Source organism: Arthrobacter humicola (genome assembly GCF_039531445.1).
GTDB lineage: Bacteria > Actinomycetota > Actinomycetes > Actinomycetales > Micrococcaceae > Arthrobacter > Arthrobacter humicola.
The window spans coordinates 4,711-60,599 of sequence record NZ_BAAAQB010000044.1 but is presented as its reverse complement, the minus strand read 5'-3'; the positions used below and the strand labels follow the sequence as shown (position 1 = coordinate 60,599).

Here is a 55,889-nt window from a genome sequence, read left to right as displayed (position 1 = left end):
ACTCTGCAATTGCTCCAGAGCCACGGCAGCGGCGCCAACCCGGGCTGCAATTACGGGCCATCCGGTGCTGCCGTCGAGGGCGGCTTCGGCTGGCTCCCCAACGATCCCGGCATTTGCGGGGGACTGATAGACCTTGCCGTAAGCGAAGGAGGGAGCGATCCCGGCAACAGCGCCCCTGGTGCCTGCGACGCCACGCTTCAGCGCTGGGCTGCCGATATCACCGCGGGCCGAGACGTCGTTGTCCTGCTACCGGTCTTCAATAAGGTGACCGGCACCGGAGCCGGCGCAGTGTATGGGCTGATCTCATTTGCGGCCTTCAAGGTCGCCGGCTGGAGTTTCAGCGGTAATAACAGCCTCCCCGACTCGTTCCGCAACAAGCCTCCCGACATTCCGTCGGCAGTGAAATGTGATGGCAACTGCCGAGGCATCATCGGGAGCTTCATCCAGTACGTGTCGCTTGCGAACGGCTTCACCCTTGGGCCCGTGGACGCGTATGGAGCCACCGTCGTGAAACTCACGCAATAGCACCAGCCGTTGCCGCCCCGTCCACCCACCAGTTCAGGAGCAGTTTTTGAAGTCACGCTTATTGGCAGGAATCGCGGCCCTGGTGCTGGCCGTCATCGGAGCCATCGTGGTGGTCAGCTATGCGCAGGGAGCCGACGCGCGGGCCGTACAGGGACTGGACCCTCAGGACGTCCTCGTGGTGGCGAAGGCCGTCCCCGCCGGCACTACCGTCGAGGCCTTGCAGCCGTTCCTCGCCACCGAAAAGCTGCCCGGCACCGCCGTCGCTAAATCCGCACTCAGCAACCTGGACGGCCTTGCCGGCAAAGTCACCGCCGTCGATCTGCTCCCGGGCGAGCAGCTTGTTGCCGAACGCCTGATCGCACCCGAAAACCTGAAGGCCAGCGGGGCAGTGGAGGTGCCGAAGGGTCTGCAGGAGGTGTCCTTCCAGCTCGAGCCCCAGCGCGTCGTCGGCGGCCGGATCGAGGCTGGCGACCACATCGGCATCTTCATCAATCTCGACAACGGAGGCCTCGAAGCCAAGCCGGACAAGCAAACCACTCAGCTCACAGTCCACAAAGTTCTCGTGACCTCGGTGCAGCGGGCACCCTCGGCAGCCCCCTCTCCTCAGCCCTCCCCTGGTTCTACTGCCCCAGCGCAGGACACGTCGCTTCCCACGGGGTCGCTGTTGCTGACGGTCGCCGTGAACGATGTGGACGCCGCCAAGATTGTCTACGCGGCGGAATTCGCCAAGATCTGGCTGAGCAAGGAACCACTTGATGCCACGGACAGCGGCCGGCCAGGAATCATGACGAAACCAGAGGTGTACAAATGAGCCGCTTTGTCCTGATCTCCCCCAATACGGATTTTGATGCCCGCGTCCGGCAGGCCCTGGCCGGCGGCCTTCCCGGCGGTCTGCAGACCTTCGCGTTCGTCAATCCGGCCAACCCGGCCGAGCTCTTCGCGAACCTCAACCAGGAACGGCCCGAGGTCCTGATCCTGGGGCCGGACGTGCCGGTGGAGGATGCCCTGCGCCTCGCGACGGTGTTCGACGTCCAGCTCCCCGAGCTCAGCGTCATCCTGGTGGGCGAGGCAGATCCGAACTTTGTGCTGCTGGCCATGCGGGCCGGCATCCGGGACATCCTCAGCCCGGCGGCGGACCCCGCGCAGATCCGGGTGCTGCTGGAGCGGGCCTGCCAGTCATTCACCACCCGCAGCCGGACCTCGGTGGCCAAGCAACCGGACAGCGCCAGAGGGCTGGTGATCGGTGTCTTCTCCCCCAAGGGTGGGGTCGGCAAGACCACGATTGCCACCAACATCGCGATCGGCCTGGGGAGGGTCGCGCCCATGGGCGTGGTGATCGTGGACCTGGACCTGCAGTTCGGGGACGTGGCCTCGGGCCTGTATCTGAACCCGGAGCACACCGTGACAGATGCCGTTTCGTCCTCGGCCAGCCAGGATTCCCTCGTCCTCAAAGCTTTCCTCACGGTCCACCCCGGGAACATCTACGCGCTCTGCGCTCCCCGGACGCCGGAGGAAGCTGATGACATCACACCGCAACAGGTCACCCGGCTGCTCGAACAGCTCGCGGAGCAGTTCCAGTACGTCGTGGTCGACACCGCGCCCGGGCTCCCGGAGGTAGGACTCGCCGCCCTCGAACAATGCACCGACGCCGTCTGGGTGACCGCCATGGACGTGCCGAGCATCCGCGGGCTGCGTTCCGGCCTGGAAATCCTCCGGCGCCTGGACCTGCTGCCCGAGACCCGCCACGTGGTCCTCAACATGGCCGACTCCAAGTCCGGGCTGAGCGTCCAGGACGTCGAGGCGACCATCGGCGCACCCGTGGACGTCAGTATCCCCCGGTCCAAGGCAGTCGCGTTCTCCACCAACCGCGGCGTGCCGGTGCTGCAGGACGGCCGCAAGGACCCTGCCGTCAAGGGCCTGAAACAGCTTGTGGACCGGTTCGATCCCGCCTGGCGCGCCACGGCCCAGAAGAAACTGCACCGGCGGGTGGTGGTCTGATGAAGCTCTCCGAACGGCTCCGCTCCGTCGAAGGCACCGCCGACGCCCCCGTTGTTCCCCTCCCATCCCACAGGCAGGAGACGACGGCGGACAGCGCCGTCGTCGTCGAGCTCCCCAGCCTCGCGCTTCCGGCCACACACACCGTCAACACCGCCGGCAACACCGGAGGGACTCACGCCGGCACTCCCGACCCGACCCGCAGCAAGGGCCAGCAGCCCGTCGATGCCTTCGCGGCGCTCAAGCAGCGGGCAGCGACGGCGTTGTTCGAGCGCATGGGAACCCGCTTCAACGATTCCGCCTCCAAAGAGGATGACCTCCGCACCTCGGCGCGGGAAGAGCTGACACGCATCATCGACGCCGAACAGGTCCCCCTATCCGCCGAGGAGCGCGCCCGGCTGGTCCGCGACGTGGCTGACGACGTCCTGGGCTACGGCCCGCTGCAACGCCTCCTGGACGATCCCGCCGTCACGGAAATCATGGTCAATCGGATGGACCAGATCTACGTGGAACGGCACGGCAAACTGACCCTGACCGAGTCGCGCTTCAGCTCCGAGGATCACCTGCGCAAGGTGATCGAGCGCATCGTCTCCAAGGTGGGCCGGCGGATCGACGAGTCCTCGCCGCTCGTGGACGCACGGCTCGAAGACGGTTCCCGCGTCAACGCCGTCATCCCGCCGCTCGCCGTCGGCGGTTCGTCGCTGACCATCCGAAAGTTCAGCAAGGTGCCGCTGACGGTCCGGAACCTCATCGAATTCGGCACGCTGACGCCGGAGATGGCGGAACTGCTCAATGCCTGTGTGAAGGCCAAGCTGAATATCATCGTCTCCGGCGGCACCGGCACGGGCAAGACGACGCTGCTCAACGTCCTGTCCTCGTTCCTCCCCCACGACGAGCGGATCGTGACCATCGAGGACGCCGTCGAGCTCCAGATCCAGCAAGAACATGTGGTGCGGCTGGAAAGCCGGCCGCCGAACACGGAGGGCAAGGGCGAGGTCACCATCCGTGAACTGCTGCGGAACTCCCTGCGTATGCGCCCGGACCGGATCGTGGTGGGCGAGGTCCGCGGCGGCGAATCGTTGGACATGCTCCAGGCCATGAACACCGGCCACGACGGCTCGCTCTCCACCGTCCACTCCAACTCCCCCCGGGATGCTGTGGCCCGCCTCGAGACGCTGGTCCTCATGGCCGGCATGGACCTGCCCCTGCGCGCGATCAGGGAGCAGATCGCCTCGGCCGTCAACCTCATCATCCAGATCTCCCGGCTGCGGGACGGGACCCGGCGCATCACCCATGTGACCGAGGTCCAGGGCATGGAAGGGGACATCGTCACGCTCCAAGACGCCTTTGTGTTCGACTACACCGCCGGCGTCGATGCCCACGGCCGGTTCCTCGGCAAGCCGGTCCCCACCGGCATCCGCCCGCGCTTCATCGACCGCTTCGAAGACCTGGGCATCCATGTCTCCGCCAACGTGTTCGCCGCGCCGCTGGCGCCGGCCGGAAGGTCGTGATCTGTCCATGACACTGCTGCCCTTTGGCGTCGGGCTGCTGTTCTGCGCCGTCCTGGTCCTGGGGATTGTGCTGCTGTCCCCGGGCGGGGCCAGCGTCCCGCTGGATCGGCGGCGGCCCGTCGAGGGCCAGCCCGATTCGCAGCTGACCCGGTTCGCCGGCTCGGCTGTCCACCTGGTTGACGGGTTCTTCTCCCGGCGTACGGTCCGGTTCTTCAACCGCGAGACCCTGGAACAGGCCGGACTCCGCCTGAGCCAGGCGGACTTCTACGTCCTGCTGCTGGCCGGGGCCGTGGCAGGGGCCATCGCCGGCCTCGTCGTCGCAGGGCCGCTGCTGGCGGTCATGCTTGTCATGCTGGCCCCGGTGGCGGGACACCTCGTGATCGGCTTCCTGACCGGCAAGCGCCGCACCAAGTTCGATCAGCAGCTCGGCGACACCCTGCAACTGCTCTCCGGGGGCCTCCGCGCCGGCCACAGCATCCTGCGCGCCATCGACGCAGCCGCGTCCGAGTCGCAGAGCCCGACGTCGGAGGAGATGCGCCGCGTGGTCACGGAGACAAGCCTGGGCCGGGACCTCCTGGCATCCCTCAGCGACACCGCGGACCGGATGCGGAACGAAGACTTCGTCTGGATCGCCCAGGCCATCCAGATCAACCGCGAGGTGGGCGGCAACCTCGCCGAAGTCCTGGACCAGGTCAACGAGACCATTCGCGAGCGCAGCGAGATCAAGGGCCACATCAAGTCCCTCGCGGCCGAAGGCAAGTTCTCCGCCTATATCCTCATGGCCATGCCGATCGGGATCGTGGTGATGCTGATGCTGGTCAACCCGGGCTACATGAACGTCATGTTCACGCATCCGCTGGGCTGGGGCATGATCGTCGCATCCGGGATCCTCATGACCATTGGCGGTCTGTGGATGCGCAAAATCATCGACCTGAAGTTCTGAGACAGCGATGGCGCCTTCTGTCCTCCTTGCCATGCTGCTGGTATCCGTGCCGTTGGGCTATCTGGTGTGGTCGTTGCTGTCCGTCGACCGGAAGTCGCAGCGCGCCACGCGGGAAATTCTCGCGCTGGGCACGGACCCTGCCGAACTCACCCAGCGGGCGCGCAGCGGCCTGCTGGAACGGGCCGGTTACCGGCTCACGCCCGCCGCCTACGTCCGCAAGCTGGACAGGCTGCTGTCCCTCGCCGGGCGCCCCGCCTCGCTGCCGCTAGGACGCGTTCTCGCGGCCAAGCCGCTGCTGGGCCTTCTGGGTGCCCTGCTGGGCTTCTGGATCGGCGCCAACGGCACGACGCCGATCCTCAAGCTCGTGGGGATCTTTGTGTTCCTGCTGGGCTACTTCATCCCCGACCTCCTGCTCTACAGCAAGGGGCAGGAACGGCAGAAGATCCTGCAGATGGAGCTGGCCAACACGCTGGACCAGATGCTCATCTCCGTCGAAGCGGGCCTGGGCTTCGAAGGCGCCATGGCCCGGGCGGGGGAGAACGGCAAGGGCCCGCTGGCGGACGAACTGATCCGGACCTTGCAGGACATGCAAGTGGGGCGGAGCCGCCGCGAGTCCTACGTGGCCCTGGCGGAGCGGACCAATGTGCCGGAGCTCCGCAGCTTCGTCCAGGCCGTCGTCCAGGCAGACACTTACGGCATCGCCATCAGCCGGGTGCTGCGCGTGCAGGCGAAGGTCATGCGGGTCAAACGCCGGCAGCGGGCCGAGGAAAAGGCCATGAAGCTGCCCGTCACGATCCTGTTCCCCCTGCTGTTCTTCATCTTCCCGGTGCTCTTCATCGCCATCCTGGGCCCGGCCGTCATCAACGCCATAGACACCTTCAGCGGCCAGTAGCGGCCCGCTGACACAAATCGAGGGCTCGGGCCAGCACCAACTGATGGTCAACTGAGTGAGTCAGGCAGCCGCGGCCGGATTCCTGATCGTCACTGTCGCATACAACGGAAAGAATTGCCGGCTCATGCTTGAGGCCGTCGGCTTTGGCCTGACAGCCCAGATATCGGACCCCACTGGACCAGAGCCCAGTGGTTCTTCTGTTTCCCGGAAGTGCAGCAGGAATATTGCATTTTCAGCGCCGATGCCGCCTACAGGCAACGTGCACTCTTATCAGACAGCAGGTTCCTGGATCTGACCGGGTTATATGGCAATATCGGGACCATGAACAGCGAAACACGTGAGGACACGCCCCCTTCACGCTCCGTGATGGGTCAGGGAAGCGTCTTCGCAAGGAAATTTCCACTGCTGACCCGATCGGTACCCATTCTCCTTTGGGCTTTGGGCCTTGAGGCTTTGTTCGTGTCGGTCCGGCACCTCGTCACCGGCAACGCAATGGGTCAAGACTCCCATGCCTATTGGCTGGCGGCGCAGGGCGAGCTTTCCTACGGCGCAAGTCCCGGACAGAGGGATGCGTATTTATATTCGCCCGCGTTTGCAGCGGTGATCCGGCCGTTGGCGTTGCTTCCCTGGCCCCTGTTCTGTGCGGCATGGTTTGCGATCGAGGCAGCAGCATTGGCTTGGCTGGTGAGACCGCTCCGGCCACGATGGGCCATTCCGGTGTACTTGCTGTGCCTCCCCGAACTTGTCGTCGGGAACATCTACATTTTGCTAGCTGCAGCCGCCGTAGTCGGCATGCGAAGGCCTGCCGCTTGGTCCTTCGCCGTCCTCACGAAGGTCACCACTGGCGTCGGTCTCCTCTGGTTCGCCGCTCGTGGCGAATGGAAGAGGCTGCTTCAAGGCGTCGGCGCAACCGCGCTCATCGTCGTCGTGTCTTGTGCAGTCGATCCGACAGCGTGGAGTGACTGGATACAGTTCCTGCTCGCGAATAGAAGTGGAACGCCTGACAGCGGGGTCAGCTTCGTAGTACGGTGCCTCGTCGCTGTGGCGCTGATCGTCATCGCTGCCCGGAAGCAATGGCCGTGTCTCGTTGCTCCGGCTATGGTGCTGGCGTCGCCGGTCCTCGTCTCGGTCGTTCCGTGGACGATCCTGATTGCGATACCGCGACTTCTCATGGATGGAAGTACCCACAGGGAACGGCAAGAGCTGCTGGCGTGATTGGCACCCCTGCGGAAAGCCTCAAGGTTTCCGCAGGATAGACCGGAGTCCCCGGCTTCAGCCGAATCAGCAAGTAGCGTGGGCACATGTCCCTTCCCAGCGCCTGCCCCGATGACGGAGATGCGAGCATGGTCCTCGCCCCCACAGCCTCCCCCGGACTGCCGGCGCCCGCCCTCACGGCCTCCAGTGCCCTGGTGGCGGCTCTCCCGGCGGCGGCCCCGCTCGTGGACCCTGCGGCGCTCCAGGACCTTGGTGTCCAGCTCGACAGTCCGGCCGTGGCGAAGGGATTCGCCAGGGATTACACCAAGATGTGGGACCAGCGCTACCGCTCGCTCGCCTCAGCCCTGGAGCGCGGCGACCTCGCAGGGTCCATGGACGCGGTGCTGAGCCTGAAGACGTCCTCCGCGATGGTGGGCGGCCTGCGCCTGGCCCAGCTCGCCGGCGAGCTGGAGGGCGCGCTCAGGGCCGGGGACATGGACCACGCCCTGTCCCTCCTGCACGACGTCGCCGAACGGGGCGACGAAACTGTTGACGAGCTTCAGTTCAGCTATGTCCTGTGGGAAAGCTAGGCCTGCCGGGAAAGCTGGCCCGTCGACTCAAGGCATGTGCGCAACCCCGGCGATGCGCCGGGGGCGGGCCGGGGACTCAGCGAGGGCGCGGCGCTGAGCGCGGCCCCCGCGCGAAGCTACCGCACCGGTGCCAGCCGGTAGCCCACACCGCGGACGGTCTGCAGCCAGCGAGGCTGCACCGGGTCCTCGCCGAGTTTCCGCCGGAGGTTGCCGATGTGCACCTCGACGGCGCGTTCATCGGATTCGCTGATGTAGGCGTCAGCCCGGTAGTAGTCCCCCCGCACTACCCGCACCAGTTCGGTCTTGGACCGCACCGCGCCGGCACCCTTGAGCAGGGCGTGCAGAAGATCAAACTCGCTGCGGGTCAGGCCGACGGGCTCGCCGTCGACGCTCACAGACCGGGTCTCCGGGCTCAGCTCCAGCTGATTGTGCCGCAGCACCGGAGCCTGGGACGCCGCCGGGACGGCTTGGGCACCGGAATCCGTCGCCGGGACGAGTGCGGCCTGGAGAACCTGCCGCGGCCGGCGCATCATCGCACCGACGCGGGCACGCAGCTCACGGGGACGGAAAGGCTTCGCCAGGAAGTCATCCGCACCGGTGTGGAATGCCGTCAAGGTATCGAGTTCGTCGGTACGGGCCGTCAACATGACCACGTAGGCGTCGCTGAACTCGCGAATCCGGCGCAGCACCTCGAAGCCGTCGATATCGGGAAGCCCGACATCCAAGGTGACCACGCTGGCCTCCTGCTGCCGGATGACGTCGACGCCTTCCCTGCCGCCGGCCGCCGAATGAACTTCGAAGCCGGCCTGGCTCAATACCGCTTCGACAAGGTTCCGAACATCTTCGTCGTCTTCAACTACGACGGCGACTCCCAGGTCGGTCATGGCCCCCCTCATGTGGCACGCTACGCTGCCGTCCGCGGATGCGGCGGCAACACTGGATCCGCCGGCCCCCACCGGCATTGCCAGAATACCCACGGTAGGGGGCAAAACCTCGGCGGCTCAGTAACAGAAATAGCAAAACTTCGATTTATGTCAAGTTTGCGTGACACCAGGTGTAAAACTGAAGCAACGAGAAAGGGGCGCGGCGTCTTTGGCTAGACAACGGCTGATCCGGGGTGCGGATCGATACGTCAAGGCATTGGGGCCCCGTGCGCGGGTCCTAATCTGCCAGTTGCCGTTGGCCGTCATGATGGCCGGAGTCCTCCTCGCTGCCCCCACCGCCTGGCCCGGTCTTCTGGAGAGCCCCTTGTGCCGGTTCGCGCTCGGCCTGCAGGGCGCACTCCTGGCGGCCTGCGTCCTGGTTCCCTGGCAGCGCTTCGGGCCGTTGGCGCCGCTGATCATCCCCGTCCTGGATCTGGTCGCCGTCGGACTTCTCCGGGATGGCGGCGCGGCGGGGCTGCCGGATCCCGGGGTGCTCTCGGTCCTGCCCGTGGTGTGGATTTCGGCGTCCAGCCTGTCCGCGCCCGCAAGCCTTTCGCTCAGTTTTACAGTGCCGCTGCTGGCAGCGTTGCCTTGGCTCCTCGCAGACCCGGCGGCACCGGTGGCCGCCCGCGCAGCTGAGGCCATGCTGGTCCCGCTCATGATGCTCGCCGTATCCCTGGCCATGCGGTTCGCGCGGGCGCGTCTGCGGCACGAGCAGTGGCGGATCAAATCCAAGGAAGCCGAACTGCAGGCCCTGCTCTCGGACAGCAGGGAACGCGAGCGGCTCCTGAACACCATTCTTGACACTGTCGACGTCGGGATCGTGGCAGTGGACGCCGACGGCCGCCGTCTGCTGACCAACAGTTGGCAGGCGCAGCTGGAGGAATCCGCAGAGTCGGCGGCGTCGGCGTCTCCGGCGGAAGAAGGCCAGCTGGTGCTGACAGGTCAGGACAGAAGCACGCCGCTGCCGCCGGAACGCCGTCCCCTCCGGCGGGCGCTGGGCGGCGAGTCCTTTGCCGATTACCTCGTCTGCTTCGGCGAGGCGGCCGACAGCCGGGTGGTCTCCACGGGGGCCCGGCCCCTGAAAAACGACGACGGCGACTTCCGCGGGGCCGTGGTGGTATTCAACGAGGTCACCGGCCTCGTGGACGCCCTCGCCGCGAAGGACGAGGTCGTTTCGACCGTCTCACATGAATTCCGCACGCCGCTGACGTCCATCATCGGCAACCTCGACCTCGTACTCGCCGACACGGAAGGCCTGGACAGCCCCGTTGTGCGCCGCATCGAAGTCGCGCAGCGCAACGCGGAGCGGCTGCTGGCCCTGGTATCGGACCTTCTGATGTCCGCCAGTTCCGCGGTCCATGTCCATCCCCGCCGCACGGACCTCGCCGGGCTCGTGGAAGCCAGCCTCGGCTCGGCCCAGGCACATGCTCAAGCGTCCCGCGTTGACCTCACGATGGACGTCCGGGGCCCGATCTGGGCCCATGTGGATCCGCTCCGGATCAGCCAAGCCCTGGACAACCTCGTTTCCAACGCGATCAAGTACTCCCCCGACGGCGGATCGGTGCGGGTCTCGGCCAGCACCGACGACGGTTTGGTGCGCCTCCACGTCGCTGACACCGGCATGGGCATGACGGCCGCCGATGCCCGGCGGGTCTTCACCCGTTTCTTCCGCAGCCCGGCCGTCCGCGAGGGGTCGATTCCGGGGGCCGGCCTCGGCCTGTCCATCACCAAGGCCATCGTGGAACGGCACGGCGGATCCATCTCCTGCCGCACGCTTCCAGGCCACGGGAGCACGTTCACCGTGGAGCTCCCCGCAGACGGTCCCCCGGCGGCGTTCTAGGACTAGCGGCCCAGCATCGTTCGGTGCTAGCCCGAGGTCGCCGGACAGCTGCCAGGTCGCCGGTACCTTCCGGCGATCCGGCAGCTATCCGGCGATTTCGACGGATTTACAGGAACCCGGAGTCCGGCGCCCCTACGCGCGCAGCGCCCTGGTCAGTTCGGCCCGGGCCAGCAACCCGCTGTCCGACGGGTAGGCCACTTCCTCCAGCACCAGCGGATGAGGGGCAGCCAGCACCGAGCGGGCGTCGCGCTGCCGGGCAAGCAGCCGCTCGTAAAGCCACCCCGGAGCCTCCACGCCTTCCCCCACGTACAGGGCCGAGCCCACCAGGGAGCGGACCATGTTATGGCAGAACGCGTCGGCCTGGACGGTGGCGACAATGACGCCGTCGGTGCCGCGCGCGAATTCAAAGCGCTGCAGCTCGCGGATGGTGGTGGCCCCCTCGCGGGGCTTGCAATAGGAGCGGAAATCCTGCAGCCCGAGCAACTGCACGGCACCCTCGTTCAGCAACTCGACGTCGAGGGGGCTCTTGTGCCAGAGGGTCGAATAACGCCCCAGCGGGTCCCACAGGGCCGGGCCGTCCGCGATCCGGTAGGAATAGCGGCGCCAGAGGGCGGAGAACCGGGCGTCGAAGCCTTCGGGCGCGACGGTGGCCCGGTGGACCTCGATCGCTCCGCTGAGGTCCCCCAGCCCGCGGCTCAGGGCGCCGCGGAGGCGTCGGACCAGGGCGACGGCGGGATCAAGTTCAACGCCGCGGTTCAGTCCCTGCCACTCGGCTTCACTGAGGTCCAGGTGGACCACCTGTCCCCGCGCGTGCACGCCGGCGTCGGTCCGGCCGGCCACCGTGACCCGCACGGGCCGGCGGACCAGCAACGCCAATGCCTCTTCCAGGATGCCCTGGACGGTGCGGAGCCCCGGCTGCACGGCCCATCCGCTGAAGGGGCCGCCGTCGTACGCCAAATCCAGCCGGATACGCAAAAACCCGCCGCCCCCCAAAACGGGGGCAGCGGGTTTGAGCTCGTTCATAGACTTAAGTCTATAAGAAGGTTTTGGCGAATTACTTCGCGTCCTTCTCGGAGTCAGCGGCAGCTTCCTCAGCGGCCGGAGCCTCTTCGGTAGCTTCAGCTTCGGGAGCCTCGGCAGCGGGGGCCTCTTCGGTCTCGGCAACTTCGGTCTCAGCAACCGGAGCAGCTTCAGCCTTCTCGGCGTCCTTCCTGTCGGCATCGCGCTTGGCGGCGGAAGTAGCCTCGGCTACGACGGCCTGCTTGGCGGAAACCGGCTCGAGCACCAGTTCGATGACAGCCATGGGAGCGTTGTCGCCCTTGCGGTTGCCGATCTTGGTGATGCGGGTGTAGCCGCCATCGCGGTTCTCCACTGCCTGTGCAATGTCGGTGAACAGCTCGTGGACGACGCCCTTGTTGCTGATCAGGCCGAGTACACGACGGCGGGAGGCGAGGTCGCCACGCTTGGCGAAAGTCACCAGGCGCTCAGCGTACGGCTTCAGGCGCTTGGCCTTGGTCACCGTGGTGGTGATCCGCTTGTGCTCGAACAGTGCGGCGGACAGGTTCGCGAGCATAAGACGCTCGTGAGCCGCTCCGCCTCCGAGGCGCGGACCCTTAGCGGGGGTAGGCATAATAGTTTCTCCTCATATGGAAGCCGTCGGGCTGCGCACGCCAGGGTGCATCCAGCCGGCCGGCCAAGATCTGTTGGTTAGAGCTCGTCGTCGCTGAACGCGGCGTCGTCCTCTTCGATGGCTGCGGCACGTGCTGCCAGATCGAAACCGGGAGGGGAGTCCTTGAGGGACAGACCCAGTTCGACCAGCTTGGCCTTGACCTCATCGATGGACTTCGCACCGAAGTTGCGGATGTCCATGAGGTCAGCCTCGGAGCGGGCAACGAGTTCACCCACGGTGTGGATGCCCTCACGCTTGAGGCAGTTGTAGGAACGGACCGTCAGGTCCAGATCCTCGATCGGCAGAGCCATGTCGGCTGCCAGGGCAGCGTCCGTCGGCGACGGGCCGATCTCGATACCTTCAGCTGCGGTGTTCAGCTCGCGGGCCAGACCGAACAGTTCCACCAGGGTGGTGCCGGCCGAAGCAACGGCGTCGCGCGGAGCGATTGCCTGCTTGGTCTCGACGTCGACAATGAGCTTGTCGAAGTCAGTGCGCTGCTCAACACGGGTAGCTTCCACGCGGAAAGTAACCTTCAGGACCGGCGAGTAGATCGAGTCGACCGGAATGCGGCCGATCTCGGAGTCGCCGGACTTGTTCTGAGCTGCCGAAACGTAGCCGCGGCCGCGCTCGATGGTCAGTTCGAGCTCGAACTTGCCCTTCGAGTTCAGCGTGGCAATGTGCAGATCCGGGTTGTGGAATTCGACGCCGGCCGGCGGAGCGATGTCCGCGGCGGTGACGACTCCCGGGCCCTGCTTGCGCAGGTAAGCAACAACCGGCTCGTCGTGCTCGGAGGAAACCGACAGGTTCTTGATGTTCAGGATGATCTCAGTGACATCTTCCTTGACACCCGGAACCGTGGTGAACTCGTGCAGCACGCCATCGATCCGAATGCTCGTGACAGAGGCACCAGGGATCGAGGAGAGCAGGGTACGACGGAGGGAGTTTCCGAGGGTGTAGCCAAAGCCCGGCTCAAGCGGTTCGATGATGAACCGGGAGCGGTTTTCGGAGACGACCTCTTCGGAGAGGGTGGGGCGCTGTGCAATGAGCACTTAGGTTTCCTTTCGGCGAGCATCCGCTATATGACGCAACACAGGTGGTGGAAAGAGTCGGTCTGAAGACTTAACGCGGCCGGGCTTGCCCGGACCGGTAAGGGTCCGGGCAAGCTCCTGGGCGTTGGAAAGCCTTAGACGCGGCGGCGCTTCGGCGGACGGCAGCCGTTGTGGGCGCTGGGGGTGACGTCCTGGATGGAGCCAACCTCGAGGCCAGCGGCCTGCAGCGAACGGATGGCGGTTTCGCGTCCGGAACCCGGTCCCTTGACGAACACGTCAACCTTGCGCATGCCGTGCTCCTGTGCACGCTTTGCGGCGGCTTCGGCGGCCATCTGGGCAGCGAACGGGGTGGACTTACGCGAGCCCTTGAAGCCAACCTCACCGGACGAGGCCCAGGAGATGACAGCACCGTTCGGGTCCGTGATGGACACGATGGTGTTGTTAAAGGTGCTCTTGATGTGCGCCTGGCCCAGCGCGATATTCTTCTTGTCCTTCTTACGCGGCTTGCGAACCGCGCCACGAGTCTTCGGGGGCATTTTTTCTCCTACAGAAAGTTATTGGGGGAAAGCTTCGCTGTTCCCTCATTTGCCGGGTTCTTTGAAACCGCGTCAGCGGTTACAAAGGGGCAAATGGGGTTTAGCGAGCCTTCTTCTTGCCGGCGACGGTACGCTTCGGGCCCTTGCGGGTACGGGCGTTGGTCTTCGTACGCTGTCCGCGTACGGGCAGGCCCTTGCGGTGACGCAGGCCTTCGTAGCTGCCGATCTCAACCTTGCGGCGGATGTCAGCGGCTACCTCGCGGCGAAGGTCACCCTCAACCTTGTAGTTGCCTTCAATGTAGTCACGCAGCTCGACCAGCTGTGCGTCGGTCAGGTCCTTGACCCGGACGTCAGCGCTGATGCCGGTGGCAGCCAGGGTTTCGTGTGCACGGGTCTTACCCACGCCGTAGATGTAAGTAAGCGCAATTTCCAACCGCTTTTCGCGGGGAATGTCTACGCCAGCGAGACGAGCCATAGTGGCAGTGCTCCTTGTATAAACCGGAGGTCGTAGGCAGTACACCCGCACGTTCAATGCGGCCCCAGCCTCCGACCGGGGGTTAGCTGTCCGGGCCCATTACGTCCCAGTTCAGCTTGTGCTGCCTTTTCTATTTACTTGCGTGGGTTAGCAACCCAGGGTTTTCCCGAAGAGGGAAATTAGCCCTGGCGCTGCTTGTGGCGCGGGTTCTCGCAGATCACCATGACCCGGCCATTACGGCGGATCACTTTGCACTTTTCGCAGATCTGCTTGACGCTCGGCTTGACCTTCATGGCGTTCCTTTGCGTGTTGCAGTTGGTCAGCTGGACCGGCCTTCGGCTGTTGCTCTGGCCGCCCAGTGTTTACTTGTAGCGGTAGACGATACGACCACGTGTCAGGTCGTAAGGGCTCAGCTCCACCACTACGCGGTCCTCGGGGAGGATCCTGATGTAGTGCTGGCGCATCTTTCCAGAGATGTGTGCCAGAACGATGTGCTTGTTGGTGAGCTCAACGCGAAACATCGCGTTAGGCAGCGCCTCGGTCACAACGCCCTCGATCTCAATGACCCCGTCCTTCTTGGCCATACCCTCCGCTAACTGTTGTTGCCGCAGCCTCCCGGTTTGCACCGGCCATGACCGCGGACGTTTTTGATTGATTGGTTGGTGCCACCCGACCACAAAAGGGCACAACGGGGCAGACAACCAACAGTCAACACTACGCCATTTCGGCGGGATTGTTAAATCCAGAGTTAAATCCAGCAATCCTAGCGCACTCAGCGTCCGTACGCACCTAGCGTGCCGGCCGGCGTCGTCACTGCCTCCGCCCGTTCGATCCCGTCGAGGATCGCCAGGCGCACGACGTCGGCTGCCGCGCTCTGCAGCGTAATGAGGCTGATCTGGCGGGCCGCCGCAGTGCTGCGGTCCAGTGCGACGGCGCCGGTCGCCAGCGCGAACACGGTGTCACCGTCGGCAAGGGTATGGCTTGGATTCAACGCCCGGGCCAATCCTGCATGGGCCGCCGAGGCTGTGCGCTTGCATTCGGACTTGTCCAGGACGGCATCAGTGGCGACGATGACGAGCGTCGTGTTGAGCGGCGGGGCTGTAGCGCCAGGACCGTAGCCTGCGGCTTCGGCCTCACCTTCCGCCCCAACAGCCGAAACCCTCTGCGCGCTCGCTCCTTCGTCCCCACCGGCCCCCTCGCCTCGCAAGCTCGGCGAGGGAACCCCGCCGTCGTGGCCCCAGCTTAGACGCACGCTGCCGGGTTCCGTCTGCTGGGGCGATGCGATGAATGGGAGTCCCAGCGCGTTGACCACCGCCAGCGCCGCTACAACAACGCCACTGTCTAGGGTGATGGAGGCTGTTCCAACTCCGCCTTTGTAGGTGCCACGGCCGATTGCTGCTCCTGTGCCGGCGCCGACGTTGCCCCGGTCGACGTCGTGGCCGTTGGCCCGGGCCCCGGCAGCTGCCGTGGCCGCGTAGCCCATGGCGTCGCCGGGGCGTGCGGTGAAATCACCGCCGCGGCCGAGGTCGAAGATCGCCGCGGCCGGAACAATGGGGACAAGCCCGCCGGGGACGGCGAAGCCGCGGCCGTTCTCCTCGCACCAGCGCTGGGCGCCGTGCGCCGCCGCGAGGCCAAAGGCGCTCCCCCCGGTCAGGACGACGGCGTCCACGGTGGAGGACAGCGTGGTGGGATCCAGGGCGTCCGTCTCATGCGTTCCGGGGCCGCCGCCGCGGACATCCACCGAGCCCACTGTGCCGGGCGGCGGGAGAACCACCGTCACCCCGCTCAGCCAGCCGTCGTCGGACTTCTGCACATGGCCTACCCGGATCCCGGCGACGTCGGTAATCGCTCCCGTTGCTTTCATGGCTCCATTGTGCGCCCCCACCCAACTGACTCGCAGCAGGGGCCGTTTTGGGGGCTCATAACGGCCGCAAGTGCGAGTCAGTTGGGTTGATCCGGCGTCCAAAACAAATGTTATGCAATCCTTCGGCGAACGCTGCGTGAACGGATTTGGAAGCCTCGAGCAACAATCTCCGGGCCAGCCCGGATTCGGGATTTCGCCCGTCAGGCATGTGGTGGAGTGAGTCAGGTCCCCCGCCCACCTGCCTGCCCTTCGGCCGGCCCGGATCCGTTAGAGACCCGAATGACCAGACTATTGACTGACCGGCCGCCCGCCGTTGCGGAGGCCGGGAAGGCCAGCCCGCGGCGACCCCGCTGGTCCGGCCGAACCCGCCGGGATTTCTTCGTCTTCCTGGCCCTGGCGCTCCCGAACCTCGCGCTGATCGCCGTATTCACCTACCTGCCCCTGATCAACAACATCTACTACTCCACGTTGGACTGGACCCTCGGTTCCGCGTCCGCCACCGTAGTGGGGCTCGGGAACTACATCACGTTCTTCACGAGCCCCGACGCCGCGAACGTCCTGGGCACCACCGCCGTCTTCACTTTGGTCACGGTCGGCGGGTCCATGGCGCTGGGGCTCCTCGTGGCCCTGGCGCTGAACTCCAAAGTCCGCGGGACCACCTTTGCCCGCTCCGCCGTGTTCGCGCCCTACGTGCTGAGCGGCGTCGGCGTCGGGCTCGTGTGGCTCTTCATCTTCGACCCCGGATACGGGGTCCTGGCCTGGCTGCTGCGCGGCATCGGCCAGCAGAGCCCGCAGTGGATCAACGATCCCCAGCTGTCGCTGGTCATGGTGATCCTGGTCTACGTCTGGAAGAACCTCGGCTACTGCGCGGTGGTGTTCCTGGCCGGCCTGCAGTCGCTGCCGCAGGACGTCATGGAAGCGGCCGCCCTGGACGGTGCCAACGGCTTCCGGCGGTTTGTGAACATGTCCCTGCCGCTGCTCTCGCCCACCACGTTCTTCCTGCTCATCACCACCATGCTGAGTTCGCTGCAGGCCTTTGACCTGATCCGGATCATGACGCCGCTGGGCAATGGCACCAGCACCCTGATCTATGAGGCCTATCTGCAGGCCTTCGGCGCCTTCAACCGGGCCGGCTATTCGGCCGCCATCTCGGTGGTCCTCTTCGCAATCCTGCTCATCATCACCGTCCTCCAGTTGCGGTTCGTCGAACGGAAGGTGCACTACTCGTGAGCACGCTCTCGCCTGTCAGCCCCGATCCCGCCACCACCGGCGACTCCCCCGCTCCCGGTGCAGGAGGAGCCACGGAACCCGGTGAAGCAGCGGCACCCGAGGGCGCCGTCGCCGAAGCACCGCCCCGGCGCCCGGCGCCTTTCTCCCGCGCCAACCTGGTCCAGACGATCGCCGGCGGCTACCTCCCGCTGATCCTGGCCACCCTGGTGGTGTTCCTGCCCCTGCTGTGGATGCTCCTGAGCTCCTTCAAGCAGCCGGGCGAGATCATCACCATGGATCTAAAGCTCCTGCCGGACAGCGTGGACCTGGAGAACTACAAGACGGCCATGACCACCGTTCCGTTCGGGCAGTTCTTCATGAACAGCCTGATCGTCACCGCCGTGGGCTCCACCGTCAAGGTGATCCTGGCGATCCTGACCGCCTACGCCCTCGTGTTCGTCCGCTTCCCGTTCAAGAACGCCATCTTCGTGCTGATCCTCGTGGCCCTCATGGTCCCGCCGCAGGTGTCCATCCTGCCCAATTACATCCTGATCGCCGGGATGGGCGGCAAGAACACCTTGTGGGGCATCATCCTGCCGGGACTCGGCACCGCCTTCGGCACGTTCCTGCTGCGCCAGCATTTCCGGACGCTGCCCGGGTCCATCCTCGAGGCGGCGGAAATCGACGGCGCCGGCCACTGGCGCCGGCTCTGGCAGGTCGTGGCGCCGGTCTCCGTTCCTTCGATCGCCACAGTTGCCCTGGTAACCGTGGTCAGCGAGTGGAACGACTACATCTGGCCGCTCATCATCACGGACCGGCCCGAAACCATGACCCTCCCCGTCGGCCTGACGCTGCTGCAGAACTCCGAGGGCAACGGCTCCGGCTGGGGCATCCTCATGGCCGGCGCCGTCCTGGTGATCGTGCCGATCCTGCTGGTCTTCGCCGCACTGCAACGCTATATCGTCGCCGGCCTCACGCAGGGCAGCGTCACGGGCTGACCCGGCCCGCGCCCGCCCGCCACCCTCACGCCCGCCCGAACCACGCCCACTATCTCCGTCATCAGAACCAACGAGTCCGTACCTTTGAGAGGATCCACCGTGGCAATCAACCTTCACCGCCGGCATTTCCTGGGGCTGGCCGGCGCCAGCGCAGGAGCAGCAGCACTGGCCGCCTGCGGCGGCCCGTCGACGGCCGGCACGCCTGCTGCCACCGGCGCAGCCGAGATCGACTTCAGCGGCGTCAAGCCGGCCGCATCGTTCGATTTCTGGACCAACCACCCGGGCAAGTCCCAGGACGTGGAACAGTCCGTGATCGACAAGTTCCACGCGAAGTTCCCGGACATCAAGGTCAACCTCGTGACCGCAGGCGCCAACTACGAGGAGATCGCGCAGAAGTTCCAGACCTCCCAGGCCGCCAAGTCAGCACTGCCCGGCCTCGTGGTCCTCTCGGACGTCTGGTGGTTCCGCTACTTCACCAACGGCAACATCATTCCCCTCGACGGCCTGGTCAAGCGGCTCGACATCAAGGTGGATGACTTCCAGAAATCACTGGTTGCCGACTACCAGTACGCCGGCAAGCAATGGGCCCTCCCCTACGGACGCTCCACCCCGCTGTTCTACTACAACAAGGACCACTTCAAGGCCGCCGGACTGCCGGACCGCGCGCCCAAGACCTGGCAGGAGTTCGGCGACTGGGCGCCCAAGCTCAAGGCCAGCTCCGGCGCGCAGTACGCCTACATCTACCCGGCGCTTGCCGGCTACGCGGGCTGGACCCTGCAGAACAACCTGTGGGGCTGGGGCGGCAGCTGGTCTGACGGCTGGACCGTCACCTGCGATTCCACCGAGTCCGTCGCCGCGCTGCAGTGGGCGCAGGACTCGATCTACAAGGACAAGTGGGCCGGGGTCTCTTCCAAGGAAGCCGCGGACGACTTTGCCGCGGGCATCACCTCGACCACCATCTCCTCCACCGGATCGCTCCTCGGCGTCCTGAAGTCCGCCAAGTTCAACGTGGGTGTCGGCTACCTCCCGGGCGGCCCGAAGGCCGAAAGCGGCGTCTGCCCCACGGGCGGGGCCGGGCTCGGCATTCCCAGCGGTGTCAGCAAGGAAGTCCAGCTCGCGGCGGCTACGTTCCTGAAGTTCATGACCGAACCGGAAAACACGGCGGCATTCTCCGCGGCCACCGGCTACATGCCCACCCGCCTGTCGGCCGACATGGGGGCCGTGCTGGCCAAGACCCCGCAGATCAAGACCGCCATGGACCAGCTCGCCGTGACCCGCGTCCAGGACAACGCCCGGGTGTTCCTGCCCGGCGCGGACCAGGAGATGGCCAAGGCCGCCGCCGCAATCCTCACCCAGCAGGGCGACGTCAAGGCCACCATGGCCGGGCTCAAGACGACCCTCGAGGGGATCTACACCAAGGACGTGAAGCCGAAGCTCACCAGCTAACGGCGCGCCCCTCCCAACTAGCTCGCAGTTGTGGCCGTTTTGAGCACTCATAACGGCCCCTGCTGCGAGCTAGTTGCGTTAAGCGGGTCAGGGAATCGGGACGGGTACGACGCCGAGCGGGGCCAGTTTCGCCGCTCCGCCGTCCGGGGCCGAGAGGACCCAGATGCCCTTGTCGTGGACGGCCACGGAGTGCTCCCACTGGCAGGAGCGCTTGCCGTCCGTGGTGACCACCGTCCAGTCGTCGTCGAGCACGGCGGTGTCGATGCTGCCGCGGACCAGCATGGGCTCGATTGCCAGGCACAGTCCGGGGCGGATCTTCGGCCCGCGGTGGCCGGTGCGGTAGTTCAGGACGTCCGGGGCCATGTGCATCTCGGAGCCGATGCCGTGGCCCACGTAGTCCTCGAGGATGCCCAGCGGCTTGCCCGGCACCGAGGAGACGTAGTCGTCGACGGCGTTGCCGATGTCGCCGACGAACTTGCCGGTCGCCAGCGCGGCGATGCCCCGCCACATGGCTTCCTCAGTGACCTCGGACAGGCGCACGTCTTCGGGATCGGGGGTGCCGACAATCACGGTCCGGGCGGAATCGGAGTGCCAGCCGTCCACGATCGCGCCGCCGTCGATCGAGATGATGTCGCCGTCGGCCAGGACCCTGCTGCCGGGGATGCCGTGGACCACTTCCTCATTTACCGAGGTGCAGATGGTGGCCGGGAAGCCGTGATAGCCGAGGAAGTTGGACTTGGCGCCGGCGTCCTGGAGGACGGCGGCGAACACCTCGTCCAGCCGGGCCGTGGTGACGCCCGGGGCGGCCGCGGCAACTGCGGCATCCAGTGCCCGGCTCAGGACAAGCCCGGCCTCATGCATGGTGCGCATCTGGGCGTTGGTCTTGTATTCAATGCGGGGCTGGCCGAATGCCATCTCTACCTCAGTGCTTCATCTCGCGGCCCGGGCGGGTTTCCTCCCGGGCCTCCACTACGGGTCATCAGTTCAAGTCTTCAAGCTCTATTCTCCCGCACGGCCGCGGCGGTCTGGAACGGAGGCGCCGCGGGCGGCATGGCGGCCACCGCCGCCGGCTCCCCCGCACGCGGACTCCCCTGCCGGCTTGCTGGCGCCAGCAAACGCCGAAGGGCGCGTCCTGTACACGTGGTACGGGACGCGCCCTTCGGGAGCAGCAGGAGTGGATCAGGCGGTCTGGGCCGACTTGATCGCTTCCATGACGCGCTCGGTGACTTCATCAATGCCGCCGATGCCGTCCACCTGGGTCAGGATGCCGCGCTCGGCATACTTCTGCACAACGGGTTCGGTCTGGCCGTGGTACAGGTCCAGCCGGTGACGGATAACGCCTTCGTTGTCGTCGCTGCGGCCGGTTTCCTTGGCACGGCCCAGGAGCCGCTTGACCAGTTCTTCGTCGTCCGCGGTCAGCTGCAGGACGACGTCGAGCTTCTGGTCGCCGTCGGCCAGGATCGCGTCGAGGTAGTCCACCTGCGCGGTGGTGCGCGGGTAGCCGTCCAGCAGGAAGCCGGGCTCGACGTCGTCCTCGCTGAGGCGGTCGCGCACCATCTTGTTGGTGACGCTGTCCGGAACGAAGTCGCCGGCGTCCATGTACTTCTTGGCTTCGACGCCCAGCGGCGTCTCACCCTTGACGTTGGCGCGGAAGATGTCTCCCGTGGAGATCGCAACGACGCCGAGGCGCTCCGAAATGCGTTCCGCCTGCGTTCCCTTGCCGGAGCCGGGAGGTCCGATAATCAACATTCTCGTCATCGCAAAAGCCCTTCGTAGTGACGTTGCTGTAGTTGCGCATCAATCTGCTTTACGGTCTCCAGACCGACGCCCACCATGATCAGGATCGAGGTGCCGCCGAACGGGAAGTTCTGGTTAGCGTTGATCAGAACCAGTGCAACCAGCGGGATCAGTGCCACGAAGCCAAGGTAGAAGGCTCCAGGCAGGGTGATCCGGGATAGGACGTACTGAAGATAATCCGCGGTCGGCTTGCCGGCGCGGATGCCCGGAATGAAGCCACCGTACTTCTTCATGTTGTCCGAGACCTCTTCGGGGTTGAATGTAATCGCAACATAGAAGTAGGTGAAAAACACAATCATGGCGAAATACAGCAACATATAGATCGGGTGGTCACCCTTGGTCAGGTTGTTGTTGATCCACTCAACCCAGGGCTGCATCTGCTCGCCGGCCTTGGGCTGGTTGAACTGTGCGATCAGCCCCGGCAGGTACAGCATGGACGAGGCGAAGATGACGGGCACGACGCCGGCCATGTTCACCTTGATGGGGATGTAGGTGCTGGTTCCCCCGACGGTGCGGCGTCCGATCATGCGCTTGGCGTACTGCACCGGGATCCGGCGCTGGGACTGCTCCACGAAGACCACCAGGGCCACGGTGAGCAGGCCGATGATCAGGACCAGGAAGAAGGTGCCGGGGCCCTGGGCCTTCCAGATCGCACCGAGCGAGCCCGGGAAGCCGGCTGCGATGGAGGTGAAGATCAGCAGCGACATGCCGTTGCCGACACCCTTTTCGGTCACGAGCTCACCCATCCACATGATGAGGCCCGTACCGGCCGTCAGTGTGATGATGATGAGCACTGTGGTGACGATGGAGCTGTCCGGGATGATGGGCAGCTGGCAGTTCGGCAGCAGCTGGCCGGAGCGGGCCAGCGACACCAGCGTCGTGGCGTTGAGCAGGCCGAGGGCGATGGTGAGATAGCGGGTGTACTGGGTCAGCTTGGACTGGCCGGATGCACCCTCCTCGTACAGCTGCTGGAAGCGGGGAATGACCACCCGGAGCAGCTGGACGATGATGCTCGCCGTGATGTAGGGCATGATGCCGAGGGCAAAGATGGACACCTGCAGCAATGCACCGCCGCTGAACAGGTTGACGAGCTGGTAGATCCCGCCCGAGGTCTGACCGTTCTGCAAGCATTGCTGGACATTCTGGTAGCTCACACCAGGCGAGGGGATGAATGCACCCAAGCGGAAGATTGTGATGATTCCCAGCGTGAACAACAACTTGCGTCGCAGATCAGGCGTGCGAAAGGCCCGGCCAAATGCGCTAAGCAAGCGTCCTCCTGAGTAATAAGTAAAGTCGTGTGAGACAGGTCAAATAAACCCAACAACCGAGTCTAACGGGTGGATGCGTCCGGCGAACAATCGGCGGGGCCCGGAAAGTGAAAAAACTCCCGGCACCGGGGGCCTGAGCCCCTGGTACCGGGAGTTTCAACAACGGGCAACTGCCCCGCCGCCTCGTTAAAGGGCGGTGGTGCTTCCGCCTGCTGCGGCAATCTTTTCAGCGGCGCTGGCCGAGAATGCGTGGGCGGTGACGTCAACCTTGACGGTGATGTCGCCGGTGCCCAGCACCTTGACGGGCTGGTTCTTGCGAACGGCACCCTTTTCGACCAGGTTCTCCACGGTGACTGCGCCACCTTCCGGGAACAGCTCGTTGAGCTTGTCCAGGTTTACAACCTGGTACTCAACCCGGAACGGGTTCTTGAAGCCGCGCAGCTTCGGCAGGCGCATGTGCAGCGGCAGCTGGCCGCCGGCAAAGCCAGCCTTGATCTGGTAGCGGGCCTTCGTACCCTTGGTACCGCGACCGGCGGTCTTACCCTTGGAACCTTCACCACGACCAACACGGGTCTTGGCGGTCTTGGCACCCGGGGCGGGACGCAGGTGGTGAACCTTCAGTGCGTTCTGCTTTTCAGCGGCGCCCTGTGCCTTTTCGGCGGTGTTCTTCTCTGCCATTTACTTCGCCTCCTCTACCTTTACCAGGTGCGGAACCGTGTTGAGCATTCCGACGGTCACGGCGTCGGCGGTGCGGACAACGGTGTGTCCGATCCGCTTCAGGCCGAGGGACCGAAGGGTGTCGCGCTGGTTCTGCTTGCCGCCAATGGCGGACTTGATCTGAGTGATCTCCAACTGAGCGTCGGAGGGAATCAGGTTCTTAGCCAACTCAGACACCTGCCTTCTGGTTCAAAAGCGCCTTCACCATTGCCGGCGGAGCGATCTCGTCGAGCGGGAGGCCGCGGCGTGCTGCCACTGCTGCCGGCTCTTCAAGGCGCTTCAGCGCGTCAACAGTCGCATGAACGATGTTGATGGCGTTGGAAGATCCGAGCGACTTGGAGAGGATGTCGTGGATGCCCACGCACTCCAGTACTGCACGGACCGGACCGCCGGCGATAACACCGGTACCGGCGGACGCCGGACGCAGCATGACGACGCCTGCGGCGGCCTCACCCTGTACGCGGTGCGGGATGGTGCTGCCGATGCGGGGAACGCGGAAGAAGGACTTCTTGGCTTCTTCAACGCCCTTCGCGATTGCGGCAGGAACTTCCTTAGCCTTGCCGTAGCCGACGCCGACCATACCGTTGCCGTCACCGACGACGACGAGGGCGGTGAAGCTGAAGCGACGACCACCCTTGACGACCTTGGAAACGCGGTTGATGGTTACGACGCGCTCTACGAACTGGCTCTTCTCGGCCTCGCGGCCGCCGTCGCGGCCACCACGGCCGCCACGGTCGCCACGGCCCTGGCCGCGGTCGCCACGCTCGCCACGACGAGCGCCACCACGGCGGTCATCGGCGGTCGCAGGCGCAGCGGTCTCAGTTGCCGGAGCAGCTACAGCTTCAGTCACCTGAATGTCCTTTTCGTTATTTTCGGTCACAGTGACAGCCCACCTTCACGTGCACCGTCAGCGACGGCGGCGATGCGGCCGTGGTACTTGTTACCACCGCGGTCGAAGACAACTGCTTCGATACCGGCAGCCTTGGCACGCTCGGCGACGAGCTCGCCAACGCGCTTGGCCTTGGCGGTCTTGTCACCGTCGAATGCACGAAGATCGGCTTCCAACGTGGAGGCGCTTGCCACGGTCAGGCCCTTGGTGTCATCGACAACCTGGACGAATACGTGACGTGCGGAACGGTTGACGACCAGACGCGGGCGTACAGCCGTACCGGAGATGCGCTTGCGGATACGAAGCTGGCGGCGGCTGCGCTGGGCAGACTTGCTCTTGTTCGTACGCTTCTTGTTAATTGCGATCGCCATGGTTACTTACCAGCCTTTCCGACCTTGCGGCGGATGACTTCGCCTGCGTAACGGATGCCCTTGCCCTTGTAGGGGTCCGGCTTCCGCAGCTTGCGAATGTTGGCAGCAACCTCGCCGACCTGCTGCTTGGAGATACCTGAAACAGAGAGCTTGGTCGGGGTCTCAACTGCAAAGGTGATGCCGTTCGGTGCCGAGACGTTGACGGGGTGGCTGAAGCCCAGAGCGAACTCCAGGTCAGAACCCTTGGCCTGGACGCGGTAACCGGTACCGACAATCTCAAGCTTCTTCTCGTAGCCTGCGGTGACACCCTGGATCATGTTGGCGATCAGGGTGCGGGTCAGGCCGTGCAGCGAACGTGAGGCGCGCTCGTCGTTCGGGCGGGCGACAGTCAGGGTGCCATCTTCCAGGGAAACCTCGATCGGGCTGGGCACAGTGTGGCTCAGCTCGCCTTTGGAACCCTTGACGCTGACGACAGAGCCGTCAACCTTGACCTCAACGCCGGCAGGAACGGTGATGGGGAGACGTCCAATACGTGACATTATTCTCTTCCTTTCCCGTTACCAGACGTAAGCGAGGACTTCGCCGCCCACGCCCTTCTTGCCGGCCTGCTTGTCAGTCAAGAGGCCGGAAGAGGTGGACAGGATTGCGACACCCAGGCCACCGAGCACGTGCGGCAGGTTGGTGGACTTTGCGTAAACGCGCAGTCCCGGCTTGGAAATACGACGAACGCCAGCGATTGAACGCTCGCGGTTCGGACCGAACTTGAGCTCGAGGGTCAGCTTCTTGCCAACCTCAGCGTCTTCTTCTTTCCAGGAGGCGATGTAACCTTCAGCCTTCAGGATGTCGGCAACGCGTGCCTTGAGCTTGCTGTACGGCATGGACACGGAGTCGTGGTATGCCGAGTTAGCGTTGCGCAGACGCGTAAGCATGTCTGCGACGGGATCTGTCATTGTCATGTGGGCTCTTGCCCTTCCTCATAACGGTTTCCGCCACGCTGCATTTCCGAAAATAAACCGGAAACAGCGAGGCCGGACCTTTTACGTAGCTAGATTAGTCTTCGGTCTTGAACGGGAAGCCAAGCGCCTTGAGCAGCGCGCGGCCTTCGTCGTCAGTCTTGGCAGTGGTCACGACAGTGATGTCCATGCCGCGTACGCGGTCGATGGAATCCTGGTCGATTTCGTGGAACATAACCTGCTCGGTCAGACCGAAGGTGTAGTTGCCGTTGCCGTCGAACTGCTTGCCACTGAGGCCACGGAAGTCGCGGATACGCGGCAGTGCCAGCGTGACCAGACGGTCCAGGAATTCCCACATACGGTCGCCACGCAGAGTCGCGTGCGCACCGATCGGCATGCCTTCGCGCAGCTTGAACTGTGCGATCGATTTGCGTGCCTTGGTTACCTGCGGCTTCTGGCCGGTGATCAGGGTGAGATCGCGGACAGCGCCGTCGATCAGCTTGGAGTCCTTGGCGGCATCTCCAACACCCATGTTCACAACGACCTTGACCAGGCGGGGAACCTGGTTGACGTTCTGGTACTTGAATTCCTCAGTCAGCGTGTTCTTGATGGAATCGGCGTACTTGGTCTTCAGACGAGGAACGATCTTGCTTGCCGGAGTCTCGAGAGTCTCAGTCATTAGATGTCCTTCCCTGAGCTCTTGGCCACGCGGACGCGCACTTCACGCTTCACGCCATCGCGTTCAACGGTCTCGGTGCGGAAACCGACGCGGGTGGGCTTCTTGGTGGACGGGTCAACCAGAGCCACGTTGGAGATGTGGATCGAAGCCTCGACGACCTCGATGCCACCGGTCTTGGTGCCGCGCTGCGACTGACCGACCTTGGTGTGCTTGGTTACGCGGTTAATGCCTTCGACCAGCACGCGGTTGGTCTCGGGGAATACGCGCAGAACCTTGCCCTGCTTGCCCTTGTCGCCGCCGCGCTCAGCCTTGGCGCCAGTGATGACCTGAACGAGGTCACCCTTTTTGATCTTAGCCATGGACTAGAGCACCTCCGGAGCCAGAGAAACGATCTTCATGAACTTCTTGTCGCGAAGTTCACGACCAACCGGTCCGAAGATACGGGTACCGCGGGGGTCACCGTCGTTCTTCAGGATGACGGCTGCGTTCTCGTCAAACTTGATGTAGGAACCATCCGCACGGCGGCGTTCCTTCTTGGTACGGACGATGACAGCCTTGACGACGTCGCCCTTCTTTACGTTGCCGCCCGGAATTGCGTCCTTGACGGTAGCGACGATTACGTCGCCAATGCCTGCGTAGCGACGGCCAGATCCACCGAGAACGCGAATGGTAAGGATTTCCTTAGCACCCGTGTTGTCGGCGACCTTGAGTCGCGACTCCTGCTGAATCACTATTTACTCCTTGCGTCGCGCTGGTTCTCAGACCGAAAATCTTCCTACGGAATGAGCCTTGCGGAACGGTTGATCGGGGTGTCTCTTGACCTGCCTGGATTTTGCCAGACCAGGCCTAAACGCCCGTGCCAAAAACATTTGCTTCCCAGGCGGTTCCGACGGATCGGGGCGCAAGGGGGCACTATGCCGTGGCACGATTGTTTACGAGGTTGATGACGGCGCGCAAAAGGCGCCATACAAACTCAAAATCTTAGCACGTTTTCGGCGAATCCCCATATCACAGCTTCGCCCTTCAAACACAGCCCATCACAGCGCCGCCCGGGCAGCAGAGCACGGCAGCGTCCGACGGCGTCACGCAGGACAACCTTTTGGCCCGCCGGCCGCCGCGCTCCCGCGGAAACCCGGCCCGCCGCCGTCGTACGCTTCGTGAAAGCCTGCTGCCCGTGGCACCGCGAGCCGCGGCCCCCAAGATTTCCCCGACAACGCGGAAGCCCCCGCTCCCCCAAAGGGGAACGAGGGCTTCAGCTGTAGCACAGGCAGCAAAGCTGCAGGTGTTACTTGGCCTTTTCGAGGATCTCGACCAGGCGCCACCGCTTGGTAGCGGACAGCGGGCGGGTCTCGGCGAGGAGCACGAGGTCGCCGATGCCGGCGCTGTTCTCTTCGTCGTGAGCCTTGATCTTGGCGTTGCGGCGGATGACCTTGCCGTAGAGGGCGTGCTTCACGCGGTCTTCGACCTGGACAACGATGGTCTTTTCCATCTTGTCCGAGACGACGTAGCCGCGCTTCGTCTTACGGTAACCGCGCTCGTCAGCCTTGGCTGCGCCGGAAACAGTTTCCGTCACGTTCTCGTCCTTTTCACTCACTTGGCATCCTCCTCGGTTTCAACCGTTTCAGCCTTCTCGGCCTTCTTGGTTGCAGCCTTCTTGGACTTCTTCTCTTCCTTGGCTTCCACAACCGGTGCGGCAACCTCGGCACGAATGCCCAGCTCGCGTTCGCGGAGAACGGTGTAGATGCGGGCGATGTCCTTCTTTACCGCACGCAGACGACCGTGGTTCTCCAGCTGACCGGTGGCGGACTGGAAACGCAGGTTGAACAGCTCTTCCTTGGCCTTGCGGAGTTCTTCAACGAGACGCTCGTTGTCGAAACCGTCCAGCTGTGCGGATGCAAGTTCCTTGGATCCTACTGCCATTTCTACTCACCACCTTCGCGACGCACAATGCGTGCCTTCAACGGCAGCTTGTGGATTGCCAGGCGCAGGGCCTCGCGAGCTACCTCTTCACTGACACCGGAGAGTTCGAAGAGAACCCGGCCCGGCTTGACGTTTGAGACCCACCATTCCGGAGAACCCTTACCGGAACCCATGCGGGTTTCGGCAGGCTTCTTCGTCAGCGGACGGTCCGGGTAAATGTTGATCCAGACCTTTCCGCCACGCTTGATGTGGCGGGTCATCGCGATACGGGCAGATTCGATCTGACGGTTCGTGACGTAGGCAGGGCTCAGAGCCTGGATGCCCCACTCACCGAAGGAGACCTGGGTGCCGCCCGTAGCAGCGCCGGAACGACCCGGGTGGTGCTGCTTACGGTGCTTTACTCGACGTGGGATAAGCATTTAAGCCTGTCCTCCTTCTACTGCCGGTGCAGCTGCCTCAACTGCCGGAGCTTCGGCGGCAGCGGGTGCTGCCTCAGCTGCCGGGCGGTCGTTACGACGACGGCGGTCACCACGGTCAGCGCCACCCGGGCGGCCCGGGCGGTCGCTGGCTCCACGGCCGCGGGACGGAGCAGCAGCTGCCTGCTGAGCCAGTTCCTTGGCGGTGACGTCGCCCTTGTAGATCCAGACCTTCACGCCAATGCGGCCGAAGGTGGTCTTGGCCTCGTAGAAGCCGTAGTCGATGTTCGCACGCAGGGTGTGCAGGGGCACACGGCCTTCGCGGTAGAACTCCGAGCGGGACATTTCAGCGCCGCCCAGACGACCGGAGCAAGCGATACGGATGCCCTTGGCACCGGCACGCTGTGCGGACTGCATGGCCTTCTTCATCGCGCGGCGGAACGCCACGCGGGAAGTCAGCTGCTCAGCAACGCCCTGGGCAACAAGCTGGGCTTCCATCTCGGGGTTCTTGACCTCGAGGATGTTCAGCTGAACCTGCTTGCCGGTGAGCTTTTCGAGCTCGCCGCGGATGCGGTCTGCTTCAGCGCCGCGGCGGCCGATGACGATGCCCGGACGTGCCGTGTGGATGTCCACGCGGACACGGTCGCGGGTGCGCTCGATTTCGACCTTGGCGATGCCGGCGCGTTCCATGCCCGTGGACATGAGCTGGCGGATGCGGATGTCTTCGCGAACGAAGTCCTTGTACCGCTGGCCAGCCTTGGTGCTGTCAGCAAACCAGTGCGATACGTGATCGGTGGTGATGCCGAGTCGGAACCCGTGCGGGTTAACTTTCTGTCCCACTTAGCGAGCCTCCTCTTTCTCCGGGGTAGCGACTACCACGGTGATGTGGCTCGTGCGCTTCTTGATCTGAAATGCACGACCCTGAGCTCGCGGCTGGAACCGCTTCATGGTCGGGCCTTCATCAACAAACGCTTCGCTGATGATGAGGTCACCTTCGTCAAACGCCACGCCGTCGCGGTCCGCGAGGACCCGGGCGTTGGAGATTGCCGACTGAACTACCTTGAATACCGGCTCCGAAGCTGCCTGGGGGGCAAACTTCAGAATTGCCAGAGCCTCATTCGCTTGCTTACCACGAACAAGGTTGACGACGCGCCGGGCCTTCATAGGCGTTACGCGGATGTGACGCGCAATTGCCTTGGCTTCCATTGCTTTCCTTCTCTCGTCTTTGACGTAAGTGCAGGCGCCTAGCGGCGCTTGCCCTTACGGTCGTCCTTGACATGGCCGCGGAATGTCCGCGTGGGAGCGAATTCGCCGAGCTTGTGCCCGACCATCGACTCAGTGACAAACACGGGGATGTGCTTGCGTCCGTCGTGCACGGCGATCGTGTGGCCGAGCATGTCGGGGACGATCATCGAACGGCGGGACCAGGTCTTGATGACGTTCTTGGTGCCCTTTTCGTTTTCCCTGGCTACCTTCACAAAGAGGTGCTGGTCAACGAAAGGACCTTTTTTCAGGCTGCGTGGCATGTGTCCAGGCTCCTATCGCTTGTTCTTGCCAGTACGACGGCGACGAACAATAAGCTTGTCGCTCTCTTTGTTGGGGCGGCGGGTGCGGCCCTCAGGCTTACCGTTGGGGTTGACCGGGTGACGACCACCGGAGGTCTTACCTTCACCACCACCGTGCGGGTGGTCAACCGGGTTCATGGCGACACCACGGACGGTCGGGCGAACGCCCTTCCACCGCATACGGCCGGCCTTGCCCCAGTTGATGTTCGACTGCTCAGCGTTGCCGACCTCGCCGACGGTTGCGCGGCAGCGCACGTCAACGTTGCGGATTTCGCCGGAAGGCAGACGCAGCTGGGCGAAACGGCCTTCCTTGGCGACGAGCTGAACAGAAGCGCCAGCGGAACGGGCCATCTTGGCGCCGCCACCCGGACGCAGTTCGACTGCGTGGATAACGGTACCGACGGGGATGTTGCGCAGCGGCAGGTTGTTGCCCGGCTTGATGTCAGCGTCGGCGCCGGCCTCTACGAAGTCGCCCTGGGACAGCTTGTTCGGGGCGATGATGTAACGCTTGGTGCCATCAACGTAGTGCAGGAGTGCGATGCGAGCCGTACGGTTCGGGTCGTACTCGATTTCGGCAACGCGGGCGTTGACGCCGTCCTTGTCGTGGCGACGGAAGTCGATCAGACGGTACTGGCGCTTGTGTCCACCACCCTTGTGACGGGTCGTGATCTTACCGGTGTTGTTACGGCCACCCTTTTTCGGGAGGGGACGTACCAACGACTTTTCCGGCGTCGACCGCGTGATTTCAGTGAAGTCCGCTACGCTCGAGCCACGACGGCCCGGGGTAGTCGGCTTGTATTTACGGATTCCCATAATTTATTTCCTCGTTAAAGTGGTCTCCGCTATGAAAGCGGACCGCCGAAGATGTCGATAGTGCCTTCTTTGAGGCTCACAATGGCACGCTTGGTGTTCTTGCGGGTACCCCAGCCGAATTTGGTGCGCTTGCGCTTACCGGCACGGTTGATGGTGTTGATCGATTCGACCTTGACGGAGAAAATCTTCTCCACGGCCAGCTTGATCTCGGTCTTGTTCGAGCGGGGGTCCACCAGGAAGGTGTACTTGCCCTCGTCGATCAGGCCGTAGCTCTTTTCCGAGACGACGGGTGCAAGCACGACGTCGCGCGGGTCTTTGATGGTGGCTGCACTCACTTGGCATCCTCCTCGTTCTTTGCGACCTTGTCAGCAACAAATGCTTCGTAGGCAGCCTTGGTGAAGACTACGTCGTCGGAAACGAGAACGTCGTAGGTGTTCAGCTGGTCTGCGTACAGAACGTGAACTTCCTCGAGGTTGCGCACGGACAGTGCAGCAACATCGTTGGCGCGCTCAATGACAACGAGCAGGTTCTTGCGCTCGGAAACTCCGCGCAGGGTTGCCAGTGCTTCCTTGGAGGACGGCTTGGAGCCTGCAACCAGGTCAGCGATGACGTGGACGCGGCCGTTGCGGGCACGGTCCGAGAGTGCGCCGCGCAGTGCAGCAGCAATCATCTTCTTGGGGGTGCGCTGGCTGTAGTCACGCGGCGTGGGGCCGTGGACAACGCCACCACCGGTCATGTGAGGAGCACGGATGGAACCCTGACGGGCGCGGCCGGTGCCCTTCTGCTTGAACGGCTTGCGACCTGCACCGGAAACTTCGGCGCGGGTCTTGGTCTTGTGGGTACCCTGGCGAGCAGCAGCGAGCTGGGCAACGACGACCTGGTGCAGCAGCGGCACGTTGGTCTGTACGTCGAAGATCTCTGCAGGCAGGTCAACCTTGACAGTGCTAGTCATTGAACTAGGCTCCCTTCACGGCGGTGCGTACGAGTACGACCTGGCCGCGGGCACCGGGAACGGCGCCCTTGATCAGGAGCAGCGACTTCTCGACGTCAACCGCGTGGACCGTGAGGTTCAGCGTGGTGTGACGAACGGCGCCCATGCGGCCGGCCATTTTCATGCCCTTGAAGACGCGGCTCGGGGTGGATGCGCCACCGATTGAACCGGGCTTACGGTGGTTCTTGTGGGCACCGTGGGAAGCTCCAACACCGTGGAAGCCGTGACGCTTCATAACACCGGCGAAGCCCTTACCCTTGGTGGTGCCAACGACGTCGATCTTCTGGCCGGCTTCGAAGAGCTCTACGGAGAGCTCCTGGCCCAGCTCGTAAGAGTCAGCATCTGCAGTGCGCAGTTCTACGACGTGGCGGCGAGGCGTGACGCCTGCCTTTTCAAAGTGACCAGCCAGCGGCTTGGTGACCTTGCGGGGATCGATCTGGCCGTAGCCGATCTGAACGGCGACATAGCCATCAGTTTCTGCGTTGCGCAGCTGCGTGATGACGTTCGAGTCAGCCTGGACCACAGTGACGGGGATGAGCTTGTTGTTCTCGTCCCAGACCTGGGTCATGCCGAGCTTCGTGCCCAGCAGGCCCTTTACGTTACGGGTTGCGGTCATAGTCTCTCAGCACCTCCCTACAGCTTGATTTCGATGTTCACGTCGGCCGGCAGGTCGAGACGCATGAGCGAGTCAACAGCCTTGGGCGTGGGGTCGATGATGTCGATCAGACGCTTGTGCGTGCGCATTTCGAAGTGCTCGCGGCTGTCCTTGTACTTGTGCGGAGAGCGGATAACGCAGTACACGTTCTTCTCCGTCGGCAGCGGCACGGGGCCGACTACCGTTGCGCCTGCGCGCGTGACCGTCTCAACGATCTTCCGTGCTGAAACGTCAATGACCTCGTGGTCGTATGACTTCAGCCGGATGCGGATTTTTTGTCCCGCCATGTCGCCTGACTCTCTTTCAGTCTGTGCTTCCCCTGATTGGGGCTGCCCTGTTCACTTACGTGTTGTGTGGCTGCCGAAGCATTTGAAGTCGTGACTACCACCCGCCGCACAAGCTGAATCCGGAAGAATCCGGGTTCCTCAACCTGCCGGCGTAACCGACCCCCGCGGTCGGGCGTGTCGCACGTTTTCACACATACGAGTCCGCAATTCCATGGGGAGTGGGTTATGTTTGGTCTCTTACTTGGACCCTGTCACCCGGCATTATCCGGATCGGGACGCGAAAGAGCGCTTGAACAACTCAACTAGTATGCCGGAATTTGCGGGCAGAAGCGAATCAGTCCCCATGAAGGGGCAGTTCGGACATTGTCCTCTTCCGCCATCGAATAGATGATAGGGGCATGACTGTGCAGGATTCTGTTTCAGTTCAGGCCCTCGCCGCTCGCCTGAGGCCCGGGTTCACTCTGGGCGTCGCCTCCGCTGCCTTCCAGATCGAGGGCGGCCTCGACGCCGGCGGCCGCGGGCCCTCCGGCTGGGACGCGTTTGCCGAGAAGCCGGGGAACATCCTGCACGGGCACTCCCCCGCCGTCGCGTGCGATCACTATAACCGCGCCGCCGAAGACGTCGGGCTCATGCGCGAGCTCGGAATCGACTCCTACCGTTTCTCGATCTCCTGGCCGCGGGTCCAGCCCGAGGGGACAGGGCCCTTCAATGCGGCCGGCCTGGACTTCTATGACCGACTCATCGACCAGCTGCTCGCCGCCGGCATCTCTCCCATGGCCACGCTGTATCACTGGGATACGCCGCTCCCCCTCGAGCACCGGGGCGGCTGGATGAACCGCACGACGGCGGAACGGTTTGCCGAGTACAGCGCGGCTGCCGGCAAGCGGTTCGGCGATCGTGTGGCGCAGTGGGTCACGCTGAACGAGCCCGCCTCGGTCACTCTCAACGGGTACGCCCTGGGCACCCATGCGCCCGGCCACGGCCTGCTCTTCGATGCCTTGCCGTCTGTGCACCATCAGCTCCTTGGCCACGGCCTGGCGGTGCAGGCGCTGCGCGCGGAAGGCGTCAGCGGCGCCGTCGGCGTCTCGAACCTGCACTCGCCGGTCCGGCCGGCTTCCGGCTCCGTCTCCGACCGGCTGCTCGCCCGGGTGTTCGACCTCCTGCTGAACCGGCTCTACGCCGACCCGATCCTGCTGGGCCGCTTTCCCGGGCCGCCGCTGATCGCCCGGCCGTGGTTCCGTTCGCTGCGGAGCATCCCCGACGCGGATCTGGCCACCATCCACCAGCCGCTGGATTTCTACGGCGTGAACTACTACTACCCCGTGCGGGTGGCCACGGGCCGCGGCGTCGACAGCCCCACCGGAGACGCGGAGGCGATGCTGAAGGTGCCCTTCCACCTCGCCGCGTTCCCGGAGTACGAGCACACGGGATTCGGCTGGCCGGTGGCCCCGGACCACCTGGGAGTCCTGCTCCGGGAGCTGAAGGACCGGTACGGCGCGGCGCTGCCGCCGCTGTTCATCACCGAGAGCGGGGCAAGCTTCCCCGAACCGGACCGCGTCACGGGACCTATTCCCGACGCCGGGCGGATCAGCTACCTCGCCGCGCACCTTCGCGAGGCGGTGGAAGCCACCTCCGCCGGCGGCATAGCCCACGACGTCGAACTGCTCGGCTACTACGTCTGGACCCTCATGGACAACTTCGAGTGGGCGGCCGGCTACTCCCAGCGCTTCGGCCTGGTGCACGTGGACTTCGACACCCAGCAGCGCACGCCGAAGGAGTCCTACTACTGGTACCAGGCCCTCGCACGGGCCCGGGGGCCAAGAAGCATCTAAACAGGCCGGCGCGGCCGGAGACTACTACTCGCGGTTTGCCCGGTTGATGCGCTTGGCACGCTCGATTTCCCGGCGGAAGTGCTTCTTCACCCAGAAGTAAGCGACCGCTGCCCCGACGACAAGCAGCAGAAAAATGAACCAGCCCATGGTGAGCTCCTTTCCCCTACCTGCAAAGGTAGCAGGAACTTAAAAAGAACAGCCCCGCTGCAGATGCAGCGGGGCTGTTCCCTGGTCTTCCATGGCCGTCAGCCGGCCAGGTCAACCGTGATCAGCAAGTACTACTTGAGGATCTTGGTGACGCGTCCCGAACCAACGGTGCGGCCGCCTTCGCGGATAGCGAAGCCGAGGCCCTCTTCCATAGCGATCGGCTGGATGAGCGCAACGGTCATCTCAGTGTTGTCGCCGGGCATAACCATTTCCGTGCCTTCCGGCAGGGTGATAACGCCGGTTACGTCCGTGGTGCGGAAGTAGAACTGCGGGCGGTAGTTGGAGTAGAACGGGTTGTGACGTCCGCCTTCGTCCTTGGAGAGGATGTAGACGTTAGCCTCGAAGTCGGTGTGCGGGGTGATGGAACCCGGCTTGACGACAACCTGGCCACGCTCGACATCGTCGCGCTTCAGACCGCGGAGCAGGAGGCCACAGTTCTCGCCGGCCCATGCTTCGTCGAGCTGCTTGTGGAACATCTCGATACCGGTAACCGTGGTCTTCTGGACCGGGCGGATGCCGACGATCTCGACCTCGGAGTTGATGGCGAGGGTTCCACGCTCGGCGCGGCCCGTAACAACGGTGCCACGGCCGGTGATCGTGAAGACGTCTTCGATCGGCATCAGGAAGGGCTTGTCACGGTCACGGATCGGGTCCGGAACGGACTCGTCGACAGCTGCCATGAGGTCCTCAACGGACTTGACCCAAACCGGGTCGCCTTCGAGGGCCTTCAGGCCGGAAACGCGGACAACCGGAGCCTCATCGCCATCGAAGCCCTGCGAGCTGAGCAGCTCACGAACTTCCATTTCGACGAGGTCGAGGAGTTCCTCGTCATCAACCATGTCTGCCTTGTTCAGCGCGACCAGCAGGTAGGGAACGCCAACCTGGCGGGCAAGCAGAACGTGCTCGCGGGTCTGAGCCATCGGGCCGTCAGTGGCGGCAACCACGAGGATTGCACCGTCCATCTGAGCAGCGCCGGTGATCATGTTCTTGATGTAGTCAGCGTGACCCGGAGCGTCTACGTGTGCGTAGTGGCGCTTCTCGGTCTGGTACTCAACGTGGGAGATGTTGATGGTAATGCCGCGCTGACGCTCTTCGGGTGCAGAGTCAATCGACGCGAAGTCACGCTTCTCGTTGAGAGTCGGGTACTTGTCGTACAGCACCTTGGAAATGGCGGCCGTCAGCGTCGTCTTACCGTGGTCAACGTGACCAATGGTACCGATGTTAACGTGCGGCTTAGTCCGCTCGAACTTTGCCTTTGCCACAGGTTCCTCCTAGAACGTTTTCAAATGACTTACCCTTCGGCCGCGCTTGTCGCGGCAGAAACTCCAGTAAGTCTACTTGGGGGGCTTTGGATTGGTGAAATTGCAGATTCAGGTACTAATGCTAGTGCCTAGAGCCTGTTCGTGCAGGCGGCCGAACTCCGGCCTGGCCGGACTACAGCTGACCGGAGTCCGGCCACTTGCACCAGATGAATCCCCGCTGGCGGAGACGCATCCGAGTTTTTGCTGCTGCGATGCGTCCTAGGGACTACTCGCCGCGGTTCTTCTGGATGATCTCGTCGGCAACTGCCTTCGGGACCTCGGCGTAGCTGTTGAACGTCATGGAGTACACAGCGCGGCCCTGGGTCTTCGAGCGCAGGTCACCGATGTAGCCGAACATGCCGGACAGCGGGACGTGCGCGCGAATGACCTTGACGCCCTGGGCATCCTCCATGGACTGCATCTGGCCACGGCGGGAGTTGAGGTCACCGATAACTTCACCCATGTATTCCTCAGGGGTGCGGACCTCGACATCCATCAGCGGTTCGAGCAGAACAGGGTTCGCCTTGCGTGCGGCTTCCTTGAAAGCCATACGGCCGGCGATCTTGAACGCCATTTCCGAGGAGTCAACATCGTGGTAAGCGCCGTCAATCAGCGTTGCCTTGATGCCGACAACCGGGTAACCGGCCAGGACGCCGTCGTTCAGCGCATCCTGGATACCGGCGTCTACCGACGGGATGTACTCGCGCGGAACGCGGCCACCGGTGACCTTGTTCTCGAACTCGTACAGCTCGCCACCTGAGGTGTCCAGCGGCTCGATCGCGATCTGGATCTTTGCGAACTGGCCGGAACCACCGGTCTGCTTCTTGTGCGTGTAGTCGTGACGCTCTACAGCACGCTTGATGGTTTCGCGGTAAGCAACCTGCGGCTTGCCAACGTTCGCCTCGACCTTGAATTCGCGGCGCATGCGGTCCACCAGGATGTCCAGGTGGAGCTCGCCCATGCCGGCGATGATGGTCTGGCCGGTGTCTTCGTTGAGGGAGACCTGGAAGGTCGGGTCCTCAGCGGAGAGCTTCTGGATAGCCGTGGAGAGCTTCTCCTGGTCACCCTTGGTGTTCGGCTCGATCGCAACCGAGATCACAGGCTCCGGGAAGCTCATGGACTCGAGGACAATCTGGTTGGCCGGATCGCACAGGGTGTCGCCCGTGGTGGTGTCCTTCAGGCCGATCGCTGCGTAGATGTGGCCGGCGGTAGCGCCCTCGACGGGCATTTCCTTGTTGGCGTGCATCTGGAACAGCTTGCCGATGCGCTCCTTCTTGCCCTTGGTGGAGTTGACCACCTGGGAGCCTGCTTCCACGTGACCGGAGTACACGCGGATGAAGGTGAGCTGGCCGAAGAACGGGTGCGCGGCGATCTTGAAGGCCAGCGCGGAGAACGGCTCTTCGGAGGAAGGCTTGCGGGTCAGTTCCTTCTCTTCGTCGCGGGGATCGTGACCGATCATCGGCGGGACGTCGAGCGGGTTCGGCAGGTAGTCCACCACAGCGTCGAGCATCGGCTGGACGCCGCGGTTCTTGAAGGCAGAACCACAGAAGACCGGGTAGATCTCGGAGTTGATCGTCATCTTGCGGATGCCGGCCTTGAGCTCGTCGATGCTGATCTCTTCGCCTTCGAGGTACTTCTCCATGAGTTCCTCGGAGGACTCGGCAACAGTCTCAATGAGCTGCGCGCGGTACTCGTCGGCCTTCGCCTGGAGGTCAGCCGGGATCTCGCGGATCTCGTACTTGGCACCCATGGTGACGTCACCCTTGGCGTCGCCGGGCCATACCAGCGCACGCATGTAAAGGAGGTCGACGACGCCGATGAAGTCGTTCTCGGCGCCGATCGGCAGCTGCATGACGAGCGGCTTGGCACCGAGGCGGCTGATGATGGTGTCGACGGTGAAGTAGAAGTCAGCGCCGAGCTTGTCCATCTTGTTGACGAAGCAGATGCGCGGGACGTTGTACTTGTCAGCCTGGCGCCAAACAGTCTCAGACTGCGGCTCCACGCCTTCCTTGCCGTCGAACACGGCGACAGCGCCGTCGAGGACGCGCAGGGAGCGCTCAACCTCAACGGTGAAGTCAACGTGGCCGGGGGTGTCGATGATGTTGATCTGGTTGTTTTCCCAGAAGCAGGTCACGGCGGCAGACGTGATGGTGATGCCGCGTTCCTTTTCCTGTTCCATCCAGTCAGTCGTCGAAGCGCCGTCGTGCGTTTCGCCGATCTTGTGGTTCACACCTGTGTAGAACAGGATGCGCTCGGTAGTAGTGGTCTTGCCGGCATCGATGTGGGCCATGATGCCGATGTTGCGGACCTTGCTAAGGTCGGTAAGCACGTCCTGTGCCACGGTGTCTCCCTTTCGGATGGACTGCACGTTCGCCGCCGGCTCAGTCGAGCCGGCGGCGTCCGGGAAGTATTACCAGCGGTAGTGTGCGAAGGCCTTGTTGGACTCGGCCATCTTGTGGGTGTCTTCGCGACGCTTCACAGCGGCACCGAGACCGTTGGAGGCATCCAGGATCTCGTTCTGGAGGCGCTCGGTCATCGTCTTTTCACGGCGGGCCTTGGAGTAGCCGACCAGCCAGCGGAGGGCGAGGGCCGTCGAGCGACCCGGCTTGACCTCGACCGGAACCTGGTAGGTGGCGCCACCAACACGGCGGGAGCGGACCTCAAGCGAAGGCTTGACGTTCTCCATGGCCTTCTTGAGGGCTGCAACGGGGTCGCCGCCGGACTTGGCGCGAGCACCTTCGAGGGCACCGTAAACGATGCGCTCTGCGGTGGACTTCTTGCCGTCAACCAGCACCTTGTTGATGAGCTGGGTAACCAGCGGGGAGCCGTAAACGGGATCTAGAACTAGCGGCCGCTTGGGGGCCGGACCCTTGCGAGGCATATTACTTCTTCTCCATCTTTGCGCCGTAGCGGCTGCGGGCCTGCTTACGGTTCTTGACACCCTGGGTATCGAGGGCGCCACGGACGATCTTGTAGCGGACACCCGGAAGGTCCTTCACGCGGCCGCCGCGGACGAGCACAATGGAGTGCTCCTGCAGGTTGTGGCCTACACCGGGGATGTAAGCGGTGACTTCAATGCCACCGTTGAGGCGCACACGTGCAACCTTACGCAGAGCCGAGTTCGGCTTCTTCGGGGTCGTCGTGTAAACGCGGGTGCAAACACCGCGACGCATCGGGCTGCCGTTAAGCGCGGGGGCCTTGGTCTTTTTGACCTTCGGCGTGCGGCCCTTGCGGACCAGCTGGTTAATCGTAGGCACTCTCGTGTTCTCCGTTTTATCCGGAGCGGCCGTTGGCGGACGCTCTCTTGTCGCTGCGCCTCGCCGCCCGAGCCTTGAAGTTCTCTCCAGAGCAGCTGAGGCGAAGCCTTAATAGTCGGACCGCACGCCGGGTTCCAAGGACTTTCGACCCAAATTGCCCCTAGGCATGCGAAAATGTGGCATACGTTGCACAAGAACCCTGCAAACCGGAAACGTCGTCCTGGTTAAGCTTTTCAGCTGCAACCGGCGCACTCATCCACTGCCACAATAACAATTAGTCTCCAGTCTACCACGGGCGGCTCCCAGGCCTTAATCGCGCCCCCGCTGCCCAACTGACTCGCAGCTGAGGCCGTTTTGGGGACCCATAACGACCTCAGCTGCCAGCTAGTTGGGCAGACAGGAAGGGCCCCGTCCCCGCCCCGCTGAAAGCAGAGTGGTGACGGGGCCCGACGCCGAGCTATCGGCTAGCGGAAGTCGCTGCCGAGATCGTAGTCATCCAGCGGGATGGCGTGGAACTCGGGAGCCCCGTCGCCGCCCAGGGTGTCGTAGGAGAAGTCACTGAATGCGCTGGGGCCGGTGAACAGGTTGGCCTTTGCTTCTTCAGTGGGTTCCACGGTGACCTCGGTATAGCGCGGGAGACCCGTGCCGGCCGGGATGAGCTTACCGATGATGACGTTTTCCTTGAGGCCGAGCAGCGGATCGCTCTTGCCTTCCATGGCCGCCTGCGTCAGGACGCGGGTGGTTTCCTGGAAGGAAGCTGCGGACAGCCAGGACTCGGTCGCCAGGGACGCCTTGGTGATGCCCATGAGCTCGGGACGGCCGGAAGCCGGCGTCTTGCCCTCGGACACAACGCGGCGGTTGGCCTCTTCGAAACGGCTGCGTTCGGCGAGCTCGCCGGGCAGCAGGTCCGATTCACCGGATTCGATGACCGTGACGCGGCGCAGCATCTGGCGGACGATAACCTCGACGTGCTTGTCGTGGATACCGATGCCCTGGCTGCGGTACACGCCCTGGACTTCGTCCACCAGGAACTTCTGCGCGGCACGGGGACCCATGATGCGCAGCACCTGCTTGGGATCGACCGGGCCGTTGATGAGCTTCTGGCCGACGCTGACGTGGTCGCCGTCTTCGATGAGGAGCCGTGAACGGCGCAGCACCGGGTAGGCGATCTCTTCGGATCCGTCATCCGGGGTGATGACCAGGCGCATCTGGCGCTCGGACTCTTCGATGGCGATGCGGCCGGCTGCTTCAGCAATCGGTGCAACACCCTTCGGAGTGCGGGCTTCGAAGAGCTCCTGGATACGGGGCAGACCCTGGGTGATGTCGTCGCCGCCGCTGGCGGAAACTGCACCACCGGTGTGGAACGTACGCATGGTCAGCTGGGTGCCCGGCTCACCGATGGACTGTGCGGCGATGATGCCCACTGCCTCACCGATGTCGACGGTCTTGCCTGTGGCCAGCGAACGGCCGTAGCACAGGGCGCAGGTGCCGACGCTGGACTCACAGGTGAGTACGGAGCGGACCTTGACCTCGGTGATGCCGGCTGCGAACAGTTCGGCAATGACGACGTCGCCGCAGTCGGTGCCGGCCGCCGCCAGGACCTTGCCCGAGGCGTCGAGGACGTCCACGGCCAGGGTACGGGCGTAGGCGCTGTTCTCGACGTTCTCGTCCAGGACGAGCTCGCCGTTGGCGTCAGCGACGGCGATGGCGGTCACCAGGCCGCGCTCCGTGCCGCAGTCCTCTTCGCGGACAATGACGTCCTGCGAGACGTCCACCAGACGACGGGTCAGGTAACCCGAGTTGGCGGTACGCAGGGCGGTGTCAGCCAGACCCTTACGGGCACCGTGCGTGGCGATGAAGTATTCCAGCACCGACAGGCCCTCACGGTAGGAGGACTTGATCGGACGCGGGATGATTTCACCCTTCGGGTTGGCCACCAGGCCACGGATACCCGCGATCTGACGGACCTGCATCCAGTTACCACGTGCGCCGGAGGACACCATGCGGTTGATGGTGTTCATCGGGGACAGGCTGTCACGCATCGCCTGGGCGATCTCGTTCGTGGCCTTGTTCCAGATCTCGATCAGTTCCTGGCGACGCTCGTCGTCGTCGATCAGGCCCTTGTCGTACTGGCCCTGGATCTTGGCAGCCATGGTCTCGTAACCGGCAAGGATCGCCGGCTTGGACTTGGGCACCTCGATGTCGGAGATGGCAACGGTGACGCCTGAACGGGTGGCCCAGTAGAAACCGGCATCCTTCAGGTTGTCCAGCGTTGCCGCCGTGACGACCTTCGGGTAGCGCTCGGCGAGGTCGTTGACGATCCGGGACAGCTCGCCCTTGTCGGCAACATCCTCAACCCACGGGTAGTCCGCGGGCAGCGTCTGGTTGAAGATGACCTGCCCGAGGGAGGTCTCCACCAGTGCGGTCTGACCGGGCTCCCAGCCCTCCGGGGCTTCCCAGCCGGCGTAGGGCACGAAGCCCTCGAGGCGGATCTTGACCTTGGAGTTCAGGTGCAGCTCGTGGAGGTCGTAGGCCATGATGGCTTCCGCAACCGAGGAGAAGATCCGGCCTTCGCCAGCTGAACCGACACGCTTGGTGGTCAGGTGGTAGAGACCGATGATCATATCCTGCGACGGCAGGGTCACCGGGCGGCCGTCCGACGGCTTCAGGATGTTGTTCGAGGACAGCATCAGGATGCGTGCCTCGGCCTGGGCTTCGGGGCTCAGCGGCAGGTGGACTGCCATCTGGTCGCCGTCGAAGTCGGCGTTGAAGGCGCCACAAACCAGCGGGTGAAGCTGGATTGCCTTGCCTTCGACGAGCTGCGGCTCGAACGCCTGGATGCCGAGGCGGTGCAGGGTAGGTGCACGGTTCAGCAGCACGGGGTGCTCGGTGATGATCTCTTCGAGGACGTCCCAGACCTGCGGGCGGTAACGCTCCACCATCCGTTTGGCCGACTTGATGTTCTGTGCGTGGTTGAGGTCAACCAGGCGCTTCATCACGAACGGCTTGAAGAGCTCCAGGGCCATCTGCTTGGGCAGACCACACTGGTGCAGCTTCAGCTGCGGGCCGACGACGATGACCGAACGGCCGGAGTAGTCGACGCGCTTGCCGAGGAGGTTCTGGCGGAAACGGCCCTGCTTGCCCTTGAGCATGTCGCTCAGGGACTTCAGCGGACGGTTGCCCGGTCCGGTGACCGGGCGGCCGCGGCGGCCGTTGTCGAAGAGGCTGTCAACAGCTTCCTGAAGCATGCGCTTCTCGTTGTTGACGATGATCTCCGGGGCACCGAGGTCAAGCAGGCGCTTGAGACGGTTGTTGCGGTTGATCACGCGGCGGTAGAGGTCGTTGAGGTCGGAGGTCGCGAAGCGGCCACCGTCCAGCTGGACCATCGGGCGCAGTTCCGGCGGGATCACCGGGACGGCGTCCAGCACCATGCCGAGCGGGCTGTTGTTGGTGGTCAGGAAGGCGTTGACCACCTTAAGCCGCTTCAGGGCACGCGTCTTGCGCTGGCCCTTGCCGTTGGCGATGATGTCGCGCAGCATGTCGGACTCGGCCTGCATGTCGAAGTTCTCAAGACGCTTCTTGATGGCCTCGGCACCCATGGAGCCTTCGAAGTACATGCCGTAGCGGTCGCGCAGTTCGCGGTACAGGCCTTCGTCACCTTCGAGGTCGGCGACCTTAAGGTTCTTGAAGCGGTCCCAGACCTGCTCGAGGCGCTCAATTTCGGCGTCGGCACGCTTGCGGACGTTCGCCATCTGGCGGTCAGCGGAGTCGCGGGCCTTCTTCTTGTCGGCAGCCTTAGCGCCTTCGCCTTCGAGGCGCGCGAGCTCGTTCTCGAGGTCGCGGGCGATCGTGGCGATGTCCGAGTCGCGGTTGTCGATCAGCTGCTTCTTCTCGATGTCGTGCTCAACCTGGAGGTTGGGCAGTTCTTCGTGGCGGCTGTCGGCGTCGACGCTCGTGATCATGTAGGCGGCGAAGTAGATGACCTTTTCGAGGTCCTTCGGTGCCAGGTCAAGGAGGTAGCCCAGACGGGAGGGAACGCCCTTGAAGTACCAGATGTGCGTGACCGGGGCGGCCAGCTCGATGTGGCCCATGCGCTCACGGCGGACCTTGGCGCGGGTGACTTCAACGCCACACCGCTCGCAGATGATGCCCTTGAAGCGCACGCGCTTGTACTTGCCGCAGTAGCATTCCCAGTCGCGGGACGGGCCGAAGATCTTCTCGCAGAAGAGGCCGTCCTTCTCGGGCTTGAGCGTGCGGTAGTTGATGGTTTCCGGCTTCTTAACCTCGCCGTACGACCAGCCACGGATGTCTTCCGCGGTGGCGAGGCCGATCTGCATGAGGCCGAAGGAGGATTCGCTGGACATATGGTCCCTGTTCTCTCTTGTTCTCTAAATTCTGAAGTCTTGGGTTACGGGAAGAGGGAGGACTCCGACGGCGGACGGGAACCGCCCGCCGTCGGAAGCCTGCTAAACCTCTTCTACGGAACTGGGCTCTGCACGAGACAGATCGATGCCCAGTTCTTCCGCAGCCGTGAAGACTGCGTCATCAGAGTCACGCATTTCAATTGTGGTTCCGTCCGTGGAAAGCACTTCCACGTTCAGGCACAGCGACTGCATTTCCTTGATCAAGACCTTGAAGGACTCAGGAACGCCCGGCTCGGGGATGTTCTCGCCCTTGACGATGGCTTCGTAGACCTTCACGCGACCGTGGATATCATCCGACTTGATCGTGAGGAGTTCCTGGAGCGTGTAGGCGGCGCCGTAAGCTTCGAGCGCCCACACTTCCATTTCACCGAAGCGCTGGCCACCGAACTGTGCCTTACCACCCAGCGGCTGCTGCGTGATCATGGAGTACGGGCCGGTGGAGCGTGCGTGGATCTTGTCGTCCACCAGGTGGTGGAGCTTCAGGATGTACATGTAGCCGACCGAGATCGGATCCGGGAACGGCTCGCCGGAGCGGCCGTCGAACAGACGGGTCTTGCCTGAGGAGTTGATCAGACGGTCGCCGTCGCGGGTGACGTTGGTGGAATCGAGCAGGCCCGTGATTTCCTCTTCACGAGCACCGTCGAAGACCGGCGTTGCAACAGTGGTCTGGCCACTCTCGCGCGGCAGGTTCGGCAGCTGCTTGACCCACTCGGGCTCGCCTTCGATCTTCCAGCCGGTCTTGGCAACCCAGCCGAGGTGCGTTTCGAGCACCTGGCCGACGTTCATACGGCCCGGAACACCCAGCGGGTTCAGGACGATATCAACGGGGGTACCGTCGGCAAGGAAGGGCATGTCCTCGATCGGAAGGATCTTGGAGATAACACCCTTGTTGCCGTGACGGCCGGCGAGCTTGTCGCCGTCGGTGATCTTGCGCTTGGCGGCCACGTACACGCGGACCAGCTGGTTGACGCCCGGGGGCAGCTCGTCGTCGTTGTCGCGGTCGAAGACGCGGACACCGATCACGGTGCCGGACTCGCCGTGCGGGACCTTCAAGGAGGTGTCACGCACTTCGCGGGACTTCTCACCGAAGATGGCGCGCAGCAGGCGCTCTTCCGGGGTCAGCTCGGTCTCGCCCTTGGGGGTGACCTTACCGACCAGGATGTCGCCGGCCTCAACTTCGGCACCGATGTGGATGATGCCGCGCTCGTCCAGGCCTGCCAGGACTTCCTCAGACACGTTGGGGATGTCACGGGTGATTTCCTCGGCACCAAGCTTGGTGTCGCGGGCATCGATCTCGTGCTCCTCGATGTGGATCGAGGACAGGACGTCCTCGGCCACGATGCGCTGGGACAGGATGATGGCATCCTCGAAGTTGTGGCCTTCCCATGACATGAATGCCACGAGCAGGTTCTTACCGAGGGCGAGCTCGCCCTGGTCCGTTGCCGGGCCGTCAGCGATGATGCCGCCGACCTCCAGGCGCTGGCCTTCGTTCACCAGGACACGGTTGTTGTAGCAGTTGCCCTGGTTGGAGCGGGCGAACTTGTTGATGCGGTAGTTGGTTTCCGTGCCGTCGTCGTTGAGCATAATGACGAGCTCGGCGGAAACCTCGGTGACCACACCGGCCTTCTTCGCGATGGTGACGTCACCGGCGTCGACGGCGGCGGCGCGCTCCATGCCGGTGCCGACGAACGGCGCCTCGGAGCGGACCAGCGGCACGGCCTGGCGCTGCATGTTGGCACCCATGAGTGCACGGTTAGCATCGTCATGCTCGAGGAACGGGATCAGGGCGGTTGCCACGGACACCATCTGGCGCGGGGAAACGTCCATGAATTCGACGTCGGCGGCGGGGACCAGCACGGGCTCGCCTCCACCACCGCGGGCACGGACCAGGACGGTCTCTTCGGCAAAACGCTTGTTCTCGTCGAGCGGGGCGTTGGCCTGAGCGATCAGGACCTCGGCTTCGTCGTCGGCGGTGAGGTACTTGACCTCATCGGAAACGACGCCCTCGGAGACAAGGCGGTACGGGGTTTCGATGAAACCGAACGGGTTGATGCGTCCGTAGGAAGCCAGCGAACCGATCAGACCAATGTTCGGGCCTTCAGGAGTTTCGATGGGGCACATACGTCCGTAGTGGGACGGGTGCACGTCACGGACTTCCATGCCGGCACGGTCACGGGACAGACCACCCGGGCCAAGCGCGGACAGGCGGCGCTTGTGGGTCAGACCCGAGAGCGGGTTGTTCTGGTCCATGAACTGGGACAGCTGGGAAGTTCCGAAGAACTCCTTGATGGCTGCCACAACGGGACGGATGTTGATCAGGGTCTGCGGCGTGATGGCCTCGACGTCCTGGGTCGTCATGCGTTCGCGGACAACGCGCTCCATGCGGGACAGGCCGGTGCGGACCTGGTTCTCGATGAGCTCGCCGACGGCGCGGATGCGGCGGTTGCCGAAGTGGTCGATGTCATCGATCTCGACGCGGAGCTCGTGGTCCTGGCCGTCGCGCTTGCCCATGAGGGTCTTCTCGCCGGCGTGCAGGGCAACCAGGAACTTGATCATGGCCACGATGTCTTCAACGTGCAGGACCGAAGCTTCCTTGTCGCCAAGGGAGCGGTCGATGCCAAGCTTGCGGTTGATCTTGTAACGGCCGACCTTGGCCAGATCGTAGCGCTTGGAGTTGAAGTACAGGTTGTCCAGCAGGGACTGGGCAGCCTCAACCGTGGGCGGCTCGCCCGGGCGCAGCTTCCGGTAGATGTCCAGCAACGCGTCTTCGCGGGTCTCGGTGGCGTCCTTCTCCAGCGTCGCGCGCATGGAGTCGTACTGGCCGAATTCCTCGAGGATCTGACCTTCGGTCCAGCCGAGGGCCTTCAGCAGCACGGTGACGGACTGCTTGCGCTTGCGGTCAAGACGGACGCCGACCTGGTCGCGCTTGTCGATTTCAAGTTCGAACCAGGCGCCGCGGGAGGGGATGATCTTCGCAGTGAAGATGTCCTTGTCACTGGTCTTGTCGGCGGTGCGCTCGAAGTAGGCGCCCGGGGAGCGGACCAGCTGGGAGACAACGACACGCTCGGTGCCGTTGACGACGAAGGTGCCCTTCTCGGTCATCAGCGGGAAGTCACCCATGAACACGGTCTGCTGCTTGATTTCGCCCGTGTTGTTGTTCATGAATTCGGCCTTGACGTACAGCGGGGCCGAGTACGTTGCGTCCCGGTCCTTGCACTCGGCCATGGTGTATTTGGGGTCAGCGAACTCCGGCTCGGAGAAGCTCAGGGACATGGTGCCCTGGAAGTCCTCGATCGGGGAGATCTCTTCGAAGATGTCAGACAGACCCGAGGTGGTGGCGACGCTGAGGTCGCCTTCTTCGACGGCCTTCGCCACGCGCGCCTGCCAGCGTTCGTTTCCGACCAGCCAGTCAAAGCTGTCCGTTTGCAGGGCGAGCAGATTCGGAACATCAAGAGGTTCGTGAATCTTTGCGAATGAGAGCCGGCGAGTGGCACCATCGGTGCTGTCGGCATTGATAGCGGTAGCGTTGTTTACATTAGAGGTGCTCGAGGCGACCAAGAGGGATCCTTCCACAGACCTTCAGGCGTTGTCAGATCTCCCCCGTTATGCACCCTGCAGAATGACTCCACAGTGCTACCAGTCCGGTTCCGCTATATGACCCGGGACCCGCGCTGCCCACGCTGGTGCACGTTGTAGACGGCACATTGATGGAGCAGCTGTCAGGCTAAGCCCACCGCTATATGAAGGCTGAAGGTAAACAGGGAAGACGCAAATATCTACGATACGGCAAAGCAACCTACTTGTCTACCCCACTTCCGGCGGGATTGCAAGCATGAAGTTTGGCGGATGTTGCTCGGACGCTGCACAGAGGACGCTGTGCAGAGGCTGTGCGGCCGCTCCCCCGGCGTCCGGCCCGTGTCATGCCTTAGCGCAGCCCGGGGCCGAATGGATACGTGATGGGGCTCACGATAACGTAGACATTAAGCCGTCATAGAGCCGTCGTAGATCGGAAGAGAAGACCATGAGCAATCCTGCAGACAACAACGACGTTGTCATCCTCGCCGCCGCCCGCACCCCCCAGGGGCGCCTGAACGGGCAGCTGGCCAGCTTCACCGCCGTCGAACTCGGCTCCCATGCCATCAAGGCCGCCCTGGCCGCCAGCGGCGTCAAGGCGGACCAGGTGGACAGCGTGATCATGGGCCAGGTCCTGCAGGCCGGGGCGGGCCAGAACCCGGCCCGCCAGAGCGCCATCGGCGCCGGCATCGGCTGGAACGTCCCCACGGTGACCATCAACAAGGTCTGCCTCTCGGGCCTCACCGCCGTGATCGACGCCGCCCGGATGATCCGCAGCGGCGACGCCACCGTGGTGGTGGCCGGCGGTCAGGAATCCATGACCCGCGCCCCGCACGTGCTGCCCGGCTCACGGCAGGGCTGGGCGTACGGTACGGTCCAGGCCCTGGACGTGGCGGCGCACGACGGCCTCACCGACGCCTTCGACGGGCAGTCCATGGGGCTCTCGACGGAAAGCAAGAACCTGACCCTCGGCATCGACCGGGCTTCCCAGGACGAGGTCGCGGCGCAGTCGCACCAGCGCGCCGCCCGGGCCGCCAAGGACGGCGTCTTCGACGGCGAGATCGCTGCGATGAGCGTCAAGCAGCGCAAGGGCGACCCCATCGCCGTCACCTCCGACGAAGGCGTCCGGCCGGACACCACGGTCGAGTCGCTGGCCGGCCTGCGCGCGGCGTTCGTCACGGACGGCACCATCACCGCGGGCAACTCCTCTCCCCTGTCCGACGGCGCTGCCGCCCTGGTGCTGTGCAGCCGGAAGTTCGCCGAGGACAACGGCCTTGAGTACCTGGCCGTGGTCGGCAAACCCGGCCAGGTCGCCGGGCCGGACAACTCGCTGCACTCCCAGCCGTCCAACGCCATCAAGAGCGCCCTGGACAAGGCCGGGTGGACGGTCGCCGACCTCGACTTCATCGAAATCAATGAGGCGTTCGGCTCCGTGGCGGTGCAGTCCCTGAAGGACCTGGGCTACCCGCTGGAGCGGTGCAACATCCACGGTGGGGCGATCGCCCTCGGCCACCCGATCGGGGCCTCCGGCGCGCGGTTGGCCCTGCACGCGGCGCACGAACTCAAACGCCGGGGCACCGGCAAGGCCGCCGTGTCGCTGTGCGGCGGGGGCGGCCAGGGCGAGGCGCTGCTGCTGTACCGCGACTAGGGCCGGACTGCGACCAGGGCTGAACTGCGAGTAGGGCTCAACTGCGACTGACCCGGCAACCGCCGGGTTCAGGATTTCCAGGGAGGGATTTTGGCGGGCATGGCAGAGCAGACAACAACCGGCGGCGGCCGCGAGCGGTTCCTGGCCGATGCCGCGGCCCGCGGCTTGGACGTCGAGATCGTGGAACGCCTCGCCGCCCGCAGCCTCGAGGAAGCGGCCGATATCCTCGGGATCCGGCCCGCGGATATCGTGAAATCCCTCGTGGTCAAGCACAAGGACGGCAGCTTCCTGTTCGCGCTCGTGCCCGGCGACCGGCAGATCTCCTGGCCCAAGCTGCGGGCGCTGCTGGGAGTCAACAAGCTCTCGCTCCCGGCGGCGGAAACGGCGTTCGAGGCCACCGGCTACGAGCGCGGGACCATTACGCCGCTCGGCAGCACCCGGCCGTGGCCGGTCTACGCCGACCAGACCATTACGGGCCGGCGTATCTCCATGGGAGCCGGGGAACACGGCTACAGCGCGTTCGTCGACGCGGACGCCCTGACGGCGGCCCTGGGGGCCGTCGTCGCCGACATCACCGAACCCGGTTAGCCGAACCAACCCAACTAGCCCAGCCGGGTTAAAAGCACCGCCGGGCCCGGCGGTGCCAGATACGTCGACTGCTCCGTAACTGCCCTTATGGGTGCTGAAAACGGCAGTTACGGAGCAGTCGACGCTGCTGGGCCGCGTCAGGCCGTGACCGTGAGCGGTGCCCCGTTGACGGTGAGCCGCCAGTTGGCCTGGCTGAAGACGGCGACGTCCAGGGTGCCGTGGTCCACCACGTAGTCGATGATGCGCTGCCGGATCTCCTGCTGGCTGTTCGAGAGCACCGGAGCGGTCTTGACGGCCGGGAAGTTCCCGCCGCCGCTTTGCCGGTAGTTGTTGATGGCCAGGGCAAATTCCTGCTCGGGCCGCAGCGCCTGTCCGCCGTAACTCAGATTGGCGATCCTGTCCCCTGCAGGCCGGGCGAGGTCGATCTCATAGTTCAGCGGAGCGTCGAGTCCGTAGACGACGTCGTAGTTATAGTCCGGTGTGCCGTTCGGGGCCACGGCGGTCACGGCGTTGGTGACGTCCGCGGACCTGGCCGTGGTGCCGGTCACCGGTTTGAAGTACTGCGCGGACCACTCCAGGTAGTCCTTGACCTGGGCACCGGTGACCTTGATGGAGAGCAGGGTGTTGTCGAAGATGTACAGCCCTGCGACGTCGCGGATGGTCAGCGGTCCGGCCTTGACGTCGACGGCGCGGGAGAATGCCGCCGCAATGGACAGCACGGGCAGCCCCGCCGCGGGTCCGTTGGCCAGCTCGGCCTTGATGGTGCTGGCCTGGACGTAGTTGATGGCGTCGATCGCGGCGGAGTCCTCCCAGCAGGCGGTGGCGGTGCTGAGCGGGGCCGTGGAAGTGCCGATCACCTCGTTGACGTATCTCACCGTGGCCTCGTGCCCGGCCTGAACGGCCCGGACGACGGCGGGATCGGCGTCGACGGTCTTGGCGTCCAGCAGGAGCGAATGCGCCGAGGTGACGGTCCACTGGCCCTTCTCCCTGGCGAGTTCGAGGTCCATGACGGACACCCGCATGCCCCATTTGAGCGGCTCGGTCAGGAGGACCTGCTTGCCGGTGGCTTTGTTGGTCACAAAGCGCTCCGGGATTTCCAGATGGGCGTGCCCGACCAGGATGGCATCAATGCCGGGGACTTCCTCGGCGAGCTGGGTGGAAGCGTTCTCCGGGAAGGGCAGGGCGTCGCCGTAGGACGATCCGGGGGTCGCGCCGGAGTGGCTCGTGACGATCACGATGTCGGCGCCGGCGGCTTTGACCTGCGGGATGACCGTTTTGGCTTCCTCGACGATGCCGTTGAAGTCGAGCTTTCCCTGGACGTTGTCGCGGTCCCAGAGCGCGCACCCCGGCGTCACGAAGCCGACCAGTCCGACCGTCAGCCAGCCGTTGTCTGTCTTGACCCGTTTGAGGACGTAGGGGGTGAAGGCGCGGCCGCCTGTGACGGCGTCGTGGACGTTGGCGCCCAGGAGCGGGAAGTTCAGTTGCTTCTCCCAGGTGCGCAGAAGCGGAATGCCGTAGTTGAACTCGTGGTTGCCCAGCCCCACGGCGTCGTAGCCGATCGTGTTCATGGCCAGCGCCATGGGGTGTTTCACGGTTGCGGAGATCGGGCTGATCTTGGCGAAGTAGTAGGCCAGTGGCGTGCCCTGGATGGTGTCCCCGGCGTCGATGGTCAGCGTGTTCGCGGCGCCGCGCTCGGCCCGCATGGCGTGGATCAGGGTGGCTGCCTGGGCGATCCCGATCTTGTTCCCGGCGGTGTCGGCGTAGGCGGTGTTCTTGAAGTAATCCCAGTTGAAGACGTTGTTGTGCAGATCGGTGGTGCCGAGCACGGTCAGCGTGAACTGTTTCTTGCCGCCGGGCTGGCCCCCTTCTGATTGTTTGCCGGCGGCCTGTGCTGCCGGGGCCCCGGCCAGCGCGGCAGCGGCGGCGCCCCCGCCCACGAGGGCTGCTGTGAGCATGGCGCGGCGGGAGAAGGAATCGTGAGGGTCCGTCATTGTGGGTGAACTCCTGAGCGTTGGGGGCCGGTGGGCACAAATCCAGAGTCTAGGGGCGTGCCAGCAAGTGCGACAGGGGTATCAGAAAATCCTTGCCTAATCCTTGCACTCCGTTCACCCGGCGCCCGGAGGTACAGGTTCTGTCCATCGATCCCGTCAAGCCATGATGGAGTTCGGCCCGGGAACGCAGGAAACCCCGCCCACCGGAGTGGACGGGGTTCCCGTGAAGCAGTGCGGACCGCGAAGGATCCGGACGGCGAAAGTTACTTGAGGGTAACGGTGGCGCCGGCAGCCTCGAGCTGCTCCTTTGCCTTCTCGGCAGCTTCCTTGGTGGCACCTTCGAGAACAGCCTTGGGAGCGCTGTCAACCAGGTCCTTGGCTTCCTTGAGGCCCAGGGAAGTGATGGCGCGAACTTCCTTGATCACTGCGATCTTCTTGTCGCCAGCAGCTTCGAGGACGACGTCGAAGTCGGTCTTCTCTTCGGCTTCCTCAGCAGCAGCGCCACCGGCGGGGCCGGCAACGGCAACAGCAGCAGCGGTAACTTCGAAGGTCTCTTCGAAGAGCTTGACGAACTCGGAGAGCTCGATGATGGTCAGTTCCTTGAAAGCTTCAATGAGCTCTTCGTTGGTGAGCTTCGCCATGGTGTGGCGTCCTTCCTATAGTGGTGCCCGGCGGGCCTGAGGCCCGCAGTGGCACCGGAGTCTTATGGAGAAGAGAGTTAGTTCTCTTCGGGGGCTGCGGCTTCGGCCGGTGCGGCCTCGGCTGCTGCATCTGCTGCGGGAGCTTCTTCAGCGGCGGGTGCTTCGGCTGCTGCCGGTGCACCGTTCTCTTCTTCAAGCTTGAGGCGCAGTGCGTCGATGATGCGTGCAGCAGCGGCAGCAGGAGCCTTGAGGACACCTGCAACCTTGGCGAGCTGCAGCTCACGGGACTCGAGTGCTGCCAGGGCAGCAACTTCGCTGGCGTTCAGTGCCTTGCCTTCGAAGTAACCGGTCTTGATGACCAGCTGCTTGTTGGCCTTGGCAAAATCCGTCAGGCTCTTGGCAGCGGCAACTGCGTCACCCTTGATGAACGCGATTGCAGTGGGGCCGGCGAGCTGACCGTCGAATGCTTCGACACCAGCTTCCTTGGCTGCAATAGCGGTCAGGGTGTTCTTGACGACCGAGAACTTGGTTTCCTGGCCGAGAGAAACACGCAGCTGCTTGAGCTGTGCAACGGTGAGCCCACGGTATTCGGTCAGGACAGCGGCGGTCGATTCCTTGAAATCGTTAGTGATCTCAGCTACTGCTGAAACCTTGCTAGGCGTTGCCATAACCCTCCTTCCGGGGATAGTGCCGGTGTGTCCGGGTCCCCGCTCAAAAGAGCTAAAAACTAAAAACGCCCCGCGCAGATGCACGGGGCTTGTCTCGACGCAGTCCATGACCGCGGAGCTTTGCTTCGTTCACCTGCGCCGGCCGCCCTATGTTCAGGGTCCTTCGTCCGGAAACCTACTGTGTTCTCCCGGCGCGACTGCAGAAGTGAGTCTTGCTTGGGAGAGTGGATTTCCAACAACCGACGGTCTTTGGTCCTCCCAGCTTACGGGACACCGTGCGCGTGCTCCAAATCGGGCCCGCTCGGGAGCCCGTGCCCGGGAATCAGCGCGCACGAGCCGGCGGCCGGCCCTCAGCTGACAGACGGGCCGAAGTTGGGAAGTTCCTTCTGCCAGAGACCGGTCACGCCTGCTGTCGTGAATCCCAGCTGCTGGTTGACCTTCAGCAGGTAGCGGTTCTCCGGGGCGTTCCAGGTGTAGAGGACCCGCGCGTCCGGGAACTGTTCGCTGAGCCGCTCCATGTTAGCGACCTTGATCAGGAGGCCGAGCTTGTTGCCGCGGTGTTCCTGCAGCACGACGGTGTCGTCCTGGAATACGACGTCGGGGCGCAGCGCGAGGACACTGATGGTGGTCAGTCCCACGAGAGTTCCGCTGGCGATGTGCTCGACGGCGGTCACCACCGTCCGGCGGCCCTGGGCAATGGTCACCTCCTCCGCTTCGCGGAGGATGCCGCCGTCGAACACCATCTCCTCGGCATCCGGCCCCGGCACTTCGTCCTCGCCTGCCTGGTTCTCCAGGGCGGCGACTGCCTCGAGCCACTGGTCCGGGCAGCGGTCGGTCCAGTGGTGCAGGCGGTACCGGCCGGCGTTGGCTTCCTCGGCTTCCGCCTCCAGTTCGGCGACGAGCTTGCTGTCCAGGGGCAGGGCGCAGGAACTGAACTGTTCAATGTGCTGCAGCGTGTATCCGGTGTGGCGGGCGAACTCGACGTCGCGGCTTCCCAGCGGGACGAACCCGACACCGCTTCCGGGCACCAGCTGCTCGGCCTCCGGGTCCGTCAGCGTCGATCCCGGGTGGTTGGTGTCGATCAGGATGGTGTGGCGGCCCTCGTCCCGGGCGAAATGCTCTGCGGCTTCGAGCAGTTGCCGCCCCACACCCCGGCGCCGGTATTCCGGAAGGATGTCGAGGGTAAATTCGGCAAGGTCCAGGTTGTCTACAAGCGGCAGGGCGATGTCCGCTGTCCCGACGATCACGCCGTCGACCTTGGCCACGAGGATCACCTGGCGTTCGTAGGGGTCCGCCATCTCCAGCAGCTTCTCCTGCGGCGCGTAGGCGAGGTCATCGGTACCCCAGGTCTGCATCCTGACCCTTCGCCCCACTTCGATAGCGGCGAGAAAGTCAGCGGCATCGGGCGCGTCGAGGGAATCGGGGATCCACAGCTGCTCAATCCGTACATCGTCTGCCATAGAGGGCATCATCCCAGCCGTTCTGCCACCCGCCATCGGTACGGCCCGGTTCTGACCGGGCTTTCAACCGCCAGCATATGCTGGTTTGGGCTGCTGTTCCATTGGTGACGCGGGCCAGTTTCCGGCCCCTTGGGCGCACGGCCGCTGCGGAGCTCAGTTCGGGGTGCCCGCACCGGCCCCTACAACAGAGCGCTGCCATTCGCCGTCGTACCCCGCAGGCTTGAAGCCCAGTGCGATGTTGATACCAAGCATGTGGTCGTTCTCGGCGGCATTGAAGGTGATGACCCGCTGCACCTCGGGATAGTCGTCATGCAGCCGGCGCAGGTTGAGGATCTTGACGAGGATGCCGAGTCGGTGGCCCCGGTGGCCGGCCGCGACCAGGGTGTCGTCCTGGCTGGCCAGCCAGGGTTTGTCGGCGGCGACCTGAAGGACGGTGTAGGCGGCGAGCTCACCGGTGTCCCGGTGCCGCGCCGCCGCGACGAGGGAGGACAGGCCGGCCCGCCGCCAGGTGTCCTCGACGTGGCGCACGCGCGCGACGTCCCACCTTTCCGGCTCGTAGCTGAGCGCGCCGGTGGGAGCGTCGGTGCTCATGCGCGACATCAGCACGGCCAACTGGGCGGCATCTTGCTCCGGGCACGAATCGCTCCAGTGCAGGAGTTCGTAGTCCCCCGCGCGGGTCAGGGCGTCCCGCGCCAGAGCATCGAGGTCCGCGGCCGCCGGAACCTCCAGCGCGCTGAAGCGTTCCACCTGCTCCAGGCGGTAGCCGGCCCGTCCGGCAAACCGGACGCCGGACGCACCGGCCGGAAGCGACCCGGTCCCGGTGGCCGGCTTGATGAGGTTCGGACCGTCGACGTCGAAATCGGCCGGGTGTTCCGTGAACGTCTGCAGCACGGTCCGGCCGTCGCCGGCGGCCAGCGCTTCGGCGTGCTGCAGCAGTGCCCGGCCGATCCCGCGGCCGGCGAAGGAATCGAGAACGTTCACGTGCAGGAGCGCACTGCTGAGGTTTTCCTGCAGTTCGTAGCGGATCCACGAGCGGGCCACCATGCGCCCGTCGACCCGGACGAAGAAGAGCCGCAGCCGGCTGTAGGGGTTGTCCCGCCAGTACTGGAGCCGGGCCGCCGCGGATGCTGAACGGTCTAGGTTTCCCCAGGTCTGCAGGGCGAGCTCGTCACAGAGATCTACGAATTCACGGAACTCCGCCGCGTCAGCGGCATTAAGGTCCGGGGTGCCAGGGTCGGCGGCGTCAAGGTCCGCGGGCAGGGAAAGCTGCTCGATGAGGTACGGCGGCGTAGTCACTGGGAAATCCTAACCGGCGG

At 64.2% G+C, this 55,889-nt stretch carries 59 protein-coding genes (1 of these 59 running past the window's edge); 15 read left to right on the top strand and 44 right to left on the bottom strand.

What is annotated here, in order from left to right; translation table 11 throughout:
• From ABD243_RS20620 to ABD243_RS20585, 8 genes are all read left to right on the top strand, one after another.
• Positions 1-525, top strand: partial view of a pilus assembly protein TadG-related protein gene (locus ABD243_RS20620; RefSeq protein WP_344368241.1) — the 3' portion only. Its footprint begins 513 nt before the window's first position; 525 of the gene's 1,038 nt are visible here — the last part of the coding sequence; the start codon falls outside the window, past its left edge; its stop codon occupies positions 523-525.
• A gap of 46 nt (positions 526-571) precedes the next feature.
• Positions 572-1,336 (top strand): Flp pilus assembly protein CpaB, encoded by a 765-nt coding sequence (cpaB, locus tag ABD243_RS20615; RefSeq protein ID WP_344368240.1) that lies wholly within the window; start codon positions 572-574, stop codon positions 1,334-1,336.
• Positions 1,333-2,523, top strand: coding sequence for a CpaE/TadZ family protein (locus ABD243_RS20610; RefSeq protein ID WP_344368239.1), 1,191 nt, complete (start codon positions 1,333-1,335; stop codon positions 2,521-2,523). Before cpaB ends, ABD243_RS20610 begins: the two co-directional genes overlap by 4 nt.
• Positions 2,523-4,031, top strand: a complete 1,509-nt coding sequence (locus tag ABD243_RS20605) for a TadA family conjugal transfer-associated ATPase (protein WP_344368236.1) — start codon at positions 2,523-2,525, stop codon at positions 4,029-4,031. The genes ABD243_RS20610 and ABD243_RS20605 overlap by 1 nt, the downstream gene beginning before the upstream one ends.
• Positions 4,032-4,038: 7 nt before the next feature.
• Complete coding sequence (locus tag ABD243_RS20600; protein ID WP_344368234.1) at positions 4,039-4,974, top strand: type II secretion system F family protein; 936 nt, start codon at positions 4,039-4,041, stop codon at positions 4,972-4,974.
• A 7-nt stretch (positions 4,975-4,981) separates the two neighbouring features.
• A complete protein-coding gene (locus tag ABD243_RS20595; RefSeq protein WP_344368233.1) occupies positions 4,982-5,866 on the top strand; it encodes a type II secretion system F family protein in 885 nt (294 codons plus the stop codon).
• A 210-nt stretch (positions 5,867-6,076) separates the two neighbouring features.
• Positions 6,077-7,081, top strand: coding sequence for a glycosyltransferase family 87 protein (locus tag ABD243_RS20590; protein ID WP_344368232.1), 1,005 nt, complete (start codon positions 6,077-6,079; stop codon positions 7,079-7,081).
• Positions 7,082-7,167: 86 nt separating this feature from the next.
• Complete coding sequence (locus ABD243_RS20585) at positions 7,168-7,650, top strand: Hpt domain-containing protein (protein ID WP_237563230.1); 483 nt, start codon at positions 7,168-7,170, stop codon at positions 7,648-7,650.
• Positions 7,651-7,766: 116 nt separating this feature from the next.
• Here the strand turns inward: ABD243_RS20585 and ABD243_RS20580 are convergent, their stop codons facing one another.
• Entirely contained in the window at positions 7,767-8,534 is a 768-nt protein-coding gene (locus ABD243_RS20580) for a response regulator transcription factor (RefSeq protein ID WP_344368230.1), read from the bottom strand.
• A 304-nt stretch (positions 8,535-8,838) separates the two neighbouring features.
• Here ABD243_RS20580 and ABD243_RS20575 point away from each other — a divergent pair, with 304 nt between their 5' ends.
• Complete coding sequence (locus ABD243_RS20575) at positions 8,839-10,416, top strand: sensor histidine kinase (RefSeq protein WP_344368228.1); 1,578 nt, start codon at positions 8,839-8,841, stop codon at positions 10,414-10,416.
• Positions 10,417-10,548: 132 nt separating this feature from the next.
• Here the strand turns inward: ABD243_RS20575 and ABD243_RS20570 are convergent, their stop codons facing one another.
• The 8 genes from ABD243_RS20570 to ABD243_RS20535 all read right to left on the bottom strand — a co-directional run bounded on the left by ABD243_RS20570 (position 10,549) and on the right by ABD243_RS20535 (position 16,009).
• Positions 10,549-11,439, bottom strand: coding sequence for a tRNA pseudouridine synthase A (locus ABD243_RS20570; RefSeq protein ID WP_344368227.1), 891 nt, complete (start codon positions 11,437-11,439; stop codon positions 10,549-10,551).
• Positions 11,440-11,470: 31 nt separating this feature from the next.
• Positions 11,471-12,046, bottom strand: a complete 576-nt coding sequence (gene rplQ, locus ABD243_RS20565; RefSeq protein WP_344368226.1) for a 50S ribosomal protein L17 — start codon at positions 12,044-12,046, stop codon at positions 11,471-11,473.
• Between the two features lie 77 nt (positions 12,047-12,123).
• Positions 12,124-13,134 (bottom strand): DNA-directed RNA polymerase subunit alpha, encoded by a 1,011-nt coding sequence (locus tag ABD243_RS20560; protein ID WP_018773683.1) that lies wholly within the window; start codon positions 13,132-13,134, stop codon positions 12,124-12,126.
• A 134-nt stretch (positions 13,135-13,268) separates the two neighbouring features.
• Positions 13,269-13,670 (bottom strand): 30S ribosomal protein S11, encoded by a 402-nt coding sequence (rpsK, locus tag ABD243_RS20555; RefSeq protein ID WP_018773682.1) that lies wholly within the window; start codon positions 13,668-13,670, stop codon positions 13,269-13,271.
• A 100-nt stretch (positions 13,671-13,770) separates the two neighbouring features.
• Entirely contained in the window at positions 13,771-14,145 is a 375-nt protein-coding gene (gene rpsM, locus ABD243_RS20550; RefSeq protein ID WP_003803743.1) for a 30S ribosomal protein S13, read from the bottom strand.
• 179 nt (positions 14,146-14,324) lie between these two features.
• Positions 14,325-14,438, bottom strand: a complete 114-nt coding sequence (gene rpmJ, locus ABD243_RS20545; protein WP_009358722.1) for a 50S ribosomal protein L36 — start codon at positions 14,436-14,438, stop codon at positions 14,325-14,327.
• Positions 14,439-14,507: 69 nt separating this feature from the next.
• Positions 14,508-14,729: a translation initiation factor IF-1 gene (infA, locus tag ABD243_RS20540; protein WP_009358723.1), complete on the bottom strand. Its 222-nt coding sequence runs from the start codon at positions 14,727-14,729 to the stop codon at positions 14,508-14,510.
• A 188-nt stretch (positions 14,730-14,917) separates the two neighbouring features.
• On the bottom strand, positions 14,918-16,009 hold the full coding sequence (locus ABD243_RS20535) for a P1 family peptidase (protein ID WP_344368223.1): 1,092 nt from the start codon (positions 16,007-16,009) through the stop codon (positions 14,918-14,920).
• A 279-nt stretch (positions 16,010-16,288) separates the two neighbouring features.
• Here ABD243_RS20535 and ABD243_RS20530 point away from each other — a divergent pair, with 279 nt between their 5' ends.
• From ABD243_RS20530 to ABD243_RS20520, 3 genes are all read left to right on the top strand, one after another.
• On the top strand, positions 16,289-17,239 hold the full coding sequence (locus tag ABD243_RS20530) for a carbohydrate ABC transporter permease (protein WP_202615726.1): 951 nt from the start codon (positions 16,289-16,291) through the stop codon (positions 17,237-17,239).
• Positions 17,236-18,216 (top strand): carbohydrate ABC transporter permease, encoded by a 981-nt coding sequence (locus ABD243_RS20525; RefSeq protein WP_425547267.1) that lies wholly within the window; start codon positions 17,236-17,238, stop codon positions 18,214-18,216. The genes ABD243_RS20530 and ABD243_RS20525 overlap by 4 nt, the downstream gene beginning before the upstream one ends.
• A 99-nt stretch (positions 18,217-18,315) precedes the next feature.
• Positions 18,316-19,662 carry an ABC transporter substrate-binding protein gene (locus ABD243_RS20520; protein WP_344368220.1) on the top strand — a complete coding sequence of 449 codons (1,347 nt, stop codon included), beginning with the start codon at positions 18,316-18,318 and terminating at the stop codon, positions 19,660-19,662.
• An 87-nt stretch (positions 19,663-19,749) separates the two neighbouring features.
• Here the strand turns inward: ABD243_RS20520 and map are convergent, their stop codons facing one another.
• From map to rpsJ, 23 genes are all read right to left on the bottom strand, one after another.
• Positions 19,750-20,577: a type I methionyl aminopeptidase gene (gene map, locus ABD243_RS20515; protein ID WP_116765092.1), complete on the bottom strand. Its 828-nt coding sequence runs from the start codon at positions 20,575-20,577 to the stop codon at positions 19,750-19,752.
• Positions 20,578-20,841: 264 nt separating this feature from the next.
• Positions 20,842-21,411 carry an adenylate kinase gene (locus ABD243_RS20510; RefSeq protein ID WP_202615738.1) on the bottom strand — a complete coding sequence of 190 codons (570 nt, stop codon included), beginning with the start codon at positions 21,409-21,411 and terminating at the stop codon, positions 20,842-20,844.
• 5 nt (positions 21,412-21,416) lie between these two features.
• A complete protein-coding gene (gene secY, locus ABD243_RS20505; protein ID WP_116765094.1) occupies positions 21,417-22,727 on the bottom strand; it encodes a preprotein translocase subunit SecY in 1,311 nt (436 codons plus the stop codon).
• A gap of 186 nt (positions 22,728-22,913) precedes the next feature.
• Positions 22,914-23,405: a 50S ribosomal protein L15 gene (rplO, locus tag ABD243_RS20500; RefSeq protein WP_091251994.1), complete on the bottom strand. Its 492-nt coding sequence runs from the start codon at positions 23,403-23,405 to the stop codon at positions 22,914-22,916.
• Positions 23,406-23,612 carry a 50S ribosomal protein L30 gene (gene rpmD / locus ABD243_RS20495; RefSeq protein ID WP_056626615.1) on the bottom strand — a complete coding sequence of 69 codons (207 nt, stop codon included), beginning with the start codon at positions 23,610-23,612 and terminating at the stop codon, positions 23,406-23,408.
• Between the two features lies 1 nt (position 23,613).
• Positions 23,614-24,294, bottom strand: a complete 681-nt coding sequence (gene rpsE, locus ABD243_RS20490; protein ID WP_202615727.1) for a 30S ribosomal protein S5 — start codon at positions 24,292-24,294, stop codon at positions 23,614-23,616.
• A gap of 26 nt (positions 24,295-24,320) precedes the next feature.
• Entirely contained in the window at positions 24,321-24,704 is a 384-nt protein-coding gene (rplR, locus tag ABD243_RS20485) for a 50S ribosomal protein L18 (RefSeq protein ID WP_091251989.1), read from the bottom strand.
• Between the two features lie 2 nt (positions 24,705-24,706).
• Positions 24,707-25,243: a 50S ribosomal protein L6 gene (gene rplF, locus ABD243_RS20480; RefSeq protein WP_116765096.1), complete on the bottom strand. Its 537-nt coding sequence runs from the start codon at positions 25,241-25,243 to the stop codon at positions 24,707-24,709.
• An 18-nt stretch (positions 25,244-25,261) separates the two neighbouring features.
• The gene (rpsH, locus tag ABD243_RS20475; RefSeq protein ID WP_056425243.1) at positions 25,262-25,660 is read right to left on the bottom strand and encodes a 30S ribosomal protein S8; all 399 of its coding nucleotides are present in this window, start codon (positions 25,658-25,660) and stop codon (positions 25,262-25,264) included.
• Between the two features lie 94 nt (positions 25,661-25,754).
• Positions 25,755-26,336 carry a 50S ribosomal protein L5 gene (gene rplE, locus ABD243_RS20470; RefSeq protein WP_018773672.1) on the bottom strand — a complete coding sequence of 194 codons (582 nt, stop codon included), beginning with the start codon at positions 26,334-26,336 and terminating at the stop codon, positions 25,755-25,757.
• A complete protein-coding gene (rplX, locus tag ABD243_RS20465) occupies positions 26,336-26,695 on the bottom strand; it encodes a 50S ribosomal protein L24 (protein WP_024366125.1) in 360 nt (119 codons plus the stop codon). Before rplX ends, rplE begins: the two co-directional genes overlap by 1 nt.
• 3 nt (positions 26,696-26,698) lie before the next feature.
• Complete coding sequence (gene rplN / locus ABD243_RS20460) at positions 26,699-27,067, bottom strand: 50S ribosomal protein L14 (protein WP_003803789.1); 369 nt, start codon at positions 27,065-27,067, stop codon at positions 26,699-26,701.
• A 554-nt stretch (positions 27,068-27,621) separates the two neighbouring features.
• On the bottom strand, positions 27,622-27,930 hold the full coding sequence (gene rpsQ / locus ABD243_RS20455) for a 30S ribosomal protein S17 (protein ID WP_091251984.1): 309 nt from the start codon (positions 27,928-27,930) through the stop codon (positions 27,622-27,624).
• Positions 27,927-28,256, bottom strand: coding sequence for a 50S ribosomal protein L29 (gene rpmC, locus ABD243_RS20450; RefSeq protein ID WP_066436863.1), 330 nt, complete (start codon positions 28,254-28,256; stop codon positions 27,927-27,929). The genes rpsQ and rpmC overlap by 4 nt, the downstream gene beginning before the upstream one ends.
• Positions 28,257-28,258: 2 nt before the next feature.
• Positions 28,259-28,675 carry a 50S ribosomal protein L16 gene (rplP, locus tag ABD243_RS20445; RefSeq protein ID WP_018773668.1) on the bottom strand — a complete coding sequence of 139 codons (417 nt, stop codon included), beginning with the start codon at positions 28,673-28,675 and terminating at the stop codon, positions 28,259-28,261.
• Positions 28,676-29,512, bottom strand: coding sequence for a 30S ribosomal protein S3 (gene rpsC, locus ABD243_RS20440; RefSeq protein WP_091251983.1), 837 nt, complete (start codon positions 29,510-29,512; stop codon positions 28,676-28,678).
• Positions 29,513-29,878 (bottom strand): 50S ribosomal protein L22, encoded by a 366-nt coding sequence (rplV, locus tag ABD243_RS20435; protein WP_003803798.1) that lies wholly within the window; start codon positions 29,876-29,878, stop codon positions 29,513-29,515.
• Between the two features lie 38 nt (positions 29,879-29,916).
• On the bottom strand, positions 29,917-30,198 hold the full coding sequence (gene rpsS / locus ABD243_RS20430) for a 30S ribosomal protein S19 (RefSeq protein WP_018773666.1): 282 nt from the start codon (positions 30,196-30,198) through the stop codon (positions 29,917-29,919).
• Positions 30,199-30,210: 12 nt separating this feature from the next.
• Positions 30,211-31,050, bottom strand: coding sequence for a 50S ribosomal protein L2 (gene rplB, locus ABD243_RS20425; protein WP_091251982.1), 840 nt, complete (start codon positions 31,048-31,050; stop codon positions 30,211-30,213).
• Between the two features lie 29 nt (positions 31,051-31,079).
• Entirely contained in the window at positions 31,080-31,385 is a 306-nt protein-coding gene (gene rplW, locus ABD243_RS20420) for a 50S ribosomal protein L23 (protein ID WP_018773664.1), read from the bottom strand.
• Positions 31,382-32,002 carry a 50S ribosomal protein L4 gene (gene rplD, locus ABD243_RS20415; protein ID WP_090575302.1) on the bottom strand — a complete coding sequence of 207 codons (621 nt, stop codon included), beginning with the start codon at positions 32,000-32,002 and terminating at the stop codon, positions 31,382-31,384. Before rplD ends, rplW begins: the two co-directional genes overlap by 4 nt.
• A gap of 4 nt (positions 32,003-32,006) precedes the next feature.
• Positions 32,007-32,657 (bottom strand): 50S ribosomal protein L3, encoded by a 651-nt coding sequence (gene rplC / locus ABD243_RS20410; RefSeq protein ID WP_003803812.1) that lies wholly within the window; start codon positions 32,655-32,657, stop codon positions 32,007-32,009.
• Between the two features lie 17 nt (positions 32,658-32,674).
• A complete protein-coding gene (gene rpsJ / locus ABD243_RS20405) occupies positions 32,675-32,983 on the bottom strand; it encodes a 30S ribosomal protein S10 (protein ID WP_003803825.1) in 309 nt (102 codons plus the stop codon).
• 398 nt (positions 32,984-33,381) lie between these two features.
• On the opposite strand from rpsJ, the gene ABD243_RS20400 reads away from it, so the two are divergent.
• Entirely contained in the window at positions 33,382-34,815 is a 1,434-nt protein-coding gene (locus ABD243_RS20400; RefSeq protein WP_344368218.1) for a GH1 family beta-glucosidase, read from the top strand.
• Between the two features lie 24 nt (positions 34,816-34,839).
• Here the strand turns inward: ABD243_RS20400 and ABD243_RS20395 are convergent, their stop codons facing one another.
• From ABD243_RS20395 to rpoB, 7 genes are all read right to left on the bottom strand, one after another.
• Complete coding sequence (locus ABD243_RS20395) at positions 34,840-34,962, bottom strand: hypothetical protein (protein ID WP_344368216.1); 123 nt, start codon at positions 34,960-34,962, stop codon at positions 34,840-34,842.
• A gap of 131 nt (positions 34,963-35,093) precedes the next feature.
• On the bottom strand, positions 35,094-36,284 hold the full coding sequence (tuf, locus tag ABD243_RS20390) for an elongation factor Tu (protein WP_116765100.1): 1,191 nt from the start codon (positions 36,282-36,284) through the stop codon (positions 35,094-35,096).
• Positions 36,285-36,549: 265 nt separating this feature from the next.
• Positions 36,550-38,664 carry an elongation factor G gene (fusA, locus tag ABD243_RS20385; RefSeq protein ID WP_091252105.1) on the bottom strand — a complete coding sequence of 705 codons (2,115 nt, stop codon included), beginning with the start codon at positions 38,662-38,664 and terminating at the stop codon, positions 36,550-36,552.
• Positions 38,665-38,733: 69 nt separating this feature from the next.
• A complete protein-coding gene (gene rpsG, locus ABD243_RS20380) occupies positions 38,734-39,204 on the bottom strand; it encodes a 30S ribosomal protein S7 (protein ID WP_011692813.1) in 471 nt (156 codons plus the stop codon).
• Position 39,205: 1 nt separating this feature from the next.
• Complete coding sequence (rpsL, locus tag ABD243_RS20375) at positions 39,206-39,580, bottom strand: 30S ribosomal protein S12 (protein ID WP_018773658.1); 375 nt, start codon at positions 39,578-39,580, stop codon at positions 39,206-39,208.
• A 464-nt stretch (positions 39,581-40,044) separates the two neighbouring features.
• Positions 40,045-43,944, bottom strand: a complete 3,900-nt coding sequence (locus ABD243_RS20370) for a DNA-directed RNA polymerase subunit beta' (RefSeq protein WP_344368214.1) — start codon at positions 43,942-43,944, stop codon at positions 40,045-40,047.
• 102 nt (positions 43,945-44,046) lie between these two features.
• Entirely contained in the window at positions 44,047-47,562 is a 3,516-nt protein-coding gene (gene rpoB / locus ABD243_RS20365) for a DNA-directed RNA polymerase subunit beta (RefSeq protein WP_116765102.1), read from the bottom strand.
• A 463-nt stretch (positions 47,563-48,025) separates the two neighbouring features.
• Between rpoB and ABD243_RS20360 the strand changes: the two genes are divergently transcribed.
• Both ABD243_RS20360 and ABD243_RS20355 read left to right on the top strand, forming a co-directional pair.
• A complete protein-coding gene (locus ABD243_RS20360; RefSeq protein WP_116765103.1) occupies positions 48,026-49,225 on the top strand; it encodes an acetyl-CoA C-acetyltransferase in 1,200 nt (399 codons plus the stop codon).
• A 99-nt stretch (positions 49,226-49,324) separates the two neighbouring features.
• Positions 49,325-49,813 carry an aminoacyl-tRNA deacylase gene (locus ABD243_RS20355; protein ID WP_116765104.1) on the top strand — a complete coding sequence of 163 codons (489 nt, stop codon included), beginning with the start codon at positions 49,325-49,327 and terminating at the stop codon, positions 49,811-49,813.
• Positions 49,814-49,950: 137 nt separating this feature from the next.
• Here the strand turns inward: ABD243_RS20355 and ABD243_RS20350 are convergent, their stop codons facing one another.
• From ABD243_RS20350 to ABD243_RS20330, 5 genes are all read right to left on the bottom strand, one after another.
• A complete protein-coding gene (locus tag ABD243_RS20350) occupies positions 49,951-51,804 on the bottom strand; it encodes a bifunctional metallophosphatase/5'-nucleotidase (RefSeq protein WP_344368211.1) in 1,854 nt (617 codons plus the stop codon).
• A 263-nt stretch (positions 51,805-52,067) separates the two neighbouring features.
• On the bottom strand, positions 52,068-52,445 hold the full coding sequence (gene rplL / locus ABD243_RS20345; RefSeq protein WP_091251969.1) for a 50S ribosomal protein L7/L12: 378 nt from the start codon (positions 52,443-52,445) through the stop codon (positions 52,068-52,070).
• Between the two features lie 77 nt (positions 52,446-52,522).
• Positions 52,523-53,113: a 50S ribosomal protein L10 gene (gene rplJ / locus ABD243_RS20340; protein WP_091251967.1), complete on the bottom strand. Its 591-nt coding sequence runs from the start codon at positions 53,111-53,113 to the stop codon at positions 52,523-52,525.
• A gap of 350 nt (positions 53,114-53,463) precedes the next feature.
• Positions 53,464-54,573, bottom strand: a complete 1,110-nt coding sequence (locus tag ABD243_RS20335; RefSeq protein WP_091251966.1) for a GNAT family N-acetyltransferase — start codon at positions 54,571-54,573, stop codon at positions 53,464-53,466.
• A gap of 153 nt (positions 54,574-54,726) precedes the next feature.
• The gene (locus tag ABD243_RS20330) at positions 54,727-55,869 is read right to left on the bottom strand and encodes a GNAT family N-acetyltransferase (RefSeq protein WP_344368208.1); all 1,143 of its coding nucleotides are present in this window, start codon (positions 55,867-55,869) and stop codon (positions 54,727-54,729) included.
• Between the last annotated feature and the right edge of the window lie 20 nt (positions 55,870-55,889).

What these genes read in the sequence shown, in the direction of transcription:
- rplB (WP_091251982.1), bottom strand. Translation starts at nt 31,050, where the DNA reads ATGGGAATCCGTAAATACAAGCCGACTACCCCGGGCCGTCGTGGCTCG.
- ABD243_RS20580 (WP_344368230.1), bottom strand. Translation starts at nt 8,534, where the DNA reads ATGACCGACCTGGGAGTCGCCGTCGTAGTTGAAGACGACGAAGATGTT.
- ABD243_RS20600 (WP_344368234.1), top strand. Translation starts at nt 4,039, where the DNA reads ATGACACTGCTGCCCTTTGGCGTCGGGCTGCTGTTCTGCGCCGTCCTG.
- ABD243_RS20530 (WP_202615726.1), top strand. Translation starts at nt 16,289, where the DNA reads ATGACCAGACTATTGACTGACCGGCCGCCCGCCGTTGCGGAGGCCGGG.
- ABD243_RS20370 (WP_344368214.1), bottom strand. Translation starts at nt 43,944, where the DNA reads ATGTCCAGCGAATCCTCCTTCGGCCTCATGCAGATCGGCCTCGCCACC.
- ABD243_RS20575 (WP_344368228.1), top strand. Translation starts at nt 8,839, where the DNA reads ATGATGGCCGGAGTCCTCCTCGCTGCCCCCACCGCCTGGCCCGGTCTT.
- infA (WP_009358723.1), bottom strand. Translation starts at nt 14,729, where the DNA reads ATGGCCAAGAAGGACGGGGTCATTGAGATCGAGGGCGTTGTGACCGAG.
- ABD243_RS20510 (WP_202615738.1), bottom strand. Translation starts at nt 21,411, where the DNA reads ATGTTGATTATCGGACCTCCCGGCTCCGGCAAGGGAACGCAGGCGGAA.
- map (WP_116765092.1), bottom strand. Translation starts at nt 20,577, where the DNA reads ATGGCATTCGGCCAGCCCCGCATTGAATACAAGACCAACGCCCAGATG.
- rplP (WP_018773668.1), bottom strand. Translation starts at nt 28,675, where the DNA reads ATGCTTATCCCACGTCGAGTAAAGCACCGTAAGCAGCACCACCCGGGT.
- rplQ (WP_344368226.1), bottom strand. Translation starts at nt 12,046, where the DNA reads ATGCCTACCCCCGCTAAGGGTCCGCGCCTCGGAGGCGGAGCGGCTCAC.
- ABD243_RS20610 (WP_344368239.1), top strand. Translation starts at nt 1,333, where the DNA reads ATGAGCCGCTTTGTCCTGATCTCCCCCAATACGGATTTTGATGCCCGC.
- ABD243_RS20355 (WP_116765104.1), top strand. Translation starts at nt 49,325, where the DNA reads ATGGCAGAGCAGACAACAACCGGCGGCGGCCGCGAGCGGTTCCTGGCC.
- rpsK (WP_018773682.1), bottom strand. Translation starts at nt 13,670, where the DNA reads ATGCCCCCGAAGACTCGTGGCGCGGTTCGCAAGCCGCGTAAGAAGGAC.
- rpmJ (WP_009358722.1), bottom strand. Translation starts at nt 14,438, where the DNA reads ATGAAGGTCAAGCCGAGCGTCAAGCAGATCTGCGAAAAGTGCAAAGTG.
- ABD243_RS20350 (WP_344368211.1), bottom strand. Translation starts at nt 51,804, where the DNA reads ATGACGGACCCTCACGATTCCTTCTCCCGCCGCGCCATGCTCACAGCA.
- rplC (WP_003803812.1), bottom strand. Translation starts at nt 32,657, where the DNA reads ATGACCGCAACCCGTAACGTAAAGGGCCTGCTGGGCACGAAGCTCGGC.
- rplD (WP_090575302.1), bottom strand. Translation starts at nt 32,002, where the DNA reads ATGACTAGCACTGTCAAGGTTGACCTGCCTGCAGAGATCTTCGACGTA.
- ABD243_RS20535 (WP_344368223.1), bottom strand. Translation starts at nt 16,009, where the DNA reads ATGAAAGCAACGGGAGCGATTACCGACGTCGCCGGGATCCGGGTAGGC.
- rplE (WP_018773672.1), bottom strand. Translation starts at nt 26,336, where the DNA reads ATGACTGAGACTCTCGAGACTCCGGCAAGCAAGATCGTTCCTCGTCTG.
- ABD243_RS20570 (WP_344368227.1), bottom strand. Translation starts at nt 11,439, where the DNA reads ATGAACGAGCTCAAACCCGCTGCCCCCGTTTTGGGGGGCGGCGGGTTT.
- ABD243_RS20360 (WP_116765103.1), top strand. Translation starts at nt 48,026, where the DNA reads ATGAGCAATCCTGCAGACAACAACGACGTTGTCATCCTCGCCGCCGCC.
- rpsH (WP_056425243.1), bottom strand. Translation starts at nt 25,660, where the DNA reads ATGACAATGACAGATCCCGTCGCAGACATGCTTACGCGTCTGCGCAAC.
- rpmC (WP_066436863.1), bottom strand. Translation starts at nt 28,256, where the DNA reads ATGGCAGTAGGATCCAAGGAACTTGCATCCGCACAGCTGGACGGTTTC.
- rplX (WP_024366125.1), bottom strand. Translation starts at nt 26,695, where the DNA reads ATGGCTAAGATCAAAAAGGGTGACCTCGTTCAGGTCATCACTGGCGCC.
- ABD243_RS20400 (WP_344368218.1), top strand. Translation starts at nt 33,382, where the DNA reads ATGACTGTGCAGGATTCTGTTTCAGTTCAGGCCCTCGCCGCTCGCCTG.
- rpsJ (WP_003803825.1), bottom strand. Translation starts at nt 32,983, where the DNA reads ATGGCGGGACAAAAAATCCGCATCCGGCTGAAGTCATACGACCACGAG.
- rpsS (WP_018773666.1), bottom strand. Translation starts at nt 30,198, where the DNA reads ATGCCACGCAGCCTGAAAAAAGGTCCTTTCGTTGACCAGCACCTCTTT.
- rplF (WP_116765096.1), bottom strand. Translation starts at nt 25,243, where the DNA reads ATGTCACGTATTGGACGTCTCCCCATCACCGTTCCTGCCGGCGTTGAG.
- rplR (WP_091251989.1), bottom strand. Translation starts at nt 24,704, where the DNA reads ATGGCGATCGCAATTAACAAGAAGCGTACGAACAAGAGCAAGTCTGCC.
- rplV (WP_003803798.1), bottom strand. Translation starts at nt 29,878, where the DNA reads ATGGAAGCCAAGGCAATTGCGCGTCACATCCGCGTAACGCCTATGAAG.
- ABD243_RS20585 (WP_237563230.1), top strand. Translation starts at nt 7,168, where the DNA reads ATGTCCCTTCCCAGCGCCTGCCCCGATGACGGAGATGCGAGCATGGTC.
- rplL (WP_091251969.1), bottom strand. Translation starts at nt 52,445, where the DNA reads ATGGCGAAGCTCACCAACGAAGAGCTCATTGAAGCTTTCAAGGAACTG.
- rpsG (WP_011692813.1), bottom strand. Translation starts at nt 39,204, where the DNA reads ATGCCTCGCAAGGGTCCGGCCCCCAAGCGGCCGCTAGTTCTAGATCCC.
- rplJ (WP_091251967.1), bottom strand. Translation starts at nt 53,113, where the DNA reads ATGGCAACGCCTAGCAAGGTTTCAGCAGTAGCTGAGATCACTAACGAT.
- ABD243_RS20335 (WP_091251966.1), bottom strand. Translation starts at nt 54,573, where the DNA reads ATGGCAGACGATGTACGGATTGAGCAGCTGTGGATCCCCGATTCCCTC.
- ABD243_RS20595 (WP_344368233.1), top strand. Translation starts at nt 4,982, where the DNA reads ATGGCGCCTTCTGTCCTCCTTGCCATGCTGCTGGTATCCGTGCCGTTG.
- rplO (WP_091251994.1), bottom strand. Translation starts at nt 23,405, where the DNA reads ATGGCAGAGAAGAACACCGCCGAAAAGGCACAGGGCGCCGCTGAAAAG.
- ABD243_RS20395 (WP_344368216.1), bottom strand. Translation starts at nt 34,962, where the DNA reads ATGGGCTGGTTCATTTTTCTGCTGCTTGTCGTCGGGGCAGCGGTCGCT.
- rpsM (WP_003803743.1), bottom strand. Translation starts at nt 14,145, where the DNA reads ATGGCTCGTCTCGCTGGCGTAGACATTCCCCGCGAAAAGCGGTTGGAA.
- ABD243_RS20605 (WP_344368236.1), top strand. Translation starts at nt 2,523, where the DNA reads ATGAAGCTCTCCGAACGGCTCCGCTCCGTCGAAGGCACCGCCGACGCC.